The organism is Acetivibrio sp. (assembly GCF_035371925.1).
In the GTDB taxonomy this organism is placed as follows: Bacteria; Bacillota; Clostridia; order Acetivibrionales; family Acetivibrionaceae; genus Hungateiclostridium.
Genome location: NZ_DAORXT010000003.1, coordinates 1 through 57671 on the forward strand (window position 1 = coordinate 1; position 57671 = coordinate 57671).

Below are 57671 nucleotides of genomic sequence, written 5' to 3' on the forward strand. Positions count from 1 at the left end.
TGGAATTGATCTTACGGAGTTTCATATGGCCGGAAGTAATTACATAGATAAAAAGGAGGTGATGGTAAACAAAGAAGTTTTGGAAGAAAAACAAATAAGACAGATAACAAACGTATACAGAGAAAAGATTATAGCTCAGCTTAAGTTGATAACTAAGGATACAAAGGGGATTAAAGAGGCACAAGCGGATATCATAATCAATGAAGACTATACATCGGAAAGATTCGGAGAAGTGAAAAAGGTTTATTTGTATCTGTCTTTGGAAAATGATAACGAGCAAGTAAAGAATGTTTTGAGTGTAAAGAAAGTGGAGATTGACCTTGGAAATACCGAGGATGATACAAAGCCACACGAAAAACAGCTTGATGAAAAAATAAGACTTGAGCTTACGGATAAAGTAACAAGACTTTTAGATGTACCGAAAGAGGATATTGTGATTTCTCTTATGGAGGATTAAGGAGGATAAAATGGGTAAAATAAAAGAAACAATAGAGCGTTTTAAAAACATGCTGGATAAGGATAAGAACAACAAATGGGGCGAGAATCTGGTCATACTTATTATAATCGGTATGATTGTAATAATAGCCGGAGGCACTCTGTTTGGAGGCAATGACAAGAAAAAAGACGAAGGCAAAGGCATAAAAAATGAAGATACGGCAAGTACCCGTGAGGTTTTAAATGTGGATGCTGACGATGGAAAATCTCAGCTGGAAAAAGACATAGAGAATATATTAGGGAAAATTCAGGGTGTGGGCAAAGTCAGTGTAATGATTACCTACGCCTCGGGAAAAGAGATAGTCCCTTATACGGATGTGAAGAGAAGTGATAACAGCACGGATGAAAGGGATAGTTCGGGAGGTACGCGAAGGGCTGTTCAAAACAGTTATGAAAGCAGCATTGTGTATGAGGAAAATGAAAAAGGTGTAAAAAAGCCTATTATAACAAAGGAACTTATGCCGGAGGTGAAGGGGGTCCTGGTGGTCGCGGAAGGTGCATCGGATGCGACAGTGAGAGAGAATCTTATTCACTCGGTCAAAGTTTTGCTTGATATTCCCGCTCACAAGATTCAGGTTGTGGAAGGGAGAAAATAAAATTTAAAAATGCGGTTTATTATAGATATAAAATGTATGGAAATATAATATATATTTACTGAAAAAAAGTTTACTATAAATCATATGTCATAAAGGGGGATTCTTAAATGATGGTTTTGAAAAGAAAGCAAATTGTTGTATTATCTTTGATTCTTATGATTGTTGTAGCAGGATATTTGCAGTACAGCTACAATAAAAGCGGTATGTCCGTAAACGATTCGGATGACATATCGGTAAGTGAATTTGACGATGAAACGGAACGCTTGGGCGAAGCATTATATGTGGATAACACAATGGTTTTGGACGATGAAAAGAAAGATGATAAGAAGGAGGAAAAGAGGGAGGAAGACAAAAAGGAAAAAAGCAAGCAGGAAAACAAGGCTGTTCAGGCTTCAAAAGAAGCAAATGAATTTTTTGCCCAGGCTAAAATGGATAAAGATGTAACAAGGGCAAGAGACAGAGAAGAATTAGAGAAGATCACCAATGACGAGAATGCTACAGAGGAGCAAAAAGCCCAGGCATATGAAAAAATGCTGACGCTTTTGGACAATTCCGATAAAGAAATGAGAATTGAAACATTGATAAAAAATAAAGGCTTCAGCGATGTAGTGGTATTCTTTGGAGATGACGGAAGTGTGGATGTTGTGGTAAAAGCTCCAAGCATTTCGTCGGTAGAGGTGGCTCAGATTGCAGAAATAGCTTCAAGGCAAGCTGGAGTGGATATATCCGATGTTCATGTAAGCAATAAGTTCTAAAAATTTGTGTTTTGCAAAGTTGATAATATAATGTCATGGTGTTATAATATTTGATGTTGGTAAAACCTAACGGTTAGATTGCAGCAAAGGAGGTATTTCTAAGTGGGAGATGCAGGTCAGGGGAGCTCTGCCGACAGAGGAACACTAAAAATTTCAGAAGAGGTTGTAGCTATTATTGCCGGCATTGCTGCAATGGAGGTTCCGGGAGTAGCCGGCATGAGTGGCGGAATTGCCGGTGGAATCGCTGAAATGTTGGGAAGGAAGAACCTTTCTAAAGGAGTAAAGGTTGAGGTTGGAGACAAGGAAGCTGCCATAGATTTATATATAATTGTTGAATACGGGTGCAGAATACCGGAAGTATCCTGGAACATACAGGAAAGAGTTAAAAAGGCTATCGAGACAATGACGGGCCTTGATGTGGTTGAAGTAAATATCCATATTCAAGGTGTAAACATTGAAAAGGAACATAAGAAGGATTCGGACGAGGAACAGGTTAGGGTAAGATAGCATTGAAAATATGTATTTGGGAAAAAATTAAATTAATAACCCGTGAGGGTTTATTTTTTTGGTAAAATGAAATATAATGTATATATAATTTTGCATTTGGACTGGTATGCAAGTAAAATGTGTAATTTGGATTTAATATAGTTAACAGAAGATAAAACAAAAGAGGTGATTTGTGATATATGAACATTATTTTCAGGTGTTTGTTGGCTTTTTATGCATTTTGCCTGACGGTCATTTCCTTAATAACAATGGTTTTCACATTAAAACCTGAAATGCTTGACAGTTCTTTGTCGTTTCTTATGACAAATGTTTTGGCGGACCGGGGTTTGACTGTTTTGCTCTTTATCATTGAGCTTGTCTTTTTTGGCTTAAGTCTCATGTTTCTATTATCGGGAGTAAAAAGTGACAAGGATAAAAAATATATCAGCAAATATAATAATGTTGGAGAGACAAGAATATCATTAAATACAATCGAAAGCATTGCACTTGCTGCTTCAAGAAAACTTGGGGGTGTTAAGGACAACAAGGCTTATGTGAAAAAGCAAGGTGAAAATGTCGTGATATTTATAAAGACAATAGTGATGCCGGATATAAATATTCCTGCCCTTCTTGAAGATATTCAGATGAAGGTTAAGAAGTCTGTTGAAGAAACTACCGGTATTGGAGTAAATGAAGTAAAAGTATCGGTGGAAAATACATATACCGGTTACAGATCCAGAGTTGAGTGATGGAGGTTTTGTTATGACAAACAAAGAAAAGTTAATTGAATTTTACAAATCTCATTATGGAGAGATAAATGGAGCACTCACGGGATTTATTTTTGCTGTCTGTATTCTGATTATAGGTTTCTTCCAGACGGTGTTTATTGCAATATGTGTTGCAATAGGCTATTATATCGGGAAAAAGGTCACTCAGGACAAGGACTATTTGAAAAATCTTTTAGACAGGATTTTACCGCCGGGTACATATAGATAATTATGCAATAAATTGTAAAGGATTTTTAGGAGGAAAGAGTTAATGGGAAGAAGAGCATCCAGGGAGATTGCCATGAAGCTTTTATATCAACTTGAAATACAAAAAGACTCAAAAGAGGAGCAGATAAACAACACCTTCCAGCAATACGATTTGAACGACAATGACAGGGAATATATACTGGATGTTGTTACAGGAGTTTTTAACCATAAAGAGGAGATAGACAGAACTATTGAAAAGTATTCGAAAGGATGGAAACTGTCGAGAATCTCCAAAGTAGACCTTGCAATTTTAAGACTTGCTGTGTATGAAATATGCCATAGAGAGGACATACCGTTTACAGTGTCCATCAATGAAGCTGTAGAGCTTGCGAAAAATTACAGCGGTGAAGAAAGCGGTTCTTTTATAAACGGTATTTTAGGAAAAGTTGTTAAAGTAAAATTATTACCTGTAGACGGAAAGGGAGAAGACGAGGGATAGGATGGAAAACGGTATTTTTAGAATAATATTCAAGGTGAAGAACCATGGGCGAACTTCCGGGCAACAATTGTGACAACATATTAACAGTTTCAGAAGTTAACAGATATATCAAAGAGATCATGTCAAGGGATCTGATCCTGTCAAATCTTTGGGTTAGAGGAGAAATATCGAATTTTAAAAATCATTCTTCAGGACATATGTATTTTACCCTTAAGGATGAAAATGGCCTGCTCAAATGTGTAATGTTCAGAACACATAACTTACGCCTTAAATTTATGCCTCAAAACGGAATGAAAGTAATAATAAGGGGTTATGTTTCGGTATTTGAAAGGGATGGACAGTATCAGCTCTATGCAGAGGAAATGCAAAATGACGGTATTGGCAATCTCTATATTGCTTTTGAGCAGCTAAAGAAGAAGCTTTCAGATGAAGGTCTTTTTGATTCTCAGCATAAGAAAAAGATTCCGTTTATGCCAAAGTCCATAGGAGTGGTCACGTCGGCCACCGGCTCGGTTATCAGAGATATTATGAATATTTTGGACAGACGGTTCTATAATTCATATATAAAGATATTTCCTGTCAGGGTTCAGGGTGAAACCGCTTCTTTGGAAATAAGCCATGCGATAAATAAATTAAATGAAATCGGTGGTGTTGATGTTATTATCCTTGCCAGAGGAGGCGGGTCCTTAGAGGAATTGTGGCCGTTTAACGAGGAAATAGTGGCAAGGAGCATATTTAATTCTGCAATACCGGTAATATCGGCCGTAGGGCATGAGACAGATTATACAATAGCGGATTTTGTTGCAGATTTAAGGGCGCCCACCCCTTCAACAGCTGCCGAGTTGGTTATGCCGGAAAAGCTTGCTATCATAAATAGGATTGGGGAGCTTAATCTAAGGCTTGTGAGCGCTCTTTTAAGAAATGTGAAGCAAAAAAGAGATAAGCTTACAAGACTTACCGATTCGCCGGTTTTCAGGCAGCCTTATGACAGGATATATCAGGAAAGAATGAAGCTTGATATTTTAAACAGGGATTTGAAAAAAAGCATGCTTGCATCCATTGAGAGGTCTAAAGCGAAGGTTGGATTTTTGATAGGAAAACTTGACGCATTAAGTCCCCTTACTGTATTATCAAGAGGGTATGGCATTATAAAGTCCGAAGAAGATGGGACTGTTGTAAAATCCGTCGGCGATGTTGATGCTGGAGACGGAATTGAAGTAAGTTTGGAAGATGGCAAGCTTTACTGTACGGTAAAGGATAAGGTAATATATAAATAAATTTTCGCCTCACAGAAAGGCAGGTAGCTGCAATGAAAAAGAGTTTTGAAGAATCGTTGAAAGAGCTTGAGGAAATTGTAAGGCAACTTGAAAAAGGGGAGTTGTCTTTGGATGAATCCATTGAAATGTTTCAAAAAGGAATGATACTGTCAAAAGACCTTGGAAAAATGCTTGACGATATGGAAAAGAGAGTGTCTATCCTGATTGAAGACGAAAATGGGGATATAAGGGAAGAAGATTTTATTAAGATGGGTGATGACAAGGATGGACTTTAAACAACAACTTGAAAAGTACGTCAATATAATAAATGAATATCTTGACAGGTGTGTTACTGAGAAAGAGCTTCCGGAGAAGAATTTGTACAGTGCAATGAGATACAGTCTTATGGCAGGCGGAAAAAGACTTCGTCCGGTTCTTGCCCTTGCAGTATGCGATATGCTGGGGGGAGATTTGGAAGAAGTGCTTCCTTTTGCATGTGCTGTTGAAATGATTCATACATATTCTCTGATACATGATGACCTTCCGGCAATGGACAATGATGACTTTAGGAGAGGCAGGCCTACAAACCACAAGGTGTATGGCGAGGCATTGGCAATACTTGCAGGAGACGGACTTTTAAACTTGGCATTTGAAACTATGCTGGAGAGTATAATAAAAAGCGGTGCCAATGAGAAAAAGGCAAGAGCGGCAGCGATAATTGCAAAGGCTTCAGGAGCAAACGGCATGATTTCAGGTCAGGTTATTGACCTTGAATCTGAAGGAAAGCAAGTGGATACCGAGATTCTCAATCGTATGCACAGATTGAAAACCGGTGCGTTGATAAAGGCACCGGTGGTGGCGGCAGGTGTACTGTGCGGAGCTTGTGAGGAAGATATAAAAAGATTAGATGAATTTTCCGAATATCTCGGTTTGGCATTCCAGATAAAGGATGACATACTGGATGTGGAAGGCAATACTGAAAAACTTGGCAAGAAGGTTGGCAGTGATGCCGACAATAATAAATCTACCTATGTCACTATTTACGGTTTGCAAAAATCAAAAGAAATACTGTCTGATGTTACGAATAAAGCTGTCCATTGCCTTGAAAAATTCGAAAAAAATGCAGATTTTTTAAGAAGTCTTGCAGTTTATCTTTTGGAGAGGGAAAACTAATGCTATTATCAGTTAGTTGGTTGTCGGGGGTGTGCCGGTGAAATTAGTATATAGCATTTTGTCTAATAAAACGATTACTGTGCCCGTAATTGCATGGTTTATAGCACAATTTTTAAAGGTTGTTAATGTGGTGGTTGTTGAAAGAAAACTGGATTTTACAAGGTTTATCGGTTCCGGCGGTATGCCGAGCTCCCATTCGTCATTTATTGTTTCTCTTGCAACAGTGGTTGGAAAAATCAAGGGAATAGATTCGGCGGAATTCGGTATATCAGTGGCGGTGGCTGCAATTGTTATGTATGATGCCGCTGGAGTTAGGAGAGCCGCAGGAAAGCAGGCAAAGGTATTGAACAAGCTTATATTTTCCCAAAAAGAGGAAGACAGGAAGAATTTTGATGAAAACTTAAAAGAGCTTATAGGGCATTCCCCGTTTGAGGTTTTTGTAGGGGCTATGCTTGGTATGCTGTTGGGTTTTTGTTTTGCATAAGCTAGCATAAGCAAAATATTTGACGTATAACTGGATGTGATTAAACTAAAAGCTTTTATTAGTGTATATAGCAGTTTTTTTGAAGGAATGTGATTCTTTAAACGTTTGTTTTTATGTGATATAATTTTAAGCCATGGGAGCTTAATTGTGACCGAAAGTATATTAATTGAAAATAAAATAAGGAAAAATGCTTATAAGACAGGGTGGTGCAGTATTCTAGTCGGTACTACCGGTTCTGAAGACGGGCCTAAAAATCCGTTGAAGGGCACATCGATGAAGTTCCTGGTGCTGGCTTGTTACGCCCAGTAGTGGGCTGGTGCTGGGAGTTAAGGTTTAGGGGCGATCCGCAATGGCATGCGGGCGTTGACCCCTCTACCGTGGAGACCCGACCTTGTGGAAGTAAAATACACTATAAGCTTTATAAACTGTGCTTATGTGTAAACGCTTCTACGAGCCGGGATTAAACCTGTTATGCGATACCAGTTTATGGTGTTGTGAACAGAGTAGCCTGCCTTGAGTGAAATTGGTGGATAATGGTCAGGTGTAGAAGTATTGGCCGATACATATACACTATAGCAGTTTGAAACCAATTTTGCAAAAGAGGCTAGGAACCGGATAGACTGTCGGGGAAAGCCCCTAGACTGTTCGGTAGCGAGTTATGCTGGGGATTGCAGTGTGGACTAAGTGGTAATCAGGCCCCGCTTCCTTTAAAGAAGCGGCTGAAGGTTTAAAGGGAAACCGCTGAACTGGCGACATTCAGTACCTTCTGTGGAAATCATGCCTGACCTAAGCCGCAAAATTTACTCAGCATATATCCACCCTGTATTATAATGCTTTTATTGATATACTTTTATTTTTTCCTTTAGGAGGAAGACATTAGTGGATGACAATCATAAACATCCTTCCAATGAAAAAAAGATGAAGTTTCGCATAAATATTTTTGGAGCGAAAAACGGAAATATCAAATGGGTTGTACTTATAACAATATTGACTTTTATATTGTCCTCAAGTCTTTCATTCGTATCATCTAATTTGCTTGAGGATGTTAATATTTTTTTTTCGATTTTGATTGTGCTTTTTATCGTACTTATAGGAATTGTTTTTGATATTATCGGAATTGCAGTGACATCCGCAGACGAATCTCCTTTCCATGCCATGGCCTCAAGAAAATATTATGGTGCAAAGCAGGCCATAAGGCTTATAAGAAATGCAAACAAAGTATCGAGTGTTTGTAATGATGTGGTGGGAGATATATGTGGAGTAATAAGCGGTACTGCAAGTGCATTTATAGTTTTTAAGGTTTCACAGTCAGCCAGCGGTTTTGCTGCCGCTTTGGTGGAACTAAGCTTTGCCGGTTTTGTTGCAGCCCTTACCATAGGGGGAAAAGCCATTGGAAAAACCATCGCGATGGAAAATTGCAATTATATTGTTTATAAAGTCGGGGTTGTGGCAAAGTTTTTAACAGGAAGATTCGGTTTTAAGAAGAAGAAAAAGAAGAAGAAACGCAGCCAATAATAGGTAAGTTTCTAAAAACCGTTAAATCAAATGAAGAAGTATAAAATGAGTGAGGATAATCAAGAAACGAATTGAAAGAGAGATGATACCAGGTTGGAATCTATATTGAATAATATTAATTCACCTGATGATATAAAAAAACTGAATTTGGAGCAGTTAAAGGCACTTGCAAGCGAGATTAGGTCTTTCCTTATTGAAAAGGTTTCGAAGACAGGAGGGCATCTTGCTTCCAACTTGGGAGTTGTAGAGTTGACCCTTGCGCTTCACAGGGTATTTAACACTCCACAGGATAAAATTATATGGGATGTGGGTCATCAATCCTATGTTCACAAGATTGTTACGGGAAGAAAAGATAAATTTGATTCTATAAGAAAGCTTGGAGGGCTTTCCGGTTTCCCAAAGTCGGTAGAAAGCGAGCACGATGCTTTTAATACCGGGCACAGCAGTACTTCCATATCTGCAGCATTGGGTATTGCTAAGGCTAGAGATCTCAGGAAAGAAAAATATTCGGTTATTGCTGTTGTCGGAGACGGTGCTCTTACCGGGGGGATGGCTTTTGAGGCATTGAATGATGCCGGAAACTCACCTAATAACCTTATTGTTGTGCTAAATGACAATGAGATGTCAATTGCCAGAAATGTGGGAGGGCTCTCGGTTTATTTAAGCAAGATTCGAACAGAACCTTTTTATTTCAAGGTCAAGGAAGATATAGACATTATTTTAAACAAGATACCGGCAATAGGAAAAAGTGCAGTCAAGGCTCTTGACAGAGTCAAAGGTACGATAAAATACATGATAATGCCGGGAATATTGTTTGAAGAACTGGGATTTAAGTATTTAGGCCCCATCGACGGACATAATATTGCAGAGCTGGAAAATGTCCTTACAAGGGCGAAAAATACCAAGGGTCCGGTATTGGTGCATGTATGTGCTCAAAAGGGAAGGGGTTATACCTATGCTGAAGAAAATCCTGCTGTTTTTCACGGCATCTCGCCTTTTGAGATTGAGACCGGTGAGGTCATTGCCCACAAGGTTCCGGGGTATTCCGATGTGTTTGGAAAGGAAATTGTGGAAATTGCCGAGAAAGATGAAAGGGTTGTCGCACTTACCGCTGCAATGCCTCATGGGACAGGCCTTGACAAGTTTTCAAAGAGGTTTCCGGAAAGATTTTTCGATGTGGGTATAGCCGAACAGCATGCAGTAACCTTTGCTGCCGGACTTGCAAAAAACGGAATGATACCAGTTATAGCTCTTTATTCGTCTTTTCTCCAAAGGGCTTATGACCAAGTGGTGCATGATGTGGCACTTCAAAATCTGCATGTGGTTTTTGCCATAGACAGAGCGGGAATAGTCGGTGAGGACGGGGAGACCCATCAAGGAATTTATGACATATCTTTCTTAAGACATATACCCAATATGACTATTCTTGCACCATGCGATTACAATGAACTTGCCAAGATACTTGAGTATGCCGTGTTGGAGCATGACGGTCCGATTGCCGTAAGATATCCTAGAGGTGCAGGCAAGGAAAAGCTTTTCGATACTCCTGACGTAAAGCTGGGACAATCCCTTCTTGTAAGAGAAGGAAGTGATGTTACTATTGCAGCCGTGGGCAACAAAGTGGAAGTTGCTTTGGAGGTTGCCGAAAAGCTTGGAAAGGTTGGTTTGTCTGCGGATGTTATTTACTGCAGGTTTATTAAGCCCTTGGATGCAAATACCGTTATAAATTCCGTACTTAAGACAAAAAGACTTGTAACAATAGAGGACAATACCGTTGAGGGCGGATTTGGAAGTAGGGTTTTGGAAACAATAAACCAGAAGGGTATTAACGTCATGATAAAGATGTTTGGATACCCGGATGCTTTTATTCCCCATGGTTCTACCAAAGAACTTGTACATATGTACAGGCTTGATCCCGATTCTATTTTTAACGATGTATTAAAACTGATAAATAGAAGCAAGTTATAAAAGCAGGTTAAAATTATATAATTTGACAATAATATTCGGAGGAAGTTTTTTTGAAGAAGGAAAGACTGGATGTTTTATTAGTTAGCAAAGGACTTTTTGAAAGCAGGGAAAAGGCAAAGAGCTCCATAATGGCGGGAGTGGTATTTGTAAACGATAAAAAAGAGGACAAGCCGGGCGTAAAAGTGGATGTCGATTCCGTTATCACGATAAAGGAAAACGTTCATCCTTATGTCAGCCGGGGCGGACTAAAGCTTGAAAAAGCGATAAAAGTTTTTGGCATTGCTTTAAAAGAGAAGACAGCTATCGATATAGGAGCATCAACAGGCGGTTTTACCGATTGCATGCTGAAAAACGGAGCAAAGAAGGTTTTTGCCATTGATGTGGGCTACGGGCAGCTGGCATGGGAGCTTAGGAATGATGAACGCGTTGTATGCATGGAGAGAACCAATATAAGGTATGTAAAACCGGAAGATATTGGCATACTTGCAGATTTTTCATCGATAGATGTTTCTTTTATATCGCTGAAAAAGGTTATTCCCGTTGCAGTTAGCCTGCTAAAGGACGACGGAGAGCTTTTGTGCCTTATTAAGCCCCAATTTGAAGCCGGCCGGGAAAAGGTCGGAAAACATGGGGTTGTCAGGGACAAAGAGGTTCATGAGGAAGTAATAAAAGATATTATTAGTTTTTCCTTAGAAGCAGGGCTTAAAATCCGAGGCCTTGACTTTTCACCTATTAAAGGACCGGAAGGCAATATTGAGTATCTTATTTATTTGTCAAAAAAAGAGGGCAGTATAAATAAAGAAGAGCTTTTTGAACTTGCGGACAAAGTTGTTGATGATTCCCACAGAGAATTGTCCTTATGAAAACGGTTGTCCGATTTGAAATTCATTAAATGCGGGGAGGCATTAAACTCAATGAAAAAAGGCTTGTTAAGACAATTTCCGAAGCAAATCAGGGAAAAAATCCTTGACCATACTATTGAGAGCTATGAGTTAAGAGACACGATATTAAAGCTTATTGAAAGGAATCCCAAATTTATAATAAGGATGTATTTAAATGACGAGGAGCTTCGGGAATTGCTCGACGAGAAAGATTTTGAAATGATTGAGAACAGGCTGAAGACCGCTTTAACCTATGAATGGTTTTATTTTGAGTTTAAAAAAGCTGTCAAAGAGAACATGGATGCGTTCGTCCGGGATATAGCCGAAAGCTTTGCTTTTTCAATACTGTATGAAAATAAGTATGAATATGATGAAAACAGCGGCAAAATAAAGGATTGCGGCAAGTACAATCTTGAGGATTATGACAAACTCGGAGATTTTATGTGCGATTATGGGCTAATGACCCATGATATCGACAATTATCTTGATATTGACCCTGATAACGGCACTTCCCATTTTGATGAAGTTGCCCTCAATTATTTGCACAAAACACTAAAGCAGCTCTTAATTGACGTATATAATAAACGCAGGGATGAATTTCTCAAGTTCTTTGGCATTGAACAAGATTATTTACTAAGCGACATGGACTTTGAAGAGCTTGAATATGAGCTTTTTGAATTCTTCGATACCGATTTTCCGATTCTTGATTTGAATAACCCGGTAGGCATTGCCGCAGAATTGGTGTCTCAAGTAGAGGAAATGGATGCTAAAATACTGTTTGACATGGGAAAAGAAGCGGTAATATCAAAAGAAAAACAGTAATATAAGAGGGGAATATTAATATATATTTTATTGGTTATTGAATTATTTTGGATTTAAAGGTATAATAAAATTAAGCTGGAAATTCTATTTTATCTGCCTGGTTTATTTTTTGCTCTTTCTTGATACTTCTTGTAATATATGGTGCAATTGATAAATTCTTGTTTCATGCTAAAATTCCTATCTGATATTTGTGAAAAGCTTCAGCGATTATCTGCATTTAAAATGTCCTGATATTTACCTTGATTTATAATACCCGAAACAAATATTAAACTGTAATGTAAATTTCAGAACAGTTTAAAAATATTTTACAATTTAATAAAATAAGGAGATGAAGGGTAAAAATGAGTGAAATTAATTTGAAAAACAGAAGGAAAAAACGTGTTTTGTCTTTTTTCATTGCGATGGTGATGCTAAGCTTGGTCGGAATATTTCCTACGGAATTGATTCAGTCCGAAGTTTTAGCCGAAAAAATAACAGAGAATTATCAATTTGATTCACGAGTTCGTCTAAACTCAATAGGCTTTATACCAAGTCACAGTAAAAAGGCGTCTATTGCCGCAAATTGTTCAACCTTTCATGTTGTTAAAGAAGACGGAACAATAGTGTATACAGGAACGGCAATGGCATTGTATGACAATGATACTAAAGAAGTTGTTCACATAGCTGATTTTTCACCTGTCACTGAAGAAGGAACCTATTATCTGGCTGTGCCGGGAGTAGGAAAAAGCGTAAACTTCAAAATTGCAAAGAATGTATATGAAGATGCTTTTAAAACTGCAATGCTTGGAATGTACTTACTGCGCTGCGGTACCAGCGTATCGGCCACCTACAACGGAATACACTATTCCCATGCTGCTTGCCACACAAGAGATGCTTATCTTGACTACATAAACGGACAGCATACAATCAAAGAGAGCACAAAAGGCTGGCATGATGCAGGCGATTACAACAAATATGTGGTAAATGCCGGCATAACTGTCGGTTCAATGTTTTTGGCATGGGAGCATTTCAAGGACCAGTTGGAACCTGTAGTTTTGGAAATTCCGGAAAAATCAAACTCAATACCGGATTATCTTGATGAGATAAAATATGAGATAGATTGGCTTCTTACCATGCAATACCCGGACGGAAGCGGAAAGGTGGCGCATAAAGTTTCTACAAGGAACTTTGGTGGCTTCATTATGCCTGAGAATGAGCATGACGAAAGATTTTTTGTGCCTTGGAGCAGTGCGGCAACTGCCGATTTTGTTGCTATGATGGCCATGGCTTCAAGAATATTCAGACCCTATGACCCCCAATATGCGGATAAATGTATAAATGCGGCAAAAGTAAGCTATGAGTTTTTAAAAGCAAATCCTGCAAATGTCCTTGCAAATCAGAGCGGATTTTCAACAGGAGAATATGCGACTAGTTCTGATGCCGATGACAGGCTGTGGGCAGCGGCGGAAATGTGGCAGACCCTGGGAGATGAAGAATACCTTAGGGATTTTGAAACCCGGGCAGCTCAATTTTCAAAAAAGATTGAGGCTGACTTTGACTGGGACAATGTTGGAAATTTAGGTATGTTTACTTATATTTTATCAGAAAGACCGGGCAAAAATCCTGGTTTGGTGCAGTCAATAAAGGATAGTCTCTTAGCTACGGCAGATTTCATTGTTGAGACCAGCCAAAAGCACGGTTATGGCAGGACCCTTGGAACAACGTACTACTGGGGATGTAACGGTACGGTTGTAAGGCAGACCATGATACTTCAGGTAGCGAATAAAATTTCGCCCAAAAAAGATTATGTAAATGCAGCCCTTGATGCCATTGCGCATGTATTTGGAAGAAACAATTACAACAGGTCCTATGTAACCGGACTTGGAATAAATCCGCCTATGAATCCGCATGACAGGCGTTCCGGAGCGGACGGAATAAGGGAGCCGTGGCCGGGTTATCTTGTGGGCGGAGGATGGCCGGGACCAAATAATTGGGTAGATATTCAGGACAGCTACGAAACCAATGAAGTTGCTATAAACTGGAATGCTGCATTGATTTATGCCCTTGCGGGATTTGTTAACTATAATCCTGCCGAAACAGAAGTATTGTATGGGGATGTAAATGACGACGGAAAAATAAACTCCTCTGACCTTACTTTGTTAAAAAGATATGTACTAAGAATTGTTTCGGATCTACCTTCCTCTAAGGCGAAAAAGAACGCAGATGTAAACCGTGACGGAAAGATTAATTCCAGTGATGTTACAATAATCTCAAGGTATTTATTAAAAATAATTGATAAATTACCAATATAGTATGTAAAATAAAAGCTCGGGACATCGAGTCCCTTCGCTTTTGCCTCTTTCATTTCATTCCAAGAGGCCAAATAAATGAAAGCCCTGCGGCAAAAGCTGCTGCAGGGCTTTGTACAATTTACTCATATTAATTGCCGAAAAAATCCATAACCAAATCCAGTGGGGAATTTCCTATGCTCTTTGCATATCTGAAACCACAAAGCATTTGAGATTTGTCCTTGATTTTGAGTACCAAATCAAAATCCGTTACTTCTGCAACATTTGTGTCATAGTCAAAAATTCCAAACTCATTTTTTGACGATTGACCCACTTCTAAAACAGTATTGGATTTTACATTATTTTTATAAGCTTCGGATTTGGTTTTTCTCAATATATATTTTAGCTCCTCTTCACTTAGCAGCCGAAATCCTTCGTTGTGTTCGAAGATGGTGGAGGTACCGTAGCTTGTTTTCTCGAAGGAATAATACTCTTTGATTCCATAACTTTTACTTTTCTCATTGCAGAATGTGTAAAGGTCCAAACTGTTCTTTATATTCACCGTACCGTACTTTTCTACTGTCTCAAATACCGCCGGGTAATTTTCGGATTTAATATTTAAATTGTATTTGGAATTGTACTCTTTGATGTTTATTTTATTCTTTGAGAGACTATTCCATTCCCGGATTGTTACCAGGTTTTTGCTGACATAAAAGGGCTTTACGGTGACTTTTTTCCCTTCATCATCGATAAAAGTCCCGCCTTCGATTTTGACCATGTTTGAAAGGTCCAGTCCCTGAGGAAAGTATTTTTTCGTCAAGCGTTCCTCATTTTCTTTTTCAGTCAATTTCCGTGTATAATTGGCGTTTGAAAGTAAAATATCTTCAACCTCGCCACTTTTACCGGGTTGCGACGATTTTTTAAGATTGATTTTGGTACCGTTTATTTCAATAGAATTAACGATATTTTCCATAATGCTTTCCGTAAGATACTTATTATCCGTGGGATCATAAATGAATGAAAAGACATACAGATTTTTGTCATTGTATATAAAGAGTTTTTTACTCATTAGCTTATAGCCGGTTTCTTTGATTTCAAAAGGTATAAATCCCTTTGTGGTGACAAAGGTAAACCCGTTTTTCTCAATAACCGTAAGATTGTCTGGTTTTAAATCTGAAAAATATATGTATTGACCGATAAGCTGCTTGTTTGTTCTTGGCACATTCTTAAAAACTTGAACGGTGTATGATTCCACAGTTTCAAGGTTACTTGGCGAAAAAATGACCCCGCCTTTCGACAATTCAAGATAGGGGTGTCCTTTAAATACTTCTTCTTCGGTAAAGTCGAGGCTTGTTACAGTGCCGTCTGCTTTAAAGGTATAGGATGCGAACTGTTCTATATTGGAGCCTTTCATACCTTGGGGCACCAAGGTAAAGAGGTTGTAAAGCTCATTGTAATAGCTTGATTTGGGCATTTTTTCCGTTTGATTTCCGCTTGCGGATTTTGTTGTGATTGTAACAACTTTGCTTTTGCCGTCCCATTCCACGGTAGCGCCGAAAGCTTCCGAGATAAACCTTACGGGAACAAAGGTTCTTCCTCCCACAATAACCGAGGATGTATCAAGCTTTATTTCTTTACTATTGACTTTGGCGGTTTTTGCGCCTACAACCAATGAAATTTCCACACCTTGCTTTTTTATTACTACCTTGCGTTCCTTTTCAATCCAGTCTACTTGGGCATCGAGGGATTCGGAAATGAATCTGATGGGCACCATTGTTCGAGAGTTGCTGTCAATAAAAGGTTTTTGATCTGAAAAATTAATTTTTTCTCCGTTTACAATGACTGAGATGTTTGAATTTGCATGAGCAGCTGTCGGAAAACACAAAATAAAAACACACAGCACTATAAATAACAGTTTTTTTGCCATACAATCAGCCCCCATCTTAATTGGAATGTTATATGCTTTCAAACAAGAAATTCAAGCAGCTTTTGGAAATACGTTACTAATCAAAATTATACTATAAAAAAAATTAATACAAGTCAATCTATTTTTAATTCCATTTTTCAAAAATAATAATTAATATGTTTTTTCGGATGACGATAAGATAAAAACTTGTGTATTCTTTGATACAAATCAAAAAAATAAAGTTACAAATTAAATTATTTTCTCTTTTATTTGAAAGAAATATGTGGTAATATATATTTAGAAATCATAATTTTAATAATTTTATATGACATTATTTAGTAAAGCAATATTCGCAGATTCTCCTCAATAAAGTCGTATTTATCATGGAGCAACTCTTCATAAATGAAACTTCTTCATACCCGGCAAACAACTTAAAAAAGTAATGTTACTTTTTGTGAGAGTCAAAACAGAGTAATTCTTTTGTTTAAATTGCTCAGGATTTAATAATAATACAAATTTTAAAAGGAGAGGGATGATAATGAGAAAAAGAATGTGTATTCTTTTGGCGGTTGTTATTGTTATGGCGTTAAGCCTTCCGCTAATGACACTGGGGGCGGATGATATTTATCCGGGATTTAGAGTCCAGGGGAGGTTTTTGTACGACAAATACGGTGAAAAGGTGATACTGTATGGCGTAAACGAAATGTCGATCTGGGGCGACATTGACGGTGATGTGGCACTTCCTGAAATCAGGAAAACCGGAGCAAATGCGGTAAGGCTTGTATGGTCAATTACCGGACCTGCAAGAAAACTGGATATCCTGCTTTACAACTGCCGTTTGAATAATATGATTCCGATAATTGAGGTTCATGAGGCAACCGGTGAATGGCAGAAACTTCCGATGATTGTGGACTACTGGGTAAGACCGGATGTGTTTGAAGTTTTAAAGAAGCATCAGGAATATCTCATTATCAACATCGGTAATGAGGTAGGGGCGCAGGTATCGGAATCTGACTTTAAAACAGGGTATGAAACTGCCATAAAGAGAATGAGGGAAGCCGGAATCCATGTTCCTCTTATGATTGACGGCAGTGACTGGGGCAAGGATATTAATATCCTTCAGGCAACCGGCCCGTATCTTATAGATGCAGACCCCGATAAAAACCTTTTATTCTCAGTACATATGTGGTGGCCGTATATGTGGGGCTATAGCGACCAGAAAGTAATTGATGAAATAAAGGAATCTGTTGAAATGGGTCTGCCCCTTGTGGTAGGAGAGTTCGGACACCAATGGGAAGAACACGAAATGGGTAAAATTCCTTATAAAACCATAATGGAAGAATGCTACAAAAATGAAATAGGTTACTTGGCGTGGTCATGGGGTCCGGGCAACCAGCCTCAAACTTTCCTGGATATGACCACCGACGGTACTTTTGATACATTGAGAGGATGGGGATTGGAGGTTTGTGTAACAGACCCTTACAGTATAAAGAATATAGCGGTTCGCCCTGCTTCAATGCTTGAAGAACCTACAACAGAGCCACCGGTAATAAATATTCCCGCGGGAAGTATTGCACAAAACAAACCCGTATTTGCATCTTCGACAGAGCAAGGTTTAGGTAACACACCGGAGAAAGCTGTTGACGGAAACATAGCAACCAGGTGGTCATCGGAGTACAGCGACAATCAGTATATATATGTTGACCTTGAAGACGAATATGAAATCGAAAGGGTATATATTGAATGGGAGACAGCATATGCTCGTCAGTATAAAATCCAGGTGTCCGATGATGCAATTGCATGGACCGATGTATATACCGAGTACAATGGGGACGGGGATATTGACGATATTTACATTGATGCAAAAGGAAGATATGTGAGAGTCTATTGTATTCAAAGAGCAACGCAATACGGAAACTCGATATTTGAATTGGGAGTTTATCCGAAGGGAGGAGTTCCCGAGCCCACTCCTACGGGTATTGAGATTTTGATAGGAGATATCAACGGGGACGGAAATATTAATTCCACTGACTTGACATTATTAAACAGGCATATATTGAGGATTGCGACCCTTAAGGATCTAAAGCTGGCGGCAGCCGACACTGACGGAAACGGAAGTGTAAACTCTACGGATTATTCACTGCTTAAGAGATATATACTGAAATCAATTCTTAAATTTCCCGATGGAGATAAAAGAATAGTACCGATACCGCCGGCTATGTAACCGATTTATATTATTAGTCAAAGGGTGGGGGCATTTTGCCCCCCCTTGTTTATTTTACCTTTTGGAGAGATGTGAAAGAGGTAAAAGCGAAGGGACTTTGTGTCCCGAAGCTTTTTATGGCATTGATAAAATGCCGGATATGATGTTTCCTAGAGCGCTAAGGAAGTTTAATTCATTAAAACCGTATTCTTTTCGATTGATGGGGCGGGAAAGATAGAGAACCCCATTAACATCCTTTCCTCTAAATATGGGCTCAACTACTATTGAGTTAAGTATGGGTTCACCGGTTTGAGAATCAAGAACATTAACATTGTCCCAATCCACCAGGTAAGCTCCGGTTTTTTGCTTTAATGCTTTATCTACGATTTTTTTGTTGTAGCATTCTTCTTCAACCCATCCCGGTACGGTACTTTTTCTAGCATAGATTTTTAAGGTTTTTAAGCTTTGATTCTGACAGGTAATTAAAACTCCGTATTCCGCATCAAAGGTATCTATTATTGTTCCAAGCACTCGATATATTTTGTCTTCTAAAGGCATTATTTCGTTGGACAATTTGACAATTTCCAGCAGAGTAAGGACATTTCTTTGGTCATGGGTTACATTGCCGGATATAATGCCTGCAAGTTTGTCCATTCTTTTGGACAGCTTTTTCATCTTTGCATTCCAGAGAGAGAAGCGGTTTCGTCCCGACTCTTTTGCATGATAAAGAGCTTGGTCGGCTTTCTCGATAAGTTCGTTGCGGATGCTGCCATGCTTGGGATAACAGGATATACCGAGACTTATGGTGAGGCTGTTTCCTTGTCCCAATAAACGGGCTTTCTCCACTGTGCTTCTCAGTCTTTCGGCCATGGATTCGGCTTCAGAAGGGCCGGTATCCGGAAGTATAATTACAAATTCTTCTCCACCGTATCTACAGCATATATCTGTAGGTCTTATATTCTTAACAAGAATATTTCCGACATTTGAGAGAATTTCATCTCCCTTTTGATGACCGTAGTTGTCATTTACACTCTTAAACTTGTCAATATCGATCATAACTATTGACAACTGTCTTTTTTCCTTGGTGGCCTTTTTTAGCTGGGTCTCAATGGCATTTTCGAAGAACTTTCTTGTATACGCTCCGGTCAGTTTGTCAGTGGATGAAATTATTTTAAGGTCGTAATTTTCTATCTGAAGAGCGGCGATTTTCGAAAGAAGTTTAACCATACCGAAGCTCTGCCAGGAAAATTTGTTGAATACATTTTTAGTTGAAAGATAAATATATCCTTTAATATTATAATCATTTGATTCACGATGTTTTCTTTTTGATTGTTTTATATTTGAGCTTTTGTCAACGAAAACATGGCTGCATATGGGAATGCATATTACAGCCTTGATATCTTTTGGAAGGAAAATATCGATATTGCCTGTTTTTTTATCAAAATTGTCGGCTGCAAATATTCCCTCGATTTTTTCGTTGGAACGCTCGATTATATAATTGTAATAATCCGGTGTTGAATTGTTGTCCAGTACAACAAAGGTATCCAGCTCGTTTTTGTCGTTGTAGCGCAGTATATAACCTGTTTCTGCCAACGTCAGGTTACATGCGGCTTCAAGAATCATTTTAAGGTTGCCAAGGTAATCGGAAGAAGACTTCATAATCAAATCTTCTATAATTCCGATCTTTTCTTCGCCGGAATCTGAAGAACGACTTTCAACAGTATCCGAAGACATGCCGGTTCCGAGCTCCTTAAATATAAATTCGAAGCTTATTCCGTCAAAGAAATATTGCACGATATTTTTAGCTCCATTAATTTTATTGTTCATCTGCTTTTCGATTATAAGTTCCTGCTCCTTTAAATTATCGGCCTTGAGGGAAAGGAGCCTGGTTCGGGCTTCCTCACGGTTGTGGGAGTACAGGAAGGAGATGTGAAATTCAACAGGAACTTTTTGCACAAGATGATACAGGGTGTCCAAAGCCTTTATATAGTTTATGCCGGACAACCTTTTTTCCTTAATGGAATAATAAATATCGCCAATTGCTTTATAAGCTTTCCATCTTAAACGGAGACTTTTGTATTCTTCATTTAACTCCAAGGCTTTATTGATGATTTCAATTCCACGGTTTCCTCCTTCACATATCCCGGAGAGTATAAGATATTCTATTTCCAGTTTTTTTGTATTAACGGTTGCACTAAGCTCCAGGCTTTTTTTCAAAAGGTCCTTTGAAGCTTGTGTATTTCCAAAAGCAATTAATGTCTCTGCAAGCATGTGGAGTACATCTCTCCGCTCCTTGAGTGTGGAGCAGCATTCGTAGTCTTTAAGCAAAGCCAGAGCATCTTGCACAAGAAGATCCGTATCTTTCCGGTTTGAGGCATGAACCTCCGACAGAAGGAGAATGCAATTTAAAGTCAGGCTTTCACTGGTGCTTGACTTTTTGCATGTGTTTATTCCTTGCAAAGCCATGTTTTTTGCTTCTTCGAAGCATCCTATTTCGAAATAATATCTTGCTGCATATTCATAGAAAATCAGAAGGTCATGGCCACGGTCCGAATTCTTTTCCATTTCCTGCTTTACTTTAAGGAGATAATCATAGGACTTTTGATATTCGCAAAGCTCCAAGTATGCAAACATAATATTTTTATAGACTGTAAACAAAAGCGAGTTAAGTTCACATTCTCTTGCTTGCTCTTCACACTTAAAGTAGTATTCCAGCGCTTTAATATAATTGTCTTCCAACCGGTAGGTTTCGCCAAGGTTGTCATAACAGCTTGATATCCCTTCGACCATATTGTTTGCAATATTTATCTGAAGGGATTTTTCAAAATATTCCCTGGCTTTTGCATTATCGTTTAAAAATTCCGCAAAAACAGTGGCAATATTGTTTAAAGGATAGGCTATTTCAACTTTTTCATTGTTTTTTTCATAAAGCTCTATGCTTTTGTTGTAACAATTCAAGGCCTCGATTATATTTGACTGTTCCAGGTAATGGGTACCGAGAACATTGTAAAGCGAGGCATGGTAGAGGGAGTATTTTTCATCATTGTACTCCGAAAGAACATTGTTAATCATATCAATTGCTTCTTCGTTCTTTCGTTTGAATATATATACCCAGCATATGCGCCGAACGGCTTCAAGGTAGCCTTCCACATATCCTATCTCTTTGGACAGCTCCAAAGAGCCGTTTAGGAAATGTAGTGCCCGGTCAAAATCATTTTTTCTTGTGTACAGAGCTCCAATCATTTCCTTTACTTTTGCAATTGTAACTTTATCATCAATTTTTACGGCATATTTCAAAGCTTCGTTATAACACTCAAAGGCTTTAGGGTTTTCTCCTTTTTTGCGGTAGAGTTCACCCATCATTAAGAGGATCTTTATGGTATCCTTTGTGGAGGAAATTTCTTTTGCTATCTGACGTCCTCTTTTTAGATATACCATGGTTTGGGCATTGATGTGGAGCTTTAGCATTCTGTCGGCTGATTCTATAATAAGTTTTAGAGCCTTTTTCTTCTCACCGGTTTTTATATAATGATAAATAAGCTCATCCTGGTTTACCCTGTCATCATTTTTATACATTTCGTCTAAAACTTTGGCACATTTTCTATGAAGCGCTTTTTTTCTGGAAGGCTCAATCTTTTTGTATATTTCATTTTTAATTTTCTTTGAGTGATAATCATACGTATAGCCCCAGTCTGCAAGCCTTTGTTCTATTATCTGGTGGGAAATGAGTTCTGTAAGTATATTCCATACATCATCGTGAGGAATCTCCAATATTAACTCAATTATCTCAAAGGCCACAGGCATATTGAAAGCTGAGATCGTTTCTAAAGCCTTGTATGAAATTTCATCCAAAGTGTTTATATGTTTCCATACTGCTTCGTGCATACTCGGCGGAATATAGAGTCGGGAATAATCCGCATCCTCATCGAAGTCCGTGCCCCATTGACCGCTGTCATCAACATAGAGTTTTCCCTCTTTGAATAATGCCGTAATAGAGTCAATTATAAACCCGGGATTTCCTTCCGTATAACGGAACATTTCTGTACAGAAGGCAACGGGAGAACTTGTTATTGCAAGAACACTTTTTATAAAATCGCAGGTTTCCTCAAAGTCAAAACGGGTAAGGATTATTTCATTGGCAATAGATGAGCCCAGCCATTTGTCAACATATTTTTGACCCGGCTTGTTTTTGAGCATTGACTCTTTTCGGTACGACAGAACTATGCAAAGGGGTATTTTTTTTGAGTTTGCAAGATAGTCAATAAGTTCCAAAGAGGCCTCATCCAGCCATTGGGCATTGTCAAATATCAAAACGGACAATTCTTTTTCAAGGACATTGGATATAAAATTGCCTACTCTCACCTTAAGCCTTAGTTTTTCCTTTTCGTCAGGGAGAGCTGGGCTTGGAATTGCTCCCTTCAGACTTTTTTCATCGGGCAGAATTTTCACAAGCTCGGATTTGAAGCTTTCCAAAATTTCTGCCGGAGAAAGAGGTATTATCTGTTCTAATATTTGCTTTACAGGTTCGAAGGTGTTTTCCTCGTTTTCGGAGGATACGCCGTGTAATACCCTTATTTTGTCAAGCCCCATGCAAAACATAAATTCACTTAAAAGCCTTGTTTTACCGATACCGGCTTCACCGGTTATACAGGTTATTTTTTGATTGCAACTATTGTTTGCGACTTCATTTATCCATGAATTTAGCTGATTTATATTTTCATCTCTTCCTATGAGTTTGGTTTTGGTTGTGATTTTTTCAAAATATTTCTTTTGAAAATGAGTTTCTTCAATATTGCATATTTCTTCAATTTCTTTAATTACAGAGTATGCATCCCTGTATTGGCTTTCGGGAGTTGTGGATGTAAGTTTGTCGATAACGTCCAGTATTCTTTTTCTGTCAATATTTTCAGGTACCGATTTTAATATTGAAGGATTGTTTCGGCACTGTCTCCAAATGTTTTGAAAGTTGTGTCTGTTGGGATTTTTGCCCGTAAGAAGGTAAAAGATCAAAACCCCGAGGGAATAAAGATCAAGAAGATTTTTATTGCTTATACTTCTCAAATCTTCGGGAAACTTAAACTGATTGGATATTTTCTTGGGGCGGAATACTATTTTTTCTATTTCTTCATTTTCAGGCATGCCAATCAGTTTTGCACAAGGTTTGCCGTCTGTTTCGTCTATAATAATACTTTTATGATCAAGATTTTTGAAGGAAAATCCTCTTCTGTGCAAATACACCAGAGCATTGCATATTTGAAGTATAATACTGATTTTCTTATCAAAGCTCATGTTTGAAACGGAATTAATTAGGTCCTTCCCCTTTATATATTCATAGGCACAATAATACTGTTTGTATGAAGTCAGGCTGCCGTCGATGGAATTTATCACCCCAAAACCGTATATTTGCATAAGGTTGGGATGGGATAGGGAAGAAAGAGTGACAAACTCCCGCTTCAAATTTTCCATGGTTTTTGATGATATAAGCTCAGGGCTTATAATTTTAAAAGCCATTTTTTTATTGTCGTTTATCATGTCAGAAACAAGATATAATGTGTTTGACAAGTCATCCTTGATATCAGTAATTACCTTGAATCTGTTGTTAAATATGTTCATATTTGTTATCAACTCCTGAAATCATACAATATGCCAATCTGTATAAAAAACATATTAAATGCAACGAAAAATATTAATACAATTAAAATATGGAAATTCACCGGTTGCACGAAAGTGCATTGTACATCTTATTATTAAATATCGAAAAAAACTAAAGAAATAATTAGATTAATATTATTAAAGTATTATTAAATGTTGTGCTTTTACAATTTATTTTATATAATTATTGCAAAAAGACCTTTTTAGATTTTATATTTAGTGTATGGGATCATTTGGGGATGACAATAATACAAAATATTGATTCTAGGGGTTGCTACTTTTTTAGAACAAGAGGGATATAATGCTAAAAATAGGAATAATACCTAATGAAGACAAAGACGAGGATCTCAAATATACCAGGATCCTTATAGATAGTATAAGAAAATACGGTGGAACAGCTTTTATATGCGACGATATTGCATCAAAGGTCGGAGATGAAAAGTTAAATATCACCGAGGACAATATAGTTGATATGTCGGATATTATGGTATGTCTTGGAGGTGACGGTACCTTTCTTAGGGCTGCCAGGACAATTGTAGCAAAAAGAAAGCCCCTTTTGGGTGTAAACCTTGGAAAGCTGGGCTTTTTGGCGGATGTTGACAAGAACGACATTGAAAATGCGGTAAAGCATCTGGTCGAAGGTAAATTTACCATTGATGAAAGAATGATGCTTGATACTGTTATTGTGAGGGATGGCAAGGTTGTTGCCGAGGATATTGTTCTCAATGATGTCGTTATTTCCCGGGGGGCAATATCTAGGATTTTACACCTTAAAACATATATTAACGATGCTTTTATGGACCTTTATCCTGGGGATGGATTGATTATTTCAACACCCACAGGTTCAACAGCTTATTCTCTTTCAGCCGGAGGGCCTTTAGTTGAGCCGGATGTGGATTTGATTATTTGTACACCGATATGTCCGCATCTTTTGTATTCAAGGTCATTTATAACTACGGCCGACAGGGAGATAAAAGTGGTAGTTGCCGAGAACAGAAGTCATGAAGCAATGGTTACCGTAGACGGACAAAATGGCTATGAAGTAAGAGGAGGGGACTTAATCATAACAAAAAAATCCCGGATAAGGATGCCTATGGTAAGGCTTGATGAAAAAAACTTTTTCGATGTGTTAAGGGGTAAAATTTATGATAGAGGAGAGAGTATGAAGTAATATGAAATACAGCAGGCAGGCAAAAATACTTGAGATTATTGACAAAGAGGTTATCGAGACCCAGGAAGAGATTGCTGACAGACTGAAAAAAGCGGGTATGGAAGTTACCCAGGCTACAATATCAAGGGACATAAAAGAGCTTAGGCTTATAAAAGTTATGACAGAGGACGGGCGTTATAAATATGCTCCTTTTACAAATACGGACAATACCGTATATAACAGGCTTATGACAATATTTTCAGAGTCTTATGTTTCGAGCGATTATGCAAATAATATCGTAGTTGTAAAAACACTTCCGGGTATGGCCCAGGCATCGGCATCGGCAATTGATTCCATGAACCATGCGGAGATAGTCGGTTCGATAGCTGGAGATGATACGGTGCTTATTGTTTGTAGGACGGAAAAAATTGCCAAGGAGTTTGTTGAAAAGCTGAGCAAACTCGTAAAATCCGATGACAGATAATTAGCTTTCTATTTCATTTTTAGAATCATTAATCCTTGAAGAAGTGAGGGTTTGGTCATGCTTCAACGGTTGGAAATTCAGAATGTAGCTATAATTGACAGGGTTGAAATTGAGTTGGGGGATGGGCTTAATGTGTTGACAGGCGAAACAGGAGCGGGAAAGTCCATTATAATTGACTCAATAAATGCAATTCTAGGAGAAAGGCTGTCCAAAGACCTTATAAGAACAGGCAAGGACAAGGCCGTTGTTGAAGCTGTTTTTCAAGTGGACAGAAAAAGGGTGGAGGACCTCCTTGATGAGTTTGGAATAGAGTGGGAAGAAGATGACATTCTGGTTATATCAAGGGAGTTTACTACCGCAGGAAAGAATACTTGCAGGATTAATGGCAGAATTGCGACGGTTTCAATGTTAAAACAATTAGGGGAAAGGCTCATTGATGTGCATGGTCAGCATGACAACCAATCCCTCCTTAGAACCGAAAGCCATATTGACCTTTTGGATTCTTTTGCATCTTCAAAGCTTGAAAGCCTTAAAGAAGAGTACCTTGGGCATCTTGAAGCATACCGGAATATTAAAAGCAAATTGAAGGAATTGACTGGGGATAAAAATGAAAGAGAGCGTAAAATAGATATTCTCAAATATCAGATTGATGAAATAAAAAAGGCAAAGTTAAAAATCGGGGAAGAAGAGGAGCTTGCAAAACAGAGAGAACTTTTAGTAAATTCAGAGAAAATTACAAACACTCTTTCAAATACTTATGAGCTTTTAGGAAGTGGCGGCAAATTCCAAGAATCCGCGCTGGACATAATAAACAAAACAGTACTGGATTTTGGCAGCATAGAAGAGTTTGACGTAAAGTACGGTGAGCTTAGAAAGAGAATTGAGGCACTTGCAATTGAGCTTGACGATATTGTCTTGGAAATCCGCAGCTTGCGGGATAATGTGGAATATGATCCCAATCTTCTTATGCAGATTGAAGACAGGCTGGATTTATTATACAGGCTTAAAAAGAAATATGGGGATTCGGTGGAAGAGATTTTGGAGTACAAGGCCCGAATTCAAAAGGAACTGGATGAAATTTTAAATAATGAAGATTTGGTGAACAAACTAAATGAAGAACTTTTTGAAGAAGAAAACGAGCTGTACCGATTAGCAAAGGAAATAAACAGTGAGAGGATTAAGGCCTCAAAGCTCCTTGAAGAGAGAATAGGAGAGGAACTTAAGGACTTGGAAATGAAAAGCACCAGCTTTAGGGTGAAAATAGATTTTGACGATTCAATCGACAAGGGTGAAAGAAAATACAATTACAACGGACTTGACCGGGTTGAGTTTATGATATCCACCAATGCTGGTGAGCCTTTGAAGCCTTTGGCAAAGATAGCTTCCGGTGGAGAAATGTCAAGGGTGATGCTTGCCATAAAGACAATTCTTGCAAAAGTAGATAAAATGCCCACAATGATATTTGATGAGATTGATATTGGAATAAGCGGTATTGCAGCTCAAAAAGTGGGAGAGAAGCTTTGCTACATTTCTAAAAACCACCAGGTTATATCGGTTACCCATTTGGCCCAGATAGCCTGCATGGCAGACAACAACTATTATATTGACAAGATAACCGAGGGTGGCAATACAAGGACAGTAGTTAAAAAGCTTGATGAAAAAGGCAAGAGGGATGAGATAGCAAGGATTATCGGAGGAGCAAGTATTACGGATATTACATTAAAACATGCTGAAGAAATGCTTTACAATGCGAGAGAATTTAAAAAATAGGTTTTCACATACCTGTAAAAAGCTTGGGATACTTAAAAATCCTGAGCTTTTTTTATTTTTATATAAATTAGCCCGCCTATTTTTGACATTCTTTCTACGCTGTATTTAGTGAATAAATAAAGTTATTATAGGTTAATTTAATGTTAGTAATCAAGGGAAAAAACCAACAAAACCGTTGTGTTTATGTTAATGAATTTTTAACAGAACTTCTATTTTGATAATAAGACACCAGGAGGTGACCGGTTTGAATTTTATTAAGCTCACAAAAAGAAGAATAATAGTTTTTTTTAGCGTTTGCGCCGCAATTTTGAGTATAGCATATATAAGATTGATTTCTATCTTTCCCAGCCAGCTGACATTATTTGAAAACCAGGAGTATATTTATAAATTTAACTATCCTCTTCTTGTAAATCTTGTGAATTTCAAATCAGATAATAATGATATATTAATATTTGACAGTAAAGACATAAAAGTTAATAATGATGATTATAAAGGGACCGGAAACAAGGTAATGTTCAAGGCCAGCAAACTGGGCAGAACCAGCTTGAGCTTGAAGCTTTTAGGACTTATACCCTTAAAAACCATGTATGTCGATGTTGTTCCGTATAAAGAGGTTGTGGCCTGCGGAAATACCGTAGGAGTAAAAATAAAGGTGGACGGAATACTGGTTATCGGATTGTCGGATGTTGAAACGCCTGACGGAAAGAGGTTGCTTCCGGCAAGGGATTCGGGACTGAAACCCGGGGACCTTATTGTTGAAGTGAACAACAACAGGGTTGATACTGCCTATGATTTGATGAGTGAAGTAGAGAATAGTATGGGGGAAAACATATGGGTAAAATATAAGAGAGGAAATAGCTACAGCAATACAAAAGTGACTCCGGTAAAATCGGTTGAAGACAATAAGTACCGTGTGGGGATGTGGGTGAGAGACAGCACCGCAGGCATTGGAACGCTGACATTCTACGACCCTGGGACTAAAGGTTTTGGAGCCTTGGGGCACGGTATTACCGATATTGATACCGGGTCCATTATGCCCGTTGAAAGAGGTGAGCTTGTAGAATCTAATATTCTTACTATAAAAAAGGGGACGAAAGGCAATCCCGGAGAGCTTAAAGGTGTGTTGATAGAAGACAGCGGAGCCTTGGGAAAAATAATAAAAAACAGTCATTACGGCATATACGGTACTTTGAATGAAACGGCTTTGGATAAATTCTCAAGCGTAAGATATCCGATAGCCTTGAGAAATGATATAAAGGTAGGGCCTGCCACCATACTTGCCAATATAGACGGCAAAAATGTTGAAGAATACAGCATTGAAATTGAAAAGGTTTCAAGGAAAAGTGCCAATGGTTTAAAAGGAATGATTATAAGAGTTACTGACCAAAGGCTTCTTGAGGCAACGGGAGGTATCGTTCAGGGGATGTCCGGAAGCCCCATTTTGCAAGACGGTAAACTGGTAGGGGCTGTAACTCATGTATTGGTAAATGACCCTGCCAGAGGATACGGCATACTGATTGAGTGGATGATAAAAAATATGGCGGATGCAAATTTGCAAAGTGCTGAAATGGCCAGGGCTTCTTAAAAAAATTATTGGAATGATAAATTTTTATGATTATCAAAATATGTGTATTTTCGCCGGGAGGATACACATATTTTACATAAATTGCATATTTCCCGAGATTTTGCATATTTCCGTGGAATTTTAAGATACTGCTTTTAAAATAAAAAATTTCATAAAAGGTTTCTTTATGTCAGAAAATTCAGAAATACCAGCACTTACAGTAAATGATTATATAATATTATATATGTAAAATTAAATGTATAAACAGCAATTTCATTACCCAGTATATTGAAATTTTGTCGAATAGAAAATATAATAATGCTATAAATTATCTAGCAGTCTTTTACAATAAATTAAGGGGGAGTCAATTTGACATCAAATAAGATTCGGGTTGTAATTGCGGATGACAATAGGGAATTTGGTGATATTTTATATGAATATCTTAACAATCAGGAAGATATTGAAGTAGTCGGTGTGGCAAGAGACGGTATCGAAGCATATGAGCTTATAGTTGAAAAACTTCCTGATATTGCAATACTGGATATTATTATGCCCCATTTGGATGGGTTGGGAGTCTTGGAAAAAATAGGGGCAACTGTAATGAGTAAAAGGCCTTTGTTTATTATTCTTTCGGCTGTAGGGCAGGATAAGATAACGCAAAGAGCACTGGCCTTAGGAGCCGAGTACTACGTTGTAAAACCCTTTGATATGGAGGTTTTGATTTCTAGAATAAGACAGCTAAAGAACGTAGGTCAATCCAATGTGATAAGACAGGAGACTCTTGTCAGTGAAATCAAGGGAGCCTATCACATTCCACAGCCAAAGAATCTTGAAGCTGAGGTAACAAACATTATGCATGAAATAGGTGTGCCGGCACATATAAAGGGTTATCAGTATCTAAGGGATGCCATAATAATGGTTGTAAAAGACCTTGATGTGATAAATTCAATTACAAAGCAGTTGTATCCTTCAATAGCAAAGGAATACAATACTACACCCAGCAGGGTTGAAAGGGCAATAAGACACGCTATTGAAGTGGCATGGAGCAGAGGGCAGATTGATACGATAGATTCACTGTTTGGTTATACAATAAATATTGGAAAGGGTAAACCTACAAACTCCGAATTTATAGCAATGGTGGCAGACAAGCTGAGATTGGAAATGAAGATGGCAACATAAGGTAAAAGAAAAAACATAAAGAAAACATAGAGGCGGTAATAGATTTTAAGGCATAGACTTAAAATCTATTACCGCTTCAACTACATTAAAGCCCATCTTTACTGCTTCATCCCTGTTAAATTGGGAGTCCGTATGCATGCAATAAACCTTGTGCCGAAGCTCCGGCTTTATCAGTTTTTCAAGCCTACCAAGGTAAAGATGGGGATTTAAGTCATAGTCAATTCCGCAGGTATCTTGATATAAAAAATCTATGCTGCCTTTTTCCAAGCCTTCCAGCACAAAGGTGTCGACAGAATTGGAATCGCCGCTGTAATATAATGTGAAACCTCCGAGCTTAAAGAGAATTCCGTAGGATGGAATTGAATCCACGTGGGAACATTTCCGGAATGATACTTCCATAGTAAAATTACTGTTGTTAATTACTGTATTTTCAGAGTTAATAACTCTATAGAATTCGTTATTTACTCCCATAGAACCCAAAATCATATCAATAAGCTTCTTATCGGGAAAAAGAATCTTTGGTATCAAATTTTTAATATAATGAGAATAAAAAATCAATTCGCCCAGACTTCCTATATGATCCGGATGAGTATGGGTTATAATGATATTCAAATCTGAAACATCATCTATAAGATTTAGGCTCACAAGCCTGCTAAATACAGTACTGCCACAGTCGAAAAGGACAAAGTGACTGTCTTTTTTTATATATGCGCTATTATTTCCCAATTGAGTGTTAAAAGCGCTGCCTGTACCAATAAAATTTATCATTCATTCAACCTCGGCTAAGCATAAAGATTTAAATTCATAAAAATTTACTGTTAATATTAGTATAATAGAATTCGATATAATCATCAAATAAAATATTTTTTACTTGATAATATTGAAAAATAATGGCATTGTATTTACATAAAATATTATTTGGAATTTATATACATATCTTAAGTTATTCATCATAATGAGAATGCAAGTTCTTGATTTCCAACGTACAAGGGGAAGTAACATAACTCTAAACCATGGTATTGAGTATACAACAAACAAAAAACATGGGAGTGTGAAGAAATGAAAAGAATCTTAATAGTTGACGATGCAGGATTTATGAGAGCGTCACTGAAAATGATGCTGGAAAGACATGGGCATGAAGTGGTTGGAGAAGCCGAAAACGGGCTAATTGCTGTTACCAAGTATAAGGAAATTAAGCCGGATATTGTTACAATGGATATAACTATGCCGGTGTGTGACGGGATAAAGGCAGTAAAGATGATTAAAGAGTTTGATCCCGATGCAAAAGTTATTATGATTTCTTCAATGGGTCAGGAGTGCTTTGTAAAGGATGCGATTTTGGCAGGCGCAAAAGGATTTATTGTAAAACCGTTTAAAGAAGATTATGTTATACAGACTATCGAAAAACTGTAATAGCCGAAAAATAGCAATACAGTATACACATGGAGGTGGTAGAAATTGGCTGATAGCATTAGCCGCGAGCCAATGCTGGATATGTTTATATTTGAGACACTCCAGTTATTGGATCAGTTGGAGCAATCCCTTATTAGCAGTGAGAAGGAAAGCGGTTTTGAATCTTCGATAGATGAAATTTTTAGAATCATGCACACAATAAAGGGCTCGGCAGCCATGATGCTCTTTGATGATATATCAAAGCTTGCCCATTCTATTGAAGACATGTTTTTTTATCTTCGGGAGGAAAAGCCGGGCAACATTAATTCTACAGAAATTACAGATATTGTGCTAAACGGAGTTGACTTTATAAAAAATGAGACAGCAAAGCTTGAAAATGGCCAAGAACCTGATGGAGACGCCACTGACCTCATAAAAGAAATAAGGGACTACTTGAGCAATTTAAAAAGCATAAACAATGACGGGAATAATCCTATTAATTCTGACTTACATAATACTCCGGAGATTGAAAAAGATCAAAAATACTATATAAGCTCAAATAGTGGAGCAGCAACTCCAAAGAGTCATAAATACGAGGCTATACTTAAATTTGAAGACGAGTGTGGTATGGAGAACATAAGGGCGTTTTCCGTGATTCATGATTTAAAGGAAATAGCCGATGTAAATTGCTTCTATCCTGAGGATGTTATTGAAGGCGGCGGAAAAAGCGAAAACAGTGAGATCATCCGCAAGGAAGGCTTCAGAGTGGTGTTCAGTACCGATTTGGGGCTTGATGAGGTAAGAGAAAGATTATCCCATACCATTCTGCTAAAAAGTCTCGAAGTTTATGTGATAAATGAAGACCTTGAGGATATAATGGGCGAGATGACAGATAATGGGGAAGACGAACCAAAAGAACAAGAAGTAAAGAACCCCGAAAAAGATAATGCTTCGAGTGATTCTTTTATCACTTTAGAACAAAACGAGGGTTCTTTTGACAAGAAACCTTTACCTGAGAGAAAATCAAATCCGTCGGGTGAGAATGCCGGAGCTTCAAACAAACAGAGTGTTATAAGTGTTAACATAGCAAAGCTTGACAAGCTAATGGATTTGGTCGGTGAAATAGTTATTTCCGAAGCCATGGTTACACAGAATCCCGACCTTCAAGGGCTTCAGCTCGACAATTTTCACAAGGCAGCAAGACAGCTTAACAAGCTGACAAATGAGCTTCAGGATGTAGTAATGTCAATTCGTATGGTTCCGCTGTCAATGACTTTCCAAAAGATGAACAGGATAGTCAGGGATATGGGTAAAAAACTGAACAAGTCAATAGAACTGGAAATAATAGGAGAGGAAACCGAGGTTGACAAAAATATTATTGAGCGCATATCCGACCCTCTCATTCACCTTATAAGAAATGCTGTAGACCACGGACTTGAGGATTCTGAGGAGAGGGTGGCAAAGGGAAAACCTCCTGCCGGAAAGATTACTCTTGAGGCTAAAAATGCAGGAGGAGATGTATGGATATTTGTAAAGGATGACGGAAGAGGACTTGACCGGGAAAAAATACTTAAAAAGGCAAGGGAAGCAGGCCTAATACACAAGCCGGAGAACGAGCTTACGGATAAAGAAATATATTCATTTATCTTTATGCCCGGTTTTTCAACAAAGGAAAAAGTGACCGAATTTTCCGGGCGCGGTGTGGGAATGGATATAGTAAGCAATAACATCTCCATGGTGGGCGGAACGATTTTTGTTGACAGTGTACCGGATAATGGAACGATAATTTCTATTAAGCTGCCTCTGACCTTGGCAATTATCAACGGTATGAGTATTAAAGTCGGAAAATCGAGATATACAATACCCACCATATCAATCAAAGAATCCTTTAAAGTAAAGAATGAGGCTATAATCACAGACTCCGAAGGCAATGAAATGATTATGGTAAGAGGCGAAGTTTATCCTGTATTAAGACTTCACAGATTCTATAAAATCGACACTGAAATTCAAAACATAAATGACGGAATAATTGTTATGGTTGAAAATGATTCCAAGGTAATATGCATATTTGCGGATGAACTTTTAGGCGAACAACAGGTGGTAGTCAAGGCACTGCCAAAGTATATAAAGAAGGTAAAAGGTATTGGAGGCTGTACGCTTTTAGGTGACGGAAGCATAAGCCTCATATTGGATGTTGCAGGATTGGTGGAAATAAAATAGGAGGGATTTAATTATGAGCGAAGCATTGGAAAATGTTTTGGAATATGAAGAGGATACTCAAAAAGGCAAGTATCTTACGTTTGTTATTGGAAAAGAGGTATATGGCATAGAGATTAAGTACGTTACCGAGATAATAGGAATACAGCAGATAACTGAAGTTCCCGAATTGCCGGAATATATTAAAGGTATAATAAACTTGAGAGGAAAGATTATACCTGTTTTGGATGTAAGGCTGAGATTTAAAAAAGAACCGATGGAGTACAATGACAGGACATGTATTGTGGTTGTCGACATAAAGGATGTATCCGTAGGTCTTATTGTGGACAGCGTTGCAGAAGTGGTGGCCATTCCAGACGAAAATATTGTGCCTCCTCCGGAAGCAAATACCGGTTTTAGCAACCGCTACATTAAGGAAATCGGAAAAGTCGGTGATGAAGTCAAGCTTCTTTTAGACTGCAACAAGCTCTTGAATGACGAAGAGTGCGAAAATCTGCTCAATATATAAAAATAGTTTAATTGGTGAGATGGTATGCTAAATATTACCAACAAAGAATTTGACAAGCTTGCTTCCTATGTCAAAAGCAACTATGGCATAAATTTGACTGAAAAGAAAAAGACATTGGTTGTGGGAAGACTGCAAAATATCTTGCAACAGATGAACTTCAAAAGCTTTTCCGATTACTATGACTATGTGATGTCCGATACAACCGGAGAAGCAGTGACAACACTAATAAACAAAATAACCACAAATCACACCTTCTTTTTGAGGGAGCCGGACCATTTTGATTTTTTTGCTTCAACGGTATTGCCTTATCTTTCTGTTTCCATAAAGGGACCGTTGGATCTTAGGATATGGAGTGCAGGCTGCTCAAGCGGTGAGGAACCCTATACTCTTGCGATGATAATTGCAGACTTTTTTGGCGCGCAAAAAAATTTGTGGGACACAAGAATTTTGGCAACAGATATCTCAATGAATGTACTCCAAAAAGCCAAAAGCGGCATTTATTCAAATGAGCGTATCGAAGGGGTTCCTGAGACGTGGAAAAGGAAATATTTCAGAAAGATAGACGAGAACAATTGGGCTGTGGCGGACAGTATTCGAAATGATGTTATATTCAGGATTTTTAATCTTATGAATACTGTCTTCCCGTTCAAAAGAAAGTTTCATGTCATATTCTGCAGAAATGTGATGATATATTTCGATCAGCAGACGAAAATGGAACTGGTGAATAGGTTCTATGAGTATACTGAGCCGGGAGGATATTTGTTTATTGGACATTCCGAGTCTTTAAACCGCGAAGAAACCAAGTACAAATATGTTATGCCGGCAGTCTATAGAAAGGAATAGATAGAGCTTGGATACTATGAGAACCAGCATTAAACGAAAAATAAAAGTCTTGGTAGTTGATGATTCTCTCTTGTTTAGAGAAAGGATTTCCAAGGGAATAGCTCAGGATGCGGCAATTGAGGTGGTGGCAACTGCATCGAACCCTTATGAGGCCAGAGACAAAATTGTTGAGTTTAAGCCTGATGTTATGACCCTTGACGTTGAAATGCCGAGAATGAATGGAATTGAGTTCTTAAGGCGGCTTATGCCTCAATATCCTATTCCCGTTGTTGTGGTAAGTGCTGTAAGTCATAATGTATTTGATGCTCTGAATGCCGGTGCTGTTGATTTCGTTACAAAGCCGGACTTATCGACTCAAAAAGGATTTGACTTTTTAATAAATGAGCTGATAATAAAGATAAAAATAGCTTCAACAGCAAAAGTGGGGCATTGGAAAAGAGAATATGACGCTTCAAAAGACATTGGGAGCATAAACAGCAGACCTTCAAATAAAATAATTGCCATTGGTGCATCCACCGGAGGTACTGAAGCAATATTCAACCTTCTAAAATCGTTTCCAAGGGATATACCCGGAACTGTTATTGTTCAGCACATGCCTCCGGTATTTACCAGGATGTATGCAGAAAGGCTGAACAACACATGCCTTATGGAAGTCAGGGAGGCAAAACACGGTGACAGGGTTTGCCCGGGGACGGTACTTATTGCTCCGGGGGACTATCATATGACAATTAAAAAAAGCGGAACAGGATATATAGTAGAGTGTAATAAAGGAGAAAAGGTAAGCGGGCATTGTCCGTCAGTGGATGTGCTTTTCAATTCCGTTGCCCAAGAAGCCGGAAAAAATGCCATAGGCATAATACTTACAGGTATGGGCAAGGATGGTGCAAAAGGGCTTTTGGCCATGAGACAAAAAGGAGCACGAACAGTAGGACAGGATGAAAAATCCTGTGTCGTATACGGTATGCCGAAGGTTGCCTTTGAAATGGGTGCTGTTGAAAAGCAGGCTTCTTTGGAATCAATACCGCAATTGGTATATTCAATGCTGTAATAAGTTGCTTGGGGATATAGATTTGAAATGTAAAAAATGAGGTGAGCGACGATTTGAATGAGGACCTCGAAGTACTGGTAGCGGGAAATGACGAGAAGCTTACAACTGCCATAGAAAATGTTTTTTTCGATATGGGGTACAAGTGTTTTCTAAGAAGTGTCGGAACCCTTGATGAATTGAAATATAGTTTTTTGGTGAACAATACCTTTGACATTGTGTTTTTTGACTGTTCTTCAGATATTTTGTTTTCCGATGTGATAGAGCTCATAAAAAAGCTCAATGACAAGGTGCCGATTATTGCATTATTGGAAGAAGACAGCGGTGAACAAGGGCTTGAAATGATGAAATCGGGAGCTTCAGATTATTGTATCAGGAAAGATACTGCAAGGCTCAAATCCATTGTATTTGGAAAGTGCAGGGAGCTTGAGCATAAAAGAGATAAAAAAAAATTTGAAATCGGTTTGATGGAGGAAAATGAAAGACTGGTAACAACTTTGGAGAGTATAGGAGACGGTGTAATTGTTACCGACGAAAAGGGACAGGTAGTTATGATGAACAAAGCTGCACAGGAACTTACAGGTTATTCGTCTTGCTACTCAATAGGAAAGCCACTCTCTGAAGTTTTTGTGATAATAAACGGCATAACTCAGGAACCTGAGACAAGTCCTTATGAAAGGGTTTTGATTGAGCGTAAAACCGTAGGGCTCAGGAAGAATACCATGCTGGTGTCGAAAGATGGAAGCCTAAGATATGTTTCGGCAAGCACTGCCCCCATAAAAAATTCTGACGGAACAATAATGGGCGTGGTTGTGGTTTTCAGAGACATAACAAGAATAAGGAAAGCGGAAGAGAAACTTCATAAGTTATCCCAGGCAGTGGAACAAAGTCCCAGTATTATTGTGATAGCAGATATTCATGGAAATATTGAATATGTAAATCCCAGGTTTACTGAGGTTACGGGATACAGCATTAATGAAGTAATTGGAGAAAGCCTTTTCTTCATGGAGATTAGAGAAGACAGCATAGAAAAATACGATGAAATGATTGAGTCAATATTTTCAGGCAAGGAGTGGAGGGGGGAAATCAGGCATAAATCAAAAAATGATGTAATATTTTGGGAATATGCATGCTATTCTCCCATAATTAACTCAGAAGGTGTCATAACCAATTACCTTAAAGTTTCAGAAGACATTACCGAAAGGAAGCTAATGTCGGAGAACCTTTTTAAAGCAAAGGAAGCAGCTGAAGCTGCAAACCGGGCAAAGAGCGAATTTCTCGCAAATATGAGTCATGAGATACGAACTCCCCTAAACGGTATAATCGGAATGACAAATCTTACTTTGCAGACAGAATTGACCGAGGAACAGAAGGAAAACCTTAATATTATAAATTCGTGTGCAGATCTGCTCCTTAGGGTTATAAACGATATTTTGGACTATTCAAAGATAGAAGCCGGTAAAATGACTTTGGAAAATGTCAAGTTCGATTTTCTAAACCTTTTGGACAAGACATACAAGTCTCATATTGTACAAGCAAACGACAAAGGGCTTCGATTCAGCTACACTGTAAAAAAAGGAATACCGCGAATTTTGGTGGGGGACCCCGGACGTTTTCAGCAGGTTTTAAACAACTTGATTTCCAATGCCATAAAGTTTACTGATGTGGGAGAGGTAAAAATAGATGCTGATATTGCAGAAAGAAGAGACGACTCTATAAAGCTAAAACTCACTGTTTCAGATACGGGTATAGGCATAGATGACGATAAGATAGGCAGGCTGTTTAAAAGCTTCAGCCAGGGTGACAGTTCCATTACCCGAAAGTATGGAGGTACGGGCTTGGGGCTTGCAATTTCAAAACAGCTTGTAGAAATGATGGGTGGTGAAATCTGGGTCAAAAGCCAAAAGGGAAAAGGAAGTACTTTCTGTTTTACAGTAAGTTTCAGGCTAAAAGACAAAGGCAGCGCCAATACAGAATATTCGTCAGATGTTTGCGACGGCATACCCGAACGAAAGCTTAACATACTTCTTGCCGAGGATGACAAGGTCAATCAGAGGGTAATAGCCGGAATGCTGAAAAAAGGTCAGTATTCTCTTACAATTGCAGAGAATGGCTTTGAGGCAATAAAGCTATTCGAAGAAAACGAATTTGACCTAATACTCATGGATATTCAGATGCCGCAAATGGATGGTATCGAAGCTACGAAGAGAATAAGAAAGATGGAGGAAGGAACTTTCAGGCATATTCCGATAATTGCAGTTACCGCACATGCTTTTCAAAATGAGAGGGAAAAGTTTTTAGAAGCGGGAATGGATGATTTTATTCCCAAGCCCTTTTCCTTTGATAATGTTTATGCAGTAATAAACAGAGTTTTGTACCGTGATGAACAATCCGGTGACAATATAGAGGAAAGAAAAGAAGATGAAAATACATATTTTAAGCTCAGTAAAGAAGTGAATGAGTCTTCGGATAAAAATGAAGTCATGCAAAATTTGAGTTTTGAGGATATGATGGAGAGGCTTAAACTTTCCATATTGAATAAAAACATGGCAGCAGTTGATAAAAGCGCTTTAGCAGTAAAAGAGCTTGCACAAGACAAGGGGTATGACAAGGTAAAAAGTCTTGCTTTCAAGATACAGCTTCTTGCGAGGAAAAACCAGCCGGAGGATGTTCAAAAACTTTATGAAGAGCTAAAGCAGGAGGTTGACAAACTTTATTAAGTAAGAATTATATATACAATAATATCCATGGAAAGGGGTTTTAAAATGAGGATACTAATTGCAGAAGACGATTATGCTAGCAGGAAGTTTTTGTACAAGTTTCTTTCTTCCTACGGGGAATGCGACATTACTATAGACGGAATTGAAGCAGTTGACGCATTTATGCTCGCCCTTGACGAAGGAAAACCCTACGACTTGGTATGCCTCGATATCATGATGCCCAAGCTTGACGGAACAAAGGCTTTAAAGGCAATAAGAGATGTGGAAAAGCAAAAGGGAATTGAAGGAGACAATCGGGTAAAGGTTATAATGACAACGGCTTTGAATGATACGACCAATGTCTATACTGCATTTGAATCCGGCTGTGAAGCTTATGCAGCAAAACCCATAGATACAGAGAAGTTTGCGGAGGTTTTGAAAAAAATAGGGTTAGTTTTTAGCAGTGAATCAAAATAGCATACGAAAGCAAAAGGGGAAATAATGTCCCCTTTTGTTTGAATTTGGCCTCTTGGAATGAAATGAAAGAGGCAAAAGCGAAGGGACTCGATGTCCCGAGCTTTTATTGTTATTTGAAAACCTTCTTTTTGAGGCGTTTTAACAGACCGTCTTTGTTTTTTTCTCTCCACATTCCTATGGAACGGTCTACATTTTCAAAATGCTTGTCGAGCTTGCTTTCAAGTCTTCGGATATTGTTTTCCAGACATGCACCAAGCTCGAGCTTTGTTTTGCTAAGCTCATTGGACATATGCTCCTTTGCTAACTCTACCTCTTGAGAAAAGCTGTTGGTCAGTTGCTTTTCGAATTCCTGGAAGAAAGTCTTTATATCAACAACGCTTTCGCTGTAATTTTGCCTTGCAACAGGCACACTAATATCCTCGGTTACGACCGGCGGGGGCTCTGTTATTACATTTTCGGATTGGAGGATTTTTTTTATGGCTTTAATCTCAAGTCCTTCATCCCTCATGGCCTTAATCTTGTACATGATATTGGCAAGCTCCGGAGTGTAGTACCTCCTGCCCCTTTTGTCCTTTGGAACATATAGATTGAACTCCCTTTCATAATATCTTAAAGTATGATTGGTAACATTGAGATATTCGCTAAGCTCTGTGATAGTATAACGGTCTTTAATGACTTCCACGTAAATACCTCCATTTCTTTTTGAAGCATATTTATAATGCAGGTTCGAATTACACTTTCCAGAAGTAAACGGCCTTGTGCATTTTGATGTACAGCCAATAGGTTTTTTTGGACCAAAAGACTAAAAAAATAATACCTTTGCAATGAAGGCAAGTACTATAATAACACCATTACCTTATTGTGTAAATGTTTGGGTGATTATTTTCTCAATATTTCCAAAGCGGATTTCATGTCATCGGGTATCGGAGCAGTAATTTCAAGGTTTTTTTTCGTAAAAGGATGCACAAAGACAGCTCTTTGGGAGTGGAGGGCTTGTCTTTCAAGAATTTCGCAAGTTACAGGAGGAATATTGCTTTGGGGAATACGGGATTTATTGCCCAAAAGAGAGTAGGGAGTGCCGGCAAAAGGGTATAGGGTATCCCCGACAAGAGGATGACCGATTGCTTGGCAATGCACCCTTATCTGATGGGTTCTTCCGGTCTCTAACCGAAATTTTACCAAGGTAGCGTTATTTAGACGCTCAAGTACCGTGTAATGCGTCACTGCATTATCCCCATCCGGGGAAATGTGCCTTAGCATAATACTTCCGGGTTTTCGGGCTATGGGAAGGTCTATAGTCCCGCTGTCATCTTCCAATACATTGTGCACAATGCCGATGTATTCTTTGAGAAAGGTTTTGTCATTCATCTGCTGAATAAGAAATTCTTGGGTATAAGGATTTTTGGCAAATATAATAATGCCTGAGGTATCTCTGTCCAGCCTTATAACCGGGCGAATCTTTTTCTCAATTCCTTTTTTCTTAAGATGAAACGACACGGCATTGGCAAGGGTGCCGGTGGGGTGAGAGCATGTAGGATGAACCACGATACCGGGTTGCTTGTTTAAAGCAATAATAGATTCATCTTCATAGATTATGTCTATGGGTATGTCTTCGGGTTCAATAAAGATACCCGATTCATCAAAGTCGAGATCCGCTTCGATTATGTCGTTTTCAGAGACAATGGCATTGACATAAACAGGACGGCCGTTGCACAGAATTTTGCCCTGGTGCTTTAACTTTTTAATGAGCCTTTCGGAAAGATTAAGCTGTTTTTTCAATATATATTTTACGGTTTTGCCCGAAGTTTCCTTATCAACTCTATATTTTAAATTCAAATGATATCACCATATAAATATTATTACAGCATCTTCAAAAATTCAAGGCCCTTGAAACGGAGAAATCTTAATTGCTTTATCAATAGTTTTGCCTAAAAACCGTTTTTGCTATAAAATCTCGAGTTTGACAGTTGATAAATATAAAAGAGGCGATAAACGTTAAAATTTAAAGGTTTACGCCTCTGTTCTATTCTTCAAAAATGTTGTATGGAATGGCCTTTAATAATTTTTCTTACACCTTTTGCTAAGTTCCTTTGGTAGTTAATATCGAATCTGTTCAGCTCGCAAAACATCTTTACGAGTTCCTTTTCAAATTGACGAAGTCCAGCAAAAATTTGAATAGGTCATAAACCTGTTTAGAAGGCCAGGATTGAAGCTGATTTTTTGGTCTTTTGTGATATAACTTGACTAAATTTTTCGTAAAAAAGGTCCATTTATGGATGGGTTTCAGACTTTTTGATATTTTATTTTAGATACTAACTGTCAAACTTCCGCCTGAAAGTACTATTGCATCTTTCATGATTTTTTCACAAAAAAAGCATTGTTTTTTCAATTTGATTTTAAAATTCAATGGTATACTATAAGCTAAGTAAAAATGCTGCAAAACCGGTTTTGGAGTACAGTTGGTTTATAATTTAAAATTAATATTTTATGTAAAGGGGATGAAATGAAAATGAAAAACGCAATTAAAAAACTTAAATTAGCTGCTTTTGTATTTGTATTATTTGCAGCCGTTGGAGGCTTCAACCTGCTTTTTGGCATAAATACAGCACATGCCGCAACTACTTATAAATCTGATGATGGTAAATGGGAATTTACGGATGATGGAGTCATTATGAAATACTTAAAAAACGATGAATCTATAGTAACAATACCGGAGAAGCTTACTGCAAACGGTGTTTCTTATGACATAAAAAAAGTGGATTGGTATGCAATACGTGATAATAAAGCAATAACTGAAATCAATATTGGTCCTAATATTGTAGATGTGGGTTTGAGCCCTTTTGCAAATTTGAAATCTTTACAAAAAATTAATGTAAGTCCGGAAAATGAGTATTATTGTGATGTTAACGGAGTTTTATACAACAAACAAAAGAAAGTATTGATTAAATATCCGATGAATAGTCCCAATAAGGTTTTAAATCTGCCCGATTCATTTTTATACTGTGCCAGCGTGAGTTCAATAGAAAAGGCTGAAAAGGTTGAGTTATTAAGGATTTCAGCGAAATATTACATTTATCCGTTAAGTAACGGGGTGTTACTGGAACCTGAAAAGTTTCCGAATTTAAAATTAATTGTTGTTTCACCGGAGAATACCAAACTTACTGCAGAAGAAGGGGTTCTTTACAGTCATGATATGACTACACTTTACTGGTACCCTCCGAAAAAGGAATCATCCAGCTTCACTATACCGGACAGTGTTAAAACAATAGAATCCAAAGCGTTTTCAAACGCTATATATTTGGAAAATTTAAACTTGACACCATATATAGAAAAAATAAAATGTAGTTTTGATGGATGCAATATAACATCCATTAACAACATAAAAACCAGAGAGGAATATATAAATTGGGATCCTGCAATTAAATCCGTATTTCAGAAACACATTGCAGTACTTGAAAATCTACCTTTCTCAATATCCTTGGTGGAACAGGAAGTTGAATATGCTGTGGACAGCTATATAAAAGAAGGCATGAAAGATTGTGAAAAGGTTTATGCATTATATACTTATGCAACAAATAAAGTGTCTTACACAACGGGAGCTACAAGTGATTCTAAAAATCATTGTATTTCTTCAGTATTCCTTGGAGATGAAACGGTTTGTGAAGGATATGCATTGGCTATGTCTCTATTGTTAGACAGGGTAGGAATACCAAACTGCTGTGTTGTTGGAGGCAATCATGCTTGGAACCTGGTGCAGGTCAATGGAGTATGGTTACAAATTGATGCTACATGGGATGATAATGATGTAAAAGATCGTCCGGGTAAACTTTATTTTTTGAAAAGTATAAGTGAGTATGAAAAAACAGGACATCCACTGTACAAATCCAATATTGACAAAGAATTCACAAAATATAGTTTTGGTGTGGATAAGTCTATTTATAATAATAATTTACCGGAATGTAATATAATCATAGGAGATATAAACAAAGACGGTGTATTGGACGATATGGATAAGCACCATATGATAAATGAAATACAAGGCTATGCCAAGTACTCTTACCTGGGATACTATAATATACTTGCGGATGTAAATTTTGACGGAAAAATAGATATGGATGATTATGATTGTCTTTGTGAAAAAATTATGATACTAAACAAGAACGGGCTTACTGGTGATCTTAACCATAATGGCATACATGACGAAGAAGATTTGGTTCTTTTAAGATATGAAATTGAGAAGTTTAACTCACAACCGGGATATTACAATATACTTGCGGATCTTGATAATAACAGGGTAATAGATGAGGTTGATTATATGCTGCTTGAGATCTGCGTGGAACTTCAAAAATACCAGTAAAAGCCTTTATTATGTAATCAAACATTAAAGTATAATTAATAAGACGGCATAGGTTAAATGGGTTAAGTTTAAATATGCCGTTTTTTTTTGTCGGCTTCAATTTTTCAAAAATGTTGTATGGAATGGCCTTTAATAGTTTTTCTTACACCTTTTGCCAAGTTCTTTTGGCAGGTAGTATTGCTTATCTAATCCCAGAGCAAATACTCCATCTAATGCAGTTAACGTTTTTGAACCTGTATATTGTGAAGCGTAACGAAAATCTGAAATATCAAGGTGTATCTCCATATCAACTTTGTGTTATTCTTCGCTTCTTCATTGTACTTAGCGACCTGTTCTTTTGCGTAAGCAAGAGGGTCATCAGTAATTTTAAGGAGTTACGAGCGCTTGTTTATTTTTGTAATATTTTGAATTAAAACCTATTTCCAATGGCTTTCAGGCTTTTTGCTTTTTAATTTTTAGCAACTAACTGTCAAACTCCCGATGAAACGACACGGTAGTTTTGCATAAAAACCGTTTTTCCTATAAAATAAAATAAAGGAAAAAACGTTTAAAAGAGGGGGCAAAAAATGTATTTTGGAAAAAGGCTCTCTGTGTTGTTGCTCTGTTTGGTGATGTCAGTTTTTATGTTTGCCGGATGCCAAAAAGATAAAGAGACTGGTGAGAATACCTCGGATAAGAGGGTAAGGCTCACATTCTGCATGTCCCAGACAGGCTGGGGTGGAGAAGCAGTCGATCCGGAATTAATGAAAGAAGTTGAGAAATATATTGAGGAGAAGACAAATATCGATTTGGAAATTATTGCACCGCCACAGAGCAGTTATAATGACAAGCTAAATATTATGCTTACCACAGGTGAGATGCCGGATATATTTGTTGTAAGAAAAGCAATGGATAATCTTCAGGTTATAGCTTCAAGGGGCTATACAATGCCTATGGATAATCTTATTGAAAATGTTCCGGAGATTACATCATTGGTTGACCCGGAGTATCTGGATTATCTTAGAGTAAGTGGAAGCCTTCACGCTGTGCCCATGTATGTGCCGCTTTCAAAAATCCTTTGGATTAGGAAAGACTATATGGATAAATATGAGATAAACTTGTCCGAAACTCCTACCACCGAAGAGTTTTACAATGAAATGAAGAAATTGAGCGGCAAGGGAATTATACCTTTCACTTTCCCGAAGTTCCTTGACAATCTGCCGTTTTTCTTTAATCCTTTCGGTGCTTATTATGGAATCGGGGTGGATGAAAATGGCAAATACTATGATGGGTTTAATACGCCTGAGGCGAGAGAGGCACTTTTATATGTTGCAAGGCTTTATCGGGAAAAAATTTTGGATCAGGAGTTTTTGACAAATGAAAATGCAACCATTCGGGAAAAATTGCTTTCGGTCAAAGCGGCATCCGCTATAGACTATTTTTACAGGTACATATATTTTGCTAACGAGAGCAGAAAAGTTAATGCATCTACGGATTTTGTCCCCATATACGAGCTGAAAGGTCCTAATGGACATGGCGGAAATCTCAATGAAGCCATTCAGGATGTTATCTGTATTTCTTCAAAGACAAAATATCCCGAGAAGGCAATGAATGAACATAACGCCGGAGCAATTGTATGATATCCCTGTAAATCTCTATGGGGAGGTATTTGGCAAAAAAACTCTTGATGAGATTGAAAAATGGTATGGTGACTTGGTAGAACGGGCATGTGCGGTCATCAATCAAAAAAAGGCCGAAAAGTAAGTGGGGTAATAAGCTCTGCAGTTGCTTATATCAAACAAAACTGCAAACGGGACATATCCCTTGGGGAAGTGGCTGAGTCTGTCAATCTCAATCCTTCTTACTTAAGCAGACTTTTTAAAGAGGAGAAGGGTATTCAGTTTGTGGAGTATGTAAGAAACATAAAAAATGGAGATGGCAAAGGAAATGCTGAAAAACAGCAATAAAAAAATCTATCAGATTTGCGAGGAGCTGGGATATCAAAGTGTGCAGTATTTTTCCACCATTTTTAAAAATATCGTTGGAATGACTCCTGTTGAATACAGAAAAATAAGCAAGTCTGAATGATTGAAAATTAAAAAAAGAGGAAAACAATGGACTAAAATAGGTGGGTATGATATCATATAAATTGTGTCGGAAGGTTTGTAACGCAATTTCCAAAGACCTAAATTAAAAGTATTGACGGTAAATATTAAAGTATATGGGGGAGTCTGGTATGAAAAAGTTTTTCTATGACTGGGTTCTTTGGAAGCATATTGCTTTTAGTTTTGTTGTTTGGTTGCTGCTTAAAACGGTTTGGTTTAATGCTTTTAATACAAATCCTTTAAGCATAGGTGTAATTGGAGGAGCAGACGGGCCAACATCAATAATAGTTACCGGAGAAGTATTTCCTCGCATAATAAGTTATGTAGTGCTAATTGCTATGTTGGCATTATATGTTCCGGTGAAAAAAGCATTTGGGAAGATTAAAATATAAATTTTAATTCTGCGGAGCTTTATACGGCAGAGATACTGTAAATTTCGTTCCTTCGGACACTATACTGGAAACGTTGATGCTGCCTTTGTGCTCATCTACTATGCATTTTGCAATTGCCAAACCCAATCCCGAGCCTCCGTGATTCCTTGAACGGGATTTGTCTACTCTGTAAAACCGGTCAAAAATCTTGTCAATATGTTCTTTCGGGATGCCTTCACCCGTATCGCTTACAGACAGTTGAACGGTGCTTGCGTGCGATTCCAGCTTTAGTGTGATTTTTCCTTCTTCGCCGGTATACTTTATAGCATTGTCCAATAATATTGTTATAAGTTGTTTTATTCGAAATTCGTTACCGTAAAAAATAATATTATCTTTAGTATCTAAAAGAAATTCTATGTCTTTCTTTTGGCAAAGAGGTGTAAACTCATCAAAAATTTTATGTACAAGTGCGCTTAAATCAAAGTACTCTTTAGGCATTTCATCTTCTGCATCAGCCCTTGCCAAAAACAATAAATCGTCAACAAGTTTTTTCATCCGTTCCAATTCGCTTTGAATGTTGCTTAGCCACTTCATTTGACTTCCGACAGTGTCATTTTCGTTTTCCATTACTATTTCCAGATTGGAATTTACTACCGCGAGGGGAGTCCTCAGCTCATGGGATGCATCGGCAATAAAGGCCATCTGTTTTTCCCAAGATGTTTTTATAGGTTTTATGGCTTTGTTTGCGAGGAAAAGACTTGTTGCAAAAACCAATACGACAGATAGCATAACAATGAAGGTACTGATAGAAATAAGCGGTTTGTACATTTTTTCTTCAACACTGTAATCGAGAAATACAATTATATATCCATACTCCTTGGGGATTTTCAAAAATTTAAATTTGAACTTGTCATCTGCAATTTGTCCGTTTCCTACTCCTTTTTCCATTGCTTTTTCTTTAAAGCTTTCCATATCTTCTTTGGAGATATTGATATTCATCAAATACCCGATAATTTCTTCGGAAGTGTCTACTTTTATATAAAAGAATCTAACCAGTCCGGAGTCAAAATTTGAATTTAGCCGTTCTTCGTTTGCAATGGTATACAATATTATATTAGCCTGAAACTCCAGAAAACCCTTTATCGACAGATATATACCGAAAAAAATGATAAGAAGGATCATTGTTATGCTGACAATATTCGTCATGACAAATTTGATTTTTAGCTTTCGAAACATATCATAATGCCTCCTTAAGGCAATAACCTCTTGCTCTGATGGTCTCAATTACAATTCCGCAGTTTGCTTTTGCAAGCTTTTTTCTAAGATATGAGAGGTAAACCTCTATATTGTTAAGCTCTATATCTGTCTGAAAACCCCAAATTTTCTCCAGGAGTTGCTCTTTTGAAACCACTAAGTTTTTATTTTTTATGAGAATTTCGAGAATTTGGGATTCTTTTGACGTAAGCTTTATGATTTGTCCGTTTACTTTTACTTCTCCCTTCATACAGTTAAAGCACATATTTCCTATATTAATTTCTTCATTTACCAATACTTCGCTTTGTCTTCTACCTAAAGCGCGTATTCTTGCAAGCAATTCGCTTTTTGAAAAAGGCTTTGTAAGATAATCATCCGCACCGCTGTCAAGGCCTTCAACCCTGTCTTTTACCGAATCTTTTGCTGTCAGAATGAGAACAGGAGTTGTAATTCCTTGTTTTCTAAGATCTATAAGAACATCAAGGCCATCCTTTCCGGGCAGCATTCTATCAAGGATAATGATATTGTACATCCTTGTCTCGGCCATTTGCTGACCTGATATTCCGTCAAAAGCAGTATCAACTATGTAATTGTTCTTTTTCAGAGTATGTACAAGTGCTTCGGAAAGGCGTAATTCATCTTCTACAAGAAGTATTCGCATTTTTATTCATTCCTTTCCCAAAATTGAAAGACTCTTGTCTTCGGTTTTAGAGGAAGTATTATCTTCTCATGCACTATTTTATCACAAGATACCGCATTTTTATATTCTTTCTATGATTTTTACGAAAAATGTTTTTTTATGCTTTTTTTAAGAAAAGATTAAGTTTAGTTTTTTAGAATGGTGTTGAATCAAAAATTACATTTTTTGATAGGGAGGAGATAGGATGTTCAAATTCAAGAATCCGGCAACAAAGGCATTATCAACTCTATTGGTTTTTCTTATAGTTATAGGGTTAATAAGCACTAAGGCGCCGGCTGCGACAAAAACGATAAAGATTATGCCGGTTGGAGATTCCTGTACCGAAGGTATGGGAGGAGGAGAAATGGGGTCTTATCGTACCGACTTATACAAACTTTTAACGGATGCAGGGCTTAGCATTGATTTTGTCGGTTCTCAAAGGAGCGGTCCGAATAGTTTACCCGACAAAGACCATGAAGGGCACTCCGGATGGACGATACCCCAGGTAGCAAGCAATATTAACAACTGGCTCAACACCCATAATCCAGATGTGGTATTTCTTTGGATTGGCGGAAATGACCTTCTTTTAAACAACAATTTAAACGCAACAGGTCTTAGCAATTTGATAGACCAGATTTTTACCGTAAAACCTAATGTAACATTGTTTGTGGCAGATTATTATCCGTGGCCTGATGCGATTAAGCAATACAATGCGGTTATTCCTGGAATAGTTCAACAGAAGGCCAATGCCGGCAAGAAGGTTTACTTTGTAAAGCTTAGCGATATCCAATTTGACAGAAACACCGATATTTCTTGGGACGGTTTGCATTTGAGCACTACGGGATATACAAAAGTTGCACAGCTTTGGTACAAATACACCATAGACATTTTGAGAGCTTTGGCAAATGGAACGCAGCCAACACCGAGTACAGCACCGACATCTACACCGGGCACAACACCGAGTACAACACCTGGTACAACACCGGGAAAGACAAAAACGATAAAGATTATGCCAGTTGGTGATTCCTGTACAGAAGGTATGGGAGAAGGAGAAATGGGGGCTTATCGTACCGACTTATACAAACTTTTAACGGATGCAGGGCTTAGCATTGATTTTGTGGGTTCTCAAAGGAGCGGTCCGAACAGTCTGCCGGATAAAGACCATGAAGGACACTCCGGATGGACGATACCCCAGGTAGCAAGCAATATTAACAACTGGCTTAATACCTATAATCCGGATGTAGTATTTCTTTGGATTGGCGGAAATGACATGTTTGTAAGCGGCGGCAGTCCGAATCCAACAGGTCTTAGCAATTTAATAGACCAGATTTTCACTGTAAAACCCAATATAACATTGTTTGTGGCAGATTATTATCCGTGGCCTGAAATGGTTAAGCAATACAATGCGCTAATTCCTGGAATAGTTCAACAGAAGGCCAGTGAAGGTAAGAAAGTTTATTTTGTCAAATTAAGTGACATCCAATTTGACAGATACACAGATATATCAGCGGACAATTTGCATTTGACGGTTACAGGATATTCAAAAATTGCACAACTTTGGTACAAGTACACTGTCGGTATTTTGAAGTCCATGGTTGATGAAACACAGCCGTCTCCTACTCCATCAAATCCGCCTCAAGGTAAAAAAGGTGACGTAAACTCGGACGGTCAAGTAAACTCAACGGATTATAGTCTTTTAAAAAGATATATATTAAAATTTGTAGGTGAAGATGCAATAAATGCGTCAAATGCGGATATAAACAACGATGGCAGAGTTAACTCTTCAGATGCTACAGCCTTAAAGAGAATGCTTCTTAGAAATTAGAAAATATTAGGTTTTTAACAATTGAATATATCTTTAGCAGCTAAATATATCTTTAACAGCCAAATATTCACAGAAGCTCTTCCCTCTAGAGCTTCTTTTTTTATATCCGGATTTTGAAAATGCCGAAGCATCAATCCCCCATTTCAATTTTCAGCACAAACAATCATATTTTAAATTATTTTTTTTTAGAATCATCAAAAGAAAGTGATTTTTCGAATTTTTATAATAAGTAGTAACATTACTATTTAATAAATAATACTTTGTTTATATTTAAAAATAAGCAAAAGGAGGGGAGCTGTAAGAATAAATTAGCTGAACGCAAAAAAGAGGGGTTTTAAGAAAAAAATTATCAATTTTTGCAAAGGAGAGGGTAAAGTGAAAAAAGTAGTTTCCTTGCTTTGTGTGCTTGTGATGTTGTCAAGCATGTTGTGTTCATTCACAGTTGGAGCGGCATCACCTTCCGGTTCGGGCATGCGTGACATTTCGGCAATAGACCTGGTTAAAGATATAAGAATAGGTTGGAACTTGGGAAACACTTTAGATGCTCCTACCGAGACCGGTTGGGGAAATCCTAAGACAACGAAGGCAATGATAGACAAAGTAAAAGAAATGGGCTTTAACGCCGTTAGAGTGCCTGTTACCTGGAATACACATATAGGTCCGGCTCCGGACTATAAAATTGATGAAGCATGGCTCAACAGGGTAGAGGAAGTAGTAAACTATGTCCTTGACAACGGTATGTATGCCATCATAAATATTCATCACGACAATTCATGGATTGTACCTACATATGCTAAAGAGCAACAGAGTAAAGAAAAGCTGATAAAGGTTTGGGAACAGATTGCTGCACGCTTTAAAAACTATAATGACTATTTGCTTTTTGAAACAATGAATGAACCAAGAGTAGAGGGCTCACCCCAGGAATGGACGGGGGGAACATATGAAAACCGAGATGTAATAAATAGATTTAACTTGGCTGCCGTTAACACAATCCGGGCAAGCGGCGGAAACAACGACAAGAGGTTTATACTTGTTCCTACCAATGCAGCAACCGGCCTTGATGTTGCACTAAATGATCTTGTCATTCCAAACAACGACAGCAGAGTAATAGTATCCATACATGCTTATTCACCGTATTTCTTTGCTATGGATATTAACGGAACTTCGTATTGGGGAAGTGATAGTGACAAGGCTTCTCTTACATCTGAACTTGATGCATTTTACAATAGATTTGTAAAGAACGGCAGGGCTGTAATTATTGGAGAATTCGGAACTATTGACAAGAGAAACCTTTCTTCAAGGGTTGCCCATGCGGAGCATTATGCCAAGGAAGCAGCTGCAAGAGGAATTGCAGTCTTCTGGTGGGACAACGGTTATTATAATCCGGGTGATTCAGAGACTTATGCTTTGCTGGACAGACGAAATCTCAAATGGTATTATCCTGAAATTGCCGAGGCGCTGATTAGAGGTGCCGGAGGAAAACCTTCAGTTACACCAGTAACTTCTTCAACTCCGTCGTCAACCCCGACATCATCATCAACTCCGATATTTACACCTACTCCGATATCTAATGTTTTATACGGTGATGTAAACGGAGACGGAAAAGTGAATTCTACAGATTATTCAATGCTAAAAAGATATATTTTGCGCGGTATAAATGATTTTCCGAATCCAAACGGCAAAATTGCCGCAGATGTGAACGCAGACCAGAAAATCAATTCTACGGACTTGGCGTTACTGAATAAATACATACTGCGCTTAATAGATAAATTCCCTGCAGAAGATGCTCAAACAAACAATCCGGGAATTTTGTACAACGGAAGATTTGATTTTTCAGATCCGAACGGTGCAAAATGTGCATGGTCAGCAAGCAATGTCGAATTGAATTTCTACGGCACAGAAGCCAGTGTGACTATCAAATCCGGCGGCGAAAACTGGTTCCAGGCTTTTGTAGACGGTGAACCTCTTGCTCCTTTCTCGGTTAACACAACAACGTCAACCGTAAAGCTTGTAAGCGGTCTTACAGAGGGAGCACATCATCTTGTTTTGTGGAAGAGAACAGAGGCATCCTTGGGAGAAGTACAGTTCCTTGGGTTTGACTTCGGCTCCGGAAAGCTTCTCTCACCACCAAGTCCGCTACAAAGAAAAATAGAGTTCATCGGAGACTCAATTACATGCGGATACGGAAATGAAGGAGCCAGCAAAGAGCAGTCTTTTACACCGAAAAATGAGAACAGTTATTTGACGTATGCGGCGATTACAGCCCGCAATTTGAATGCAAGCTCCAATATAATTGCATGGTCGGGAATCGGACTTACTATGAACTACGGCGGCGCCGGCGGGCCTCTAATAAATGATCGTTATGGCTATACTCTTCCTTACAGCGGAGTTCAATGGGACTTTAGCAAATATGTACCTCAGGTTGTTGTAATTAATCTTGGAACAAATGATTTTTCAACCTTAACTGCCGACAAAACAAAATTTATAACGGCATACAAAAATCTTATGGAGGAAGTTCGCAAAAACTATCCGGATGCCCATGTATTCTGCTGCGTTGGCCCGATGCTTTGGGGAACAGGTTTGGATTTATGCCGAAGTTATGTCAAAGAAGTTGTAAATGATTATAATAAAAAGGGAGACTCAAAAGTATATTTTGTTGAGTTTCCACAACAGGACGGCAGCACCGGTTATGGAGAAGATTGGCACCCAAGCCTTGCTACTCACCGGTTAATGGCTGATCAGCTTACTAAGGAAATAAGAAGCAAGGTTGGATGGTAAAAGGATGGTTAAAAAAATGGCCTCTACTTGAAAGTAGGGGCCATTTTTTACCTTTTGAAATGAAAGAGGAAAGGGCTAATGGAATCGATGTAAGATATGGATTGGTGCTTTAAGTTAAAGGATGCGACAAAGTAAAAACAGTTAAATTTAACTGTGAAATATGGTATCATAGTATTGTACGACATATCTAATATTTCAGGGAGCTGTTTTGCGAAAAGGAAACCTGCTGAAAGTTATATCAAACTTAGAAATGGGGTATCCGTTAATGAAGCTTGAGGCAATATATCACAGACCTTATAGTGAGTTTGCATTTCCTATTGATCCCGATACTTTGGTAATAAGGCTTAGGACAGCTAAAAACGATATAAATAACTGTATCCTCATCTACCATGAAAAATACGACTTCACACAGCGGGGAAAAGCAAAGATGAATAAAGTGGCAAGCGATGAAATGTTTGACTATTATGAGGTGGAGCTTAATGTTGGAATTAAAAGATTTAAATATATGTTTTATCTTGAAGATGTTTACTCCGTAAAATGGTACAGCAACGACGGCTTTTTCGATTATATGCCTCAATGGGGACACTTTACCTATTCTTATATATGCAAAGAAGATATTTTTGAAGAGGTTGAATGGTTTTGCAATTCAACAATATATCAGATATTCCCCGACAGGTTTGCCAAGGTTCCTCCAGATACATCAAGTGTAGGCAGCAGAATGATACACGGTGGCAATATTAAAGGTATACTGGACAAGTTTGACTATTTAGTCAATCTTGGAGTTGATGTAATTTACTTAAATCCTGTGTTCAAATCGGAATCCTACCACCGCTATGATATTGTCGATTATTATGAAATTGATCCGGCGTTTGGTGATAAGAGAGAGCTCAAAGAATTGATAGATATGTGTCATAGAAACGGTATAAAAGTAATATTTGACGGGGTTTTTAATCATTCGTCGGATAAGCTTTTTGCCTTCAAAGATGTTGTTGAAAAGGGAGAGAAATCGAAATATGTAAATTGGTTTCACATATACTCCTTTCCCGTTGAAGCATATCCCAGACCCAACTATGAATGCTTTTCCTTTTACGGGGGGATGCCCAAGCTAAATACAGGAAATCCGGAAACGGCCCAATACCTTCTTGATGTGGTAAGGTATTGGACAGAAGAGTTTGGAGTGGATGGCTGGAGGCTTGATGCGGCAGATGAGGTGGACCGAAAGTTTTGGAGAAAGCTTAGGGATATGCTTAAATCTTTAAACAGGGATACGGTACTGATTGGTGAAATATATGATGAGTCGTCTTCGTGGCTTTGGGGAGACCAGTTTGACTCGGTGATGAACTATCCTCTAAAATGGATGGTAGATGACTTTTTTGCCCATAGGTCAATTGATGTGGAGACCTTTAAAAAGAGAATAAACGGATATATTATGAAATTTAACAAAAAGGTGTTGAACAGCTTGGTAAACGTAATAAGTACCCATGACACACCAAGGTTTTTAACTCTTTGCGACGGTGATGAAAAGAAGTTTGAACCGGCAGTGGTATTCCAATTTACCTTTCCGGGAGTTCCCCTCATATACTATGGAGATGAAATCGGGATGGAAGGCGAAGGAGATCCTGACTGCAGAAGGCCAATGATATGGGATGAAGCAAAATGGAACGGAAAAATCTTTGAGTTGTACCGGTTTTTGATTGATTTAAGGAAGAGATTCGATGCTTTGAGAGTGGGCGAATATGGCGAGCTTAATGTAACAGGAGGTAAGGGAATACTGGCTTACAGAAGAGGTCGGGGAGAAGACGGAATCATTGTCGTTATGAATACGTTGGACCAGAAGGAGAATATTTTGGTAAGGACAGGGGAGTTTTTCGATGGTGTAAAAGCCTTTGAATCCTTAAAAGATAATGAGGTAGTGAGAATTGAGCGAAAGAGCATAAACATATGTTTAAAGCCTTTTGAATGGAGGATTTACAAAGCCTGCGGCGAATTATAAAAAATATATAAAAAGGTATAGTGTCCTTTTGTATTTTTATCATTGGATATTATTGAAATTAAAGGCGAATGTGTTAGAATAATATGTATGGTCAAAGGGATGGGCTTTTGACGATAATAATATATAGGATTTGAGGGAAAACAATGAATTTTCAGTCGAAAAGTTATTTGAAAAATGAATTTGGAATTGATGATAGAGTACTTAAAATTGCCGAATCGGTGATAGAAAGTATTACTCCCGTATTTTACAGGATTGATTCTGTCCGGGAGTACAATCAGTATAAAGTAATCAAGGCAATGCAAAACAATAATTTAAGTGATTCCCATTTTGGGGGTACTACAGGGTATGGCTATGATGACAGAGGCAGAGAGGTTTTGGATGATGTCTACAGGGATGTTTTCAAAGCAGAGGATGCCATGGTTAGGCATCAAATTGTATCCGGCACTCATGCTCTGGCCGTATGTCTTTTCGGAAACCTGAGGCCTCAGGATGAGCTTTTGGCAATTACGGGAAAGCCCTATGACACATTGGAAGAGGTTATTGGCATAAGGGGAGAAGGGGGAGGTTCCCTAAAGGAATTTGGCGTATCTTACCGCCAACTGGATTTATTGAAGGACGGCAGTATTGATTATGAATCGATTAAAAGCGCAATAAACGAAAAGACTGCAATGGTTCTGATTCAAAGGTCAAGAGGATACGAATGGAGACCTGCGCTATCCATAGATGAGATTGAAAAGGCTATCAGCATTATAAAAAGTGTAAAAAATGATATAGTGGTTCTTGTGGACAACTGCTATGGAGAGTTTGTTGAAGACAGGGAGCCGGTGGAGGTTGGAGCGGACCTTGTGGCAGGTTCCCTTATAAAAAATCCGGGGGGCGGACTTGCTCCTACGGGTGGTTATATTGCCGGAAAGAAGGAATGTGTTGAAAAAGCAGCATACAGGCTTACCACTCCCGGTCTTGGAAAGCATGTGGGGGCATCTTTGGGGCATAACAGACAGATGTTTCAGGGATTGTTCATGGCGCCCCATGTAGTGGCTGAAAGCCTTAAAGGAGCGGTATTTTGTGCCGGCGTCATGGAGGCGTTGGGTTTTGAAACAAGCCCGAAAGTAAGCGACAGAAGGGGAGACATTATTCAGGCTGTCAGATTTAATGAGCCCGATAGTCTTATTGCTTTTTGCCAGGGGATTCAGAAGGGTTCGCCTGTGGATTCGTTTGTTACACCGGAGCCTTGGGATATGCCCGGCTATGATTGCCCTGTAATAATGGCTGCCGGAGCTTTTATCCAAGGTTCGTCCATTGAGCTTAGTGCCGACGCACCAATCAAACCTCCTTATACCGCTTATATGCAGGGAGGATTGGTTTTTGAACATGTTAAGCTTGGGATTATGATTTCAATTCAAAAAATGCTGGAAAAGGGAATAATAAAAATCTAATGCCGGAAGGTGGAAAAGGATGCCGGATGAGAACAAAAGAAAATCAAACGGAAGGATAAAGTGGGGAGGTCTTTTGGTTGCCCTGTTTTTACTGCTATATATTCCGTCCTTAGTATTTTGGGTTTACGGCAAGAATATCCACACGGATATAATAAGAATGGGAGAGCTGGAAGACTATGTAACCACTGATGCTTACATTATAAGAAACGAGACTGTAATCAATTCTCCTTCCGACGGAATCAGTATAAGAAATGTGGAGGAAGGAGAAAAGGTTGGAGTAGGAGATACCATTGCTACTATATTAAACAAGTCTTCGGAAAAACTTTTGGAGGATTTGAAGACTCTTGATTTAAGAATTATTGAGGCAAAAAGGGAAAAAACCAAAAACGACAATTTCTTTTCCGATGATATAAAAAAGCTTGACCAGGAGATACAAGAAAAACTGGTGTTTGTGATAAAGCAGAGCAACAAAAACAGTATTTCGGAGGTTAAGCAAATAAAAAACGACATTGATGAGCTTATTAAAAAGAAGGCTACAATTTCAGGGGACTTAAGCTATACCGATGCGAACATTAAAGCCCTTGAGAATGAAAAAAAGATACTGCAGGAGAGTATAAACGCAAATAAACGAAATATTGTTTCGGATTCGTCCGGGATAATATCATATGTGGTTGACGGATATGAGGAGGTTCTCAATCCCGAAAAGATACCGGAAATTACTCCGGAAATACTGGATATGATAAAGGTTGTCGAAAACGGCAATAAGTCGGATGATTTAAGTACACAGTACAACAAGCCTTTTGTCAAGGTGATTGGGAGCATAGACTATTATATAGTGTTTGTCATGGATAAGGAAGAGGCTGATGATTTTAAGGTGGATGATTACCTGAATATCAGGATTAATGATATTGGCAGAGTTGTTGACGGCACGGTTGCATACAAATCCAATGAATTTGACGGCAAATTTGTAATTGCGGTTCGTACCTACAAGGCTCTAAGTGATACTGCAGCTTTGAGGGTAGTAAACGTTGATTTGATTAAGAGCCGTTATGAAGGTTTGATTGTTCCTGTAAAGAGTCTTGTCAATATCAATACAAGCACTATGGAGGCAGAAATTGCACTGGTTAAGGCAAGACGGGCAACTTTTGTTCCTGTTAAAATTATCGGAAAAAATAACAATTTTGCAGTTATAGACAATGTTGAAAATTATAAAGACGGTGGTATCAGCTTGTATTCAAGCTACATTATAAATCCTCAAAATATTGAGGAAGGGCAGGTCATAAATTAATTTGAGAACGGGGAGTAGATTAGATGAGCGGAGAGTTGGATTATATCAAAAGGAATCTTTATTCTATAATGGAGAGAATCGAAAAAGCTGCTATAAAAAGCGGAAGAAGTGCAAAAGACATTACACTTGTTGCGGTGACAAAAACTGTTGAACCGGAACGGATCATGAAGGTTCTCGATGAAGGTATTTTGGATTTGGGCGAAAATAGGGTTCAGGAATTGACAAAAAAATACGATATATTAAACAGCAGGCAATGTAAATGGCACCTGATTGGGCACCTTCAGACCAACAAGGTAAAATATATTGTGGATAAAGTTTCCCTCATACACTCCGTGGACAGAATTGA

At 38.2% G+C, this 57671-nt stretch carries 48 protein-coding genes (1 of these 48 running past the window's edge); 41 read left to right on the forward strand and 7 right to left on the reverse strand.

What is annotated here, in order from left to right:
• The 17 genes from PLH43_RS00755 to PLH43_RS00835 all read left to right on the forward strand — a co-directional run.
• Positions 1-457: stage III sporulation protein AF (locus PLH43_RS00755; RefSeq protein ID WP_324359059.1), on the forward strand; the 457-nt coding region annotated here is incomplete at its 5' end.
• 10 nt (positions 458-467) lie between these two features.
• Positions 468-1091: a stage III sporulation protein AG gene (locus PLH43_RS00760; RefSeq protein WP_324359061.1), complete on the forward strand. Its 624-nt coding sequence runs from the start codon at positions 468-470 to the stop codon at positions 1089-1091.
• Positions 1092-1198: 107 nt separating this feature from the next.
• Positions 1199-1846, forward strand: coding sequence for a SpoIIIAH-like family protein (locus PLH43_RS00765; protein WP_324359064.1), 648 nt, complete (start codon positions 1199-1201; stop codon positions 1844-1846).
• A gap of 102 nt (positions 1847-1948) precedes the next feature.
• Positions 1949-2353: an Asp23/Gls24 family envelope stress response protein gene (locus PLH43_RS00770; RefSeq protein ID WP_324359066.1), complete on the forward strand. Its 405-nt coding sequence runs from the start codon at positions 1949-1951 to the stop codon at positions 2351-2353.
• Positions 2354-2532: 179 nt separating this feature from the next.
• Positions 2533-3081: an alkaline shock response membrane anchor protein AmaP gene (gene amaP / locus PLH43_RS00775; protein WP_324359068.1), complete on the forward strand. Its 549-nt coding sequence runs from the start codon at positions 2533-2535 to the stop codon at positions 3079-3081.
• 13 nt (positions 3082-3094) lie between these two features.
• On the forward strand, positions 3095-3328 hold the full coding sequence (locus tag PLH43_RS00780; protein WP_324359070.1) for a DUF2273 domain-containing protein: 234 nt from the start codon (positions 3095-3097) through the stop codon (positions 3326-3328).
• A gap of 42 nt (positions 3329-3370) precedes the next feature.
• Positions 3371-3805, forward strand: a complete 435-nt coding sequence (gene nusB / locus PLH43_RS00785; RefSeq protein WP_324359072.1) for a transcription antitermination factor NusB — start codon at positions 3371-3373, stop codon at positions 3803-3805.
• A gap of 44 nt (positions 3806-3849) precedes the next feature.
• Positions 3850-5082, forward strand: a complete 1233-nt coding sequence (xseA, locus tag PLH43_RS00790; protein ID WP_324359074.1) for an exodeoxyribonuclease VII large subunit — start codon at positions 3850-3852, stop codon at positions 5080-5082.
• Positions 5083-5114: 32 nt separating this feature from the next.
• Positions 5115-5357 (forward strand): exodeoxyribonuclease VII small subunit, encoded by a 243-nt coding sequence (gene xseB, locus PLH43_RS00795; RefSeq protein ID WP_324359076.1) that lies wholly within the window; start codon positions 5115-5117, stop codon positions 5355-5357.
• A complete protein-coding gene (locus PLH43_RS00800) occupies positions 5338-6234 on the forward strand; it encodes a farnesyl diphosphate synthase (protein WP_324359078.1) in 897 nt (298 codons plus the stop codon). The genes xseB and PLH43_RS00800 overlap by 20 nt, the downstream gene beginning before the upstream one ends.
• 37 nt (positions 6235-6271) lie before the next feature.
• Positions 6272-6718, forward strand: a complete 447-nt coding sequence (locus PLH43_RS00805) for a divergent PAP2 family protein (RefSeq protein ID WP_324359080.1) — start codon at positions 6272-6274, stop codon at positions 6716-6718.
• Positions 6719-6865: 147 nt separating this feature from the next.
• The gene (locus PLH43_RS00810; RefSeq protein WP_324359082.1) at positions 6866-7027 is read left to right on the forward strand and encodes a hypothetical protein; all 162 of its coding nucleotides are present in this window, start codon (positions 6866-6868) and stop codon (positions 7025-7027) included.
• A gap of 570 nt (positions 7028-7597) precedes the next feature.
• Complete coding sequence (locus PLH43_RS00815; protein WP_324359083.1) at positions 7598-8233, forward strand: Mg2+ and Co2+ transporter CorB; 636 nt, start codon at positions 7598-7600, stop codon at positions 8231-8233.
• Between the two features lie 105 nt (positions 8234-8338).
• Positions 8339-10201, forward strand: coding sequence for a 1-deoxy-D-xylulose-5-phosphate synthase (gene dxs, locus PLH43_RS00820; protein WP_324359085.1), 1863 nt, complete (start codon positions 8339-8341; stop codon positions 10199-10201).
• Positions 10202-10251: 50 nt separating this feature from the next.
• A complete protein-coding gene (locus tag PLH43_RS00825) occupies positions 10252-11064 on the forward strand; it encodes a TlyA family RNA methyltransferase (protein ID WP_324359087.1) in 813 nt (270 codons plus the stop codon).
• 51 nt (positions 11065-11115) lie between these two features.
• Positions 11116-11904 (forward strand): hypothetical protein, encoded by a 789-nt coding sequence (locus PLH43_RS00830; RefSeq protein ID WP_324359089.1) that lies wholly within the window; start codon positions 11116-11118, stop codon positions 11902-11904.
• 341 nt (positions 11905-12245) lie between these two features.
• On the forward strand, positions 12246-14195 hold the full coding sequence (locus PLH43_RS00835; protein WP_324359091.1) for a glycoside hydrolase family 9 protein: 1950 nt from the start codon (positions 12246-12248) through the stop codon (positions 14193-14195).
• 127 nt (positions 14196-14322) lie between these two features.
• Here PLH43_RS00835 and PLH43_RS00840 read toward each other — a convergent pair whose 3' ends face one another.
• Positions 14323-16098: a stalk domain-containing protein gene (locus PLH43_RS00840; protein ID WP_324359093.1), complete on the reverse strand. Its 1776-nt coding sequence runs from the start codon at positions 16096-16098 to the stop codon at positions 14323-14325.
• A gap of 517 nt (positions 16099-16615) precedes the next feature.
• Between PLH43_RS00840 and PLH43_RS00845 the strand changes: the two genes are divergently transcribed.
• Positions 16616-18301 (forward strand): discoidin domain-containing protein, encoded by a 1686-nt coding sequence (locus PLH43_RS00845; RefSeq protein ID WP_324359095.1) that lies wholly within the window; start codon positions 16616-16618, stop codon positions 18299-18301.
• A 114-nt stretch (positions 18302-18415) separates the two neighbouring features.
• Here PLH43_RS00845 and PLH43_RS00850 read toward each other — a convergent pair whose 3' ends face one another.
• Positions 18416-23893, reverse strand: coding sequence for a diguanylate cyclase (locus PLH43_RS00850; RefSeq protein ID WP_324359097.1), 5478 nt, complete (start codon positions 23891-23893; stop codon positions 18416-18418).
• A gap of 340 nt (positions 23894-24233) precedes the next feature.
• Here PLH43_RS00850 and PLH43_RS00855 point away from each other — a divergent pair, with 340 nt between their 5' ends.
• From PLH43_RS00855 to spo0A, 5 genes are all read left to right on the forward strand, one after another.
• Positions 24234-25103, forward strand: coding sequence for an NAD(+)/NADH kinase (locus PLH43_RS00855; RefSeq protein WP_324359099.1), 870 nt, complete (start codon positions 24234-24236; stop codon positions 25101-25103).
• Position 25104: 1 nt separating this feature from the next.
• Positions 25105-25566 carry an arginine repressor gene (locus PLH43_RS00860; protein WP_324359101.1) on the forward strand — a complete coding sequence of 154 codons (462 nt, stop codon included), beginning with the start codon at positions 25105-25107 and terminating at the stop codon, positions 25564-25566.
• 57 nt (positions 25567-25623) lie between these two features.
• Entirely contained in the window at positions 25624-27336 is a 1713-nt protein-coding gene (recN, locus tag PLH43_RS00865; protein ID WP_324359103.1) for a DNA repair protein RecN, read from the forward strand.
• Positions 27337-27580: 244 nt separating this feature from the next.
• Positions 27581-28921 carry a SpoIVB peptidase gene (spoIVB, locus tag PLH43_RS00870; protein ID WP_324359105.1) on the forward strand — a complete coding sequence of 447 codons (1341 nt, stop codon included), beginning with the start codon at positions 27581-27583 and terminating at the stop codon, positions 28919-28921.
• 348 nt (positions 28922-29269) lie between these two features.
• The gene (gene spo0A, locus PLH43_RS00875) at positions 29270-30079 is read left to right on the forward strand and encodes a sporulation transcription factor Spo0A (RefSeq protein ID WP_324359107.1); all 810 of its coding nucleotides are present in this window, start codon (positions 29270-29272) and stop codon (positions 30077-30079) included.
• Between the two features lie 45 nt (positions 30080-30124).
• On the opposite strand, the gene PLH43_RS00880 is transcribed toward spo0A, so the two are convergent.
• The gene (locus tag PLH43_RS00880) at positions 30125-30847 is read right to left on the reverse strand and encodes an MBL fold metallo-hydrolase (RefSeq protein ID WP_324359109.1); all 723 of its coding nucleotides are present in this window, start codon (positions 30845-30847) and stop codon (positions 30125-30127) included.
• Between the two features lie 291 nt (positions 30848-31138).
• Here PLH43_RS00880 and PLH43_RS00885 point away from each other — a divergent pair, with 291 nt between their 5' ends.
• Genes PLH43_RS00885 through PLH43_RS00915 form a run of 7 tightly spaced genes read left to right on the forward strand, consistent with a single transcriptional unit; the run spans position 31139 to position 39260 of the window.
• Entirely contained in the window at positions 31139-31492 is a 354-nt protein-coding gene (locus tag PLH43_RS00885) for a response regulator (RefSeq protein ID WP_324359111.1), read from the forward strand.
• A 45-nt stretch (positions 31493-31537) separates the two neighbouring features.
• Positions 31538-33691, forward strand: coding sequence for a chemotaxis protein CheA (locus PLH43_RS00890; RefSeq protein ID WP_324359113.1), 2154 nt, complete (start codon positions 31538-31540; stop codon positions 33689-33691).
• A 13-nt stretch (positions 33692-33704) separates the two neighbouring features.
• Positions 33705-34196: a chemotaxis protein CheW gene (locus tag PLH43_RS00895; protein ID WP_324359114.1), complete on the forward strand. Its 492-nt coding sequence runs from the start codon at positions 33705-33707 to the stop codon at positions 34194-34196.
• Between the two features lie 24 nt (positions 34197-34220).
• Positions 34221-35039, forward strand: a complete 819-nt coding sequence (locus tag PLH43_RS00900; RefSeq protein ID WP_324359116.1) for a protein-glutamate O-methyltransferase CheR — start codon at positions 34221-34223, stop codon at positions 35037-35039.
• A 16-nt stretch (positions 35040-35055) separates the two neighbouring features.
• Complete coding sequence (locus tag PLH43_RS00905) at positions 35056-36087, forward strand: chemotaxis response regulator protein-glutamate methylesterase (RefSeq protein WP_324359175.1); 1032 nt, start codon at positions 35056-35058, stop codon at positions 36085-36087.
• Positions 36088-36140: 53 nt separating this feature from the next.
• Positions 36141-38804: a PAS domain S-box protein gene (locus PLH43_RS00910; RefSeq protein ID WP_324359119.1), complete on the forward strand. Its 2664-nt coding sequence runs from the start codon at positions 36141-36143 to the stop codon at positions 38802-38804.
• 45 nt (positions 38805-38849) lie between these two features.
• Positions 38850-39260, forward strand: a complete 411-nt coding sequence (locus PLH43_RS00915; protein ID WP_324359121.1) for a response regulator — start codon at positions 38850-38852, stop codon at positions 39258-39260.
• A gap of 109 nt (positions 39261-39369) precedes the next feature.
• Here PLH43_RS00915 and PLH43_RS00920 read toward each other — a convergent pair whose 3' ends face one another.
• On the reverse strand, positions 39370-39942 hold the full coding sequence (locus tag PLH43_RS00920) for a MerR family transcriptional regulator (protein ID WP_324359123.1): 573 nt from the start codon (positions 39940-39942) through the stop codon (positions 39370-39372).
• Positions 39943-40139: 197 nt separating this feature from the next.
• Positions 40140-41096, reverse strand: a complete 957-nt coding sequence (locus PLH43_RS00925; protein ID WP_324359125.1) for an RluA family pseudouridine synthase — start codon at positions 41094-41096, stop codon at positions 40140-40142.
• 667 nt (positions 41097-41763) lie between these two features.
• Between PLH43_RS00925 and PLH43_RS00930 the strand changes: the two genes are divergently transcribed.
• From PLH43_RS00930 to PLH43_RS00950, 5 genes are all read left to right on the forward strand, one after another.
• Positions 41764-43617, forward strand: coding sequence for a leucine-rich repeat protein (locus PLH43_RS00930; RefSeq protein ID WP_324359127.1), 1854 nt, complete (start codon positions 41764-41766; stop codon positions 43615-43617).
• A 566-nt stretch (positions 43618-44183) separates the two neighbouring features.
• Positions 44184-45236 (forward strand): extracellular solute-binding protein, encoded by a 1053-nt coding sequence (locus PLH43_RS00935; RefSeq protein WP_324359129.1) that lies wholly within the window; start codon positions 44184-44186, stop codon positions 45234-45236.
• Complete coding sequence (locus PLH43_RS00940; RefSeq protein ID WP_324359131.1) at positions 45208-45360, forward strand: hypothetical protein; 153 nt, start codon at positions 45208-45210, stop codon at positions 45358-45360. Before PLH43_RS00935 ends, PLH43_RS00940 begins: the two co-directional genes overlap by 29 nt.
• A 165-nt stretch (positions 45361-45525) precedes the next feature.
• The gene (locus PLH43_RS00945; protein WP_324359133.1) at positions 45526-45684 is read left to right on the forward strand and encodes a helix-turn-helix transcriptional regulator; all 159 of its coding nucleotides are present in this window, start codon (positions 45526-45528) and stop codon (positions 45682-45684) included.
• A 148-nt stretch (positions 45685-45832) separates the two neighbouring features.
• Positions 45833-46093 carry a hypothetical protein gene (locus PLH43_RS00950; RefSeq protein ID WP_324359135.1) on the forward strand — a complete coding sequence of 87 codons (261 nt, stop codon included), beginning with the start codon at positions 45833-45835 and terminating at the stop codon, positions 46091-46093.
• A 3-nt stretch (positions 46094-46096) separates the two neighbouring features.
• Here PLH43_RS00950 and PLH43_RS00955 read toward each other — a convergent pair whose 3' ends face one another.
• A complete protein-coding gene (locus tag PLH43_RS00955; RefSeq protein WP_324359137.1) occupies positions 46097-47308 on the reverse strand; it encodes an ATP-binding protein in 1212 nt (403 codons plus the stop codon).
• 1 nt (position 47309) lies between these two features.
• Positions 47310-47987, reverse strand: a complete 678-nt coding sequence (locus tag PLH43_RS00960; RefSeq protein WP_324359139.1) for a response regulator transcription factor — start codon at positions 47985-47987, stop codon at positions 47310-47312.
• A gap of 223 nt (positions 47988-48210) precedes the next feature.
• On the opposite strand from PLH43_RS00960, the gene PLH43_RS00965 reads away from it, so the two are divergent.
• The 6 genes from PLH43_RS00965 to PLH43_RS00990 all read left to right on the forward strand — a co-directional run.
• On the forward strand, positions 48211-49830 hold the full coding sequence (locus tag PLH43_RS00965) for a GDSL-type esterase/lipase family protein (RefSeq protein ID WP_324359141.1): 1620 nt from the start codon (positions 48211-48213) through the stop codon (positions 49828-49830).
• 411 nt (positions 49831-50241) lie between these two features.
• Complete coding sequence (locus PLH43_RS00970) at positions 50242-52608, forward strand: cellulase family glycosylhydrolase (RefSeq protein ID WP_324359177.1); 2367 nt, start codon at positions 50242-50244, stop codon at positions 52606-52608.
• 208 nt (positions 52609-52816) lie between these two features.
• Positions 52817-54601 carry a glycoside hydrolase family 13 protein gene (locus tag PLH43_RS00975; protein ID WP_324359143.1) on the forward strand — a complete coding sequence of 595 codons (1785 nt, stop codon included), beginning with the start codon at positions 52817-52819 and terminating at the stop codon, positions 54599-54601.
• Positions 54602-54744: 143 nt separating this feature from the next.
• Positions 54745-56037, forward strand: coding sequence for a methionine gamma-lyase family protein (locus tag PLH43_RS00980; RefSeq protein WP_324359145.1), 1293 nt, complete (start codon positions 54745-54747; stop codon positions 56035-56037).
• A 19-nt stretch (positions 56038-56056) separates the two neighbouring features.
• A complete protein-coding gene (locus tag PLH43_RS00985) occupies positions 56057-57325 on the forward strand; it encodes an HlyD family efflux transporter periplasmic adaptor subunit (protein ID WP_324359147.1) in 1269 nt (422 codons plus the stop codon).
• 23 nt (positions 57326-57348) lie between these two features.
• On the forward strand, positions 57349-57671 hold the start of the coding sequence (locus tag PLH43_RS00990; RefSeq protein WP_324359149.1) for a YggS family pyridoxal phosphate-dependent enzyme. 382 nt of this gene lie beyond the right edge of the window; the window shows 323 of its 705 coding nt (coding positions 1-323); it begins with the start codon at positions 57349-57351; its stop codon lies beyond the right edge, outside the window.

Coding starts and splice junctions, on each gene's coding strand:
- PLH43_RS00760 (WP_324359061.1), top strand. CDS start 468: ATGGGTAAAATAAAAGAAACAATAGAGCGTTTTAAAAACATGCTGGAT.
- PLH43_RS00765 (WP_324359064.1), top strand. CDS start 1,199: ATGATGGTTTTGAAAAGAAAGCAAATTGTTGTATTATCTTTGATTCTT.
- amaP (WP_324359068.1), top strand. CDS start 2,533: ATGAACATTATTTTCAGGTGTTTGTTGGCTTTTTATGCATTTTGCCTG.
- PLH43_RS00780 (WP_324359070.1), top strand. CDS start 3,095: ATGACAAACAAAGAAAAGTTAATTGAATTTTACAAATCTCATTATGGA.
- nusB (WP_324359072.1), top strand. CDS start 3,371: ATGGGAAGAAGAGCATCCAGGGAGATTGCCATGAAGCTTTTATATCAA.
- xseA (WP_324359074.1), top strand. CDS start 3,850: ATGGGCGAACTTCCGGGCAACAATTGTGACAACATATTAACAGTTTCA.
- xseB (WP_324359076.1), top strand. CDS start 5,115: ATGAAAAAGAGTTTTGAAGAATCGTTGAAAGAGCTTGAGGAAATTGTA.
- PLH43_RS00800 (WP_324359078.1), top strand. CDS start 5,338: ATGACAAGGATGGACTTTAAACAACAACTTGAAAAGTACGTCAATATA.
- PLH43_RS00830 (WP_324359089.1), top strand. CDS start 11,116: ATGAAAAAAGGCTTGTTAAGACAATTTCCGAAGCAAATCAGGGAAAAA.
- PLH43_RS00835 (WP_324359091.1), top strand. CDS start 12,246: ATGAGTGAAATTAATTTGAAAAACAGAAGGAAAAAACGTGTTTTGTCT.
- PLH43_RS00840 (WP_324359093.1), bottom strand. CDS start 16,098: ATGGCAAAAAAACTGTTATTTATAGTGCTGTGTGTTTTTATTTTGTGT.
- PLH43_RS00845 (WP_324359095.1), top strand. CDS start 16,616: ATGAGAAAAAGAATGTGTATTCTTTTGGCGGTTGTTATTGTTATGGCG.
- PLH43_RS00850 (WP_324359097.1), bottom strand. CDS start 23,893: ATGAACATATTTAACAACAGATTCAAGGTAATTACTGATATCAAGGAT.
- PLH43_RS00855 (WP_324359099.1), top strand. CDS start 24,234: ATGCTAAAAATAGGAATAATACCTAATGAAGACAAAGACGAGGATCTC.
- PLH43_RS00860 (WP_324359101.1), top strand. CDS start 25,105: ATGAAATACAGCAGGCAGGCAAAAATACTTGAGATTATTGACAAAGAG.
- recN (WP_324359103.1), top strand. CDS start 25,624: ATGCTTCAACGGTTGGAAATTCAGAATGTAGCTATAATTGACAGGGTT.
- PLH43_RS00880 (WP_324359109.1), bottom strand. CDS start 30,847: ATGATAAATTTTATTGGTACAGGCAGCGCTTTTAACACTCAATTGGGA.
- PLH43_RS00885 (WP_324359111.1), top strand. CDS start 31,139: ATGAAAAGAATCTTAATAGTTGACGATGCAGGATTTATGAGAGCGTCA.
- PLH43_RS00895 (WP_324359114.1), top strand. CDS start 33,705: ATGAGCGAAGCATTGGAAAATGTTTTGGAATATGAAGAGGATACTCAA.
- PLH43_RS00900 (WP_324359116.1), top strand. CDS start 34,221: ATGCTAAATATTACCAACAAAGAATTTGACAAGCTTGCTTCCTATGTC.
- PLH43_RS00905 (WP_324359175.1), top strand. CDS start 35,056: ATGAGAACCAGCATTAAACGAAAAATAAAAGTCTTGGTAGTTGATGAT.
- PLH43_RS00915 (WP_324359121.1), top strand. CDS start 38,850: ATGAGGATACTAATTGCAGAAGACGATTATGCTAGCAGGAAGTTTTTG.
- PLH43_RS00930 (WP_324359127.1), top strand. CDS start 41,764: ATGAAAATGAAAAACGCAATTAAAAAACTTAAATTAGCTGCTTTTGTA.
- PLH43_RS00935 (WP_324359129.1), top strand. CDS start 44,184: ATGTATTTTGGAAAAAGGCTCTCTGTGTTGTTGCTCTGTTTGGTGATG.
- PLH43_RS00940 (WP_324359131.1), top strand. CDS start 45,208: ATGAACATAACGCCGGAGCAATTGTATGATATCCCTGTAAATCTCTAT.
- PLH43_RS00945 (WP_324359133.1), top strand. CDS start 45,526: ATGGAGATGGCAAAGGAAATGCTGAAAAACAGCAATAAAAAAATCTAT.
- PLH43_RS00950 (WP_324359135.1), top strand. CDS start 45,833: ATGAAAAAGTTTTTCTATGACTGGGTTCTTTGGAAGCATATTGCTTTT.
- PLH43_RS00955 (WP_324359137.1), bottom strand. CDS start 47,308: ATGTTTCGAAAGCTAAAAATCAAATTTGTCATGACGAATATTGTCAGC.
- PLH43_RS00960 (WP_324359139.1), bottom strand. CDS start 47,987: ATGCGAATACTTCTTGTAGAAGATGAATTACGCCTTTCCGAAGCACTT.
- PLH43_RS00965 (WP_324359141.1), top strand. CDS start 48,211: ATGTTCAAATTCAAGAATCCGGCAACAAAGGCATTATCAACTCTATTG.
- PLH43_RS00970 (WP_324359177.1), top strand. CDS start 50,242: ATGTTGTCAAGCATGTTGTGTTCATTCACAGTTGGAGCGGCATCACCT.
- PLH43_RS00980 (WP_324359145.1), top strand. CDS start 54,745: ATGAATTTTCAGTCGAAAAGTTATTTGAAAAATGAATTTGGAATTGAT.
- PLH43_RS00985 (WP_324359147.1), top strand. CDS start 56,057: ATGCCGGATGAGAACAAAAGAAAATCAAACGGAAGGATAAAGTGGGGA.